This window comes from Streptomyces sp. H27-D2 (assembly GCF_035828615.1).
Lineage (GTDB): Bacteria > Actinomycetota > Actinomycetes > Streptomycetales > Streptomycetaceae > Streptomyces.
In genome coordinates, this window is sequence record NZ_JAYMZR010000040.1 from 1 (window position 1) to 56,085 (window position 56,085).

Consider the following 56,085-nt stretch of genomic DNA (forward strand, 5'->3'; position numbering starts at 1 on the left):
GCTGCTTGCCGCCCTCCCGCGCGTCTCCGCGATCAGGCTGCCCTCAGCTGCACTGGCCTGCTGCGACAGGCCAGCGGCGGGGTCCTTTCACCCCCGCTCGGGGTAGTGGCGCCTCGTGGCGCACCATCGCGTACTTGAAGTCGATGCGGCAGCGGACCGCCTCGGCAGCCTGCCGGTCCGACAGGCCTAGCAGGAACTGCAGCACGCACACGGTGGCCAGTTGGGCAGGTGAGAGGCCCGGTCGCCCGTCACGTGGGTACCAGTCGGCGAAGTCCTCGTCGCGCCACAGCCCGTCCAGCCGGTCTCTCACCCACATGGCCGTGGTGCCACCCGGGTTGCTCGCCCGCGCGATCTGGGCGGTAAGAGAGGGGACTTGCTCACGGGAGCGGGGGCGGAGGGACAACGGGCACCTCGACGACTACATCGGCCACTGGAACAGCCCGAGCATGCCCGTTGATCATGCTGCCGCACCGGAGAACTCCAAGATCCCCGACAGAGTCAAGCTCAGGCGCGGCGGACCCGCCAGAGCCATGCTGCCGTGCCGGCCAGCAGGGCGAGCGTTACCAGGTTGGCCAGGAGGGACGGGGTGCCGGCCGGGGCGCCTGACAGGTTCCAGGTGGCGATGACGGCGCTCGGCAGGATGGCGGTAAGCAGTACGCCGGTGGTCTTCTGGACGGCGCTCCAGTGCACTGAGGTGCAGAGAAGTACCGCGCCGGTGATGCGGAACAGGACGCCGAACAGCGGCCCGGGGAGGTCGGGGAAGACCATGATGAGGAGCAGCGAGAGGGTGAGCATCAGGAGCGGGACCAGGGGGTGCACCTTGCCGCGCCGGGCGGGTGCGCCGACACCGCTCCGGGCCGAGGCCCCGGCGGTCCCGTTCCCCGCCTCGGCCAGCGCCGTTGCCGCGATCGTGCGGGGGTCCCCCAGCTCCGCGAGGATCTCGCCGATCGCGGCGTCGGGGCGTTCGGTGCGCGTCACCTCGATGTGTTCGGTGAGGTCGGCGAGGAGTTCCTGGCGACGGTCGGCGGGGAGCGCGGAGCCCTCGCGCTCGACGGCGGAGAGGTAGTCGCGTACAGGGTCGGCAGAGGTCTTCATGCGAGGTCTCCGGTGGAGGGGTGTGGGGTGGTCAGGAAGGCGTCGACGGCGTTGCGGAAGCCGGGCCAGACGCGGGTGAACTCGTCGAGCGCGGCCCGGCCGCTGTCGGTGAGCGCGTAGTAGCGACGGGGTGGTCCGGAGGCGGATTCCTGCCAGGTGGTGGTGACCAGGTCGTCGCGGCGGAGCCGGGAGAGCAGCGGGTAGACCGTGCCCTGGCTGGTGGCCAGGGCACCGGAGTCCTCCAGGGCGTGGAGGAGTTCCACGCCGTAGCGGGGGCGGTCCCGCATCAGGGCGAGTACGCAGTACTCCAGGACGCCCTTGCGCAGCTGGGCGGCTGCCCGGGCATGCTTGGCCGAATCACCTGGTTCCATGCGATGCAAGATACCTGGTGGGGCAAGCGGATGGGAAAGGGGGGCGGATCCCCTTAACCCATCAGTCTGGTGGTGCTGGTGCTTACGACCTTCCGGGTCGTTACCAGGCCGTAATCAGGCGGGTGGCTCGACAAACCCGCAGATCGGAAACAACTTCTGACCTTGACTTTTAACGTCGCTGGTCGAATGGTCCCTCGAACTTGATCGCTCCAGAGGGAACTGCCGGACGTGGGGGGCAGCCTTGGCGTGATCCTTCGTGCTGACCAGAGCGCGAGTTTCACCACGTCGCAAGACGTCGTCCAAGGCCGCCAGGGGTGAGTCTGCTGCAAAGTGATGTCCAGCGGGAGCCGTTCGGAGTGCTGTGAGGCGCCTCGCGTTTTCCGGACAGTGATCTGACTGTTTATTTCACGCGACTATTCGCAACTCCGAATATTCGGCGTGGACTTCTCGCGGAGGGCGGTATCCGACAGCCGAGTGGAGACGCCTGTGATTGTACCAGAGTTCGATGTATCGGGTGATGTCCTGTCGGGCGGCCTCTCGGGTCAGGTAAGTCATGCGGGAAACCCGCTCGTTCTTCAGGGCACCGAAGAATGATTCGGCCATCGCGTTGTTGTAACAGATTCCGGTGCGCCCGGAAGATCTGCGGAGCCCGTGCTGCTTCAGCGTCTGCCCGAACTCGGCTGACATGTAATTACTGCCGCGATCAGAGTGGAATATCGCACCCTTGGCGAGCTTCCTGTTCCGCGCCGCGTTGCGGATGGCCCGGGATATGAGGGGAGTTTGGTAGTGATCATCCATCGCGTAGCCGATAACTTCCTTGGTGCAGCAGTCGATTACGGTCGCGAGATACAGCCATCCTTCGCCGGTCTTGATGTAAGTGATATCGCCGACGAGCTTTTCGCCGGGAGAATCCGCGGTGAAGTTGCGGCCGACGAGGTCCGGCACGGAGCCCGCCGCGGCCTGGGTGAGGGACCACCGCTTCGGCTTCGGCCAGGCCCAGCACTCGCATCAGCAGGCGGATCAGCTCCAGGCTGGCGGTGTGGCCCCAGCGGGCGAGCTGGGCGTGGATGCGCCGGTATCCGTAGGTGTTGTCGGACATGTCGAACGCCTTCTTGATGAGAAGTTTCAGTTTCTCGCGCTGCTGGGCTGTCGCGGAATCCGGACTCCCCAGCCATTCGTAGTAGCCGGACTTGGACACGTCGAGGTGTTCACACATGAACTCGACGGGAAATGCGTACTCCACGGTGTCGAGTCGCATCGTTTCGATGAACTCGTACTTGCTTGCTACCGGGGATCCTTCGCGAAGTAAGCCGCGCATTTTTTCAGGAAGGCGTTCTCCATCTCGACTTCGCGGATTCGGCGTTCGAGTTCTTTCAATCGGACGCGTTCGCTGACCGTCAGCTCAGCGCCGGCGGGCGGCTCATGCTGTTTCTGATACTTCTTCACCCAGCCCCGGAGTGTCTCCGGGTTCAGTTCAAGTTCTCGGGCCGTCTCGGAGACGGTCTTACTGGACCGGAGTGCAAACTGCACCGATTCCTCGCGGAACTCCGGGGTGTACTTGCTGGGCGGTGCCACTTCGCGCTTCCTCATTTCCTTGACAGGACAACCCTATTGGGTCCATGTCCGGAAACTTCGGGGCCCTCAGTTGCCGTAGCGGGTCGGGACGGCGTCCGCAGCCCGGCCCGCCTCCCAACAGGCCCTCACCGCACACTAGGCAGCAGTGAAAGATCGCGACCGGTACAGGGACGCCGGTCCCTCCAGAGGAGCCGCACCCATCAGGGTCTTGCCCGAGCCCGTCGCAGCGATCACCTGCGTCCGCAGCCCCTGCGGCGGCATGAGCCCGCCGGCGGGCGTCTGCAGCACGCGCAGGACGGCGTCGACCGCCTCCACCTGATGCGGGAACAGCTCTTTCCCTGACATGCGTTTCCCCTTCTCGCCCGTGGGTCACGGGCTGATGATCGTTTCCCCTGGAGTGGAGCGGGCCGCCACGCGCCCCCTGAGCGAACCTCCTCGCTATGCCGGACAGTCGATTGGAGGGACGGGCAGCTGGTGGATGCAGGCAGCCGCACGGAGTGGGGGCAAGGCCGTGGTGTGACAGCTCGGCCGAATGGCCGCCGGGGATGGACCGCGGCCAAGCTCCATGGCACGGGGGCCTTGGCCTCGACCGGGCGCAGAGCGTGCGGGAGCGACCCCGCGCGCAACGCCGGCGCACGGCATCCGTGGTCTTCGCGCAGACCACCACCTGACACCGTCACCGGGCGGCCCTCCGGATATGACCCATTGTGTGACAAGTGATCAACTTTAGTCGTAGCCGTTCCTGTTGCCCGGAAGTGGCAGCATGGCTGGGGTGGTTCCTTCGTATCCATCCATTGACAAGCGTGAGCGAAGCGGCCGGATCCCGCTGTGGGCGGATCCGGGCCGGGGCAGGACGTGAGATGTGTTCGATCCTCTACAGAACACCGCTGCGACACCACAACGGATATCCAGAACACGGCGTGCCGACATGGTGTCGGGGAGACACGGCCCCGCCGGCGGCCCGACTGTGGCCGCGCGTCAGTATTTGGCGGCGGTGGGTGACGACTGGTCGGCGGCGAAACTGGAGTACTACGGAAGCCCGGAGGCCAAGGAGATCATGTGGAGCCTCGTCCATTTCCGCAAATGGTATGTCGATGCGAAGCTCTTGGAGCTGCGGGCCACATTCTCCCCACTGCGTATCAGATCGGTCGGCAGTGTGACCCTGACCTCGGATTACGACATCACTGTGAGCGGACCGGAAGACGTAGCCGCGGTCGAGTGGTTCAACGACACGTTCCGCCGGGATTGGGGGAAGGAATCCGCGACGGTCTTTGACACCAACCTGTATGTCAAGGACTTCATGCCGGAGCGGAGCAACTTCGGCCTTCCCGCGTACACCGGCAGTACGGACGCTCCCGGCGGCCGGAGATGGGGATCGGCCGACCGGCCCCGCACCTGGCGGCGGGAGGCCGGGGCGGGGGAGTGGGACCCCGCGACGAAACCGCGTCTGCGCCCTGAGCCCGAAGACACGGAAATCGGCCGGCCGGCCGGTGTGCAGGGGCGTGCCGCCGTGGAATTCGACCAGGATGTGGCGGCGCTCACCAAACAGCGTAAATACATGACGCAGGACGAGTGGGACGGCTATCTCCGGGACCTCGTCCGCCGGATGACACCGGGCAAGCGGGGGACGGCCACCATCAGGTACCGGATGGCAGACGGTGTGCACACGCGCGCTGTGGCGGATCTGGCGGCCCAGGTGGCGCAGGAGTCCGGGTCCGGTCGACTCCGGTGCTCCGACCAGGAGTTCCTCGACTCCTTCGAGCACTCGGCCCCCGATGTGGTGGTACGGGCCCGGAACAAGGTCTACACGCGCCTGGCCCGGCAGGTGCGTGCAACGCAGGCGGCCTACGCCGGCAGCCCGACGGACGAACTCGCGGTGCTCGCCAGGGAGCAGACAAGCTACGCCCTCTGGCATGCGATGGAGGCCTACCATTCCGAAGGGGCGGTACGTCATGTCGTGGGCGGCCAGGCGGGGTCGGGGATCAGTGTTTCCGCCGCGCAGTATCTGCAGTCTTTCAACGAGCAACTCGGTGACCTCCTCAAAGACATGACTCACTATCAGGAATCGGGAGAGGCCTTCTACCAGAGCTCCAAGTACCTTATGCGGATGGCCGATGCCGCGAAGCGGGCGCTCGACGCCAGCAATACGTGCCTGGGTGACGAAGACCTGGCGCTGCTGGAACAGCTCCATGAACTCGGGCACGACGAACATGTATTGATCCGCATGCGTAAGAACAAGGACCGATTCGACGGCATGCCGGTCGCGGAAAAGTCACGGATCGCGACAGGCGAGTACGGGCATGCCCTCGCGATCAGGGACAAGGATGCATTGCGCCGCCGTGTCCTCGAACTCGGTGCCGAAATCAATGCTCGGGTACGGACCGGTCCGGCGTGAAATCAGAAGGGGCCGCGCTGACTCTACGTACAAGTAACCTCACTGAAGGATAATTGAAGAGAGAAGTATAACCGGATAGAGAATTTGGTCCGGGACCGTGCTGCGCCCCTGGAGTTGCACCTGATGAAATGTTCTGATCCTGCATAGGTATGCTGGCCGGGTATTTCTTGATGAGTGAAAGGGGCCGGGGTGGGCGCGTCTGTGCTGATCGTCGACGATCAGGCGGTGATCAGGTCGGAGTTGAGGCGTCTGGTGGAGCCCCTGCCCGCATTCGACGTCGTAGCGGAGGCGGGTGACGGTGCCGAAGCCGTGGCCGAGGCCAGGACGCACCAGCCTGATGTGGTGCTGATGGATGTCCGCATGCCGCACGTCGACGGCATTGTCGCCACAGCACACCTCATGAGTTTCACCGCCCCGCCGAAGGTACTCATCATGACCGGCTTCGACATCGACGACAGGGTGCTGGACGCCCTGGAAGCGGGCGCCTGTGGCTTCCTCATGAAGGACCTCTCCCCAGGGCAACTGGAAACGGCCATGCGCACCGCGCTGGTCGGCGGCCGTGTGATGGCGCCCGAGGCGCTGGACAGCCTGGTCCGTCGCGCGTCCGCCGCCGGGCATGCGCGTGGCGCGTCCGCCCGAGCCTGGCTCACTCAGCTCAGCGGCAGCGAACGCCGGGTGCTCGCGCTGATCGGGGCAGGTCTGACCAACGCGCAGATTGCCCGGCAGTTGCATCTTTCACAGGCGAGCGTGAAGACGTATGTCTCGCGCGCCCTCACCAAGCTCGGCCTGGAAAACCGTACCCAGGCGGCCATCCTGGCCTACGAAGCCGGCCTGGTCGGCGTACGGGGCGACGACCTCGGCCTCCGGGGCAAGGCATGATCTGATTCGCCGAGACCGCCTACCGCCTCTGACCCCTTCCACGGGCCGGCGGGTTTCCACGAGCACGGGAAACAGTCACCTTTCGGCGACACCGGGGCTACATTTCGCAGACAAATCACAGAGAGCGCGCCTCCATAACGTGGGTGACGAGTCCCATGACGAGTCCCATGACGAGCCCCATGACGAGCCCCATGGAGAAAAGCTGTCCGCCTCGCGAAGAACCCGCAGCCGGTCATCCGCGCGCAGGAGCCGCGGCCCGCTGGGGTTGTCCGGCCCGCAGCACTGGCGCCTGACGGCCCGGATGGCCATCCTGCTCGCCCTCCCGGCCGCCCTCGCTACCGGCCTCGCAGTGCCACGTGTCGCGCAGTCCCTGGACCGTGCCGGACCGTTCGGCCGGGCCGAATCCACGTCCCGCCTCGTACTGACCTCCATGACCCTCGCGCACGGGCTCCAGAACGAGCGCGACATCGCCGCGCTCACACCCGGCCGGACCACTGACGACCTCCGGGCGCATCGCGAGGCGACAGACCGGGCGCTCACAGATTTCCGCGCCCGCGCCCGCGGTGCCGCGGCCGGCCCCCGGCTGACACAGCGAATAGACGACGTGGACACCGCGCTGCATGGGCCCGAGGGCCTGCGAGCTAAAGCGTTCACCGAGACGACCGGCCCGATGGCCACACAAACGGCGTACTTCGACCTCCTCGCTCCGCTGCTGGCGCTGGGTACCGGGGTGGACTACCACGCTGATCCAGAATCCACCGAGGGCTGGGCGCTGCACACGCTGTTCGTGGTCAAGGCGTCATTGTCCAGCCAACGGGCGCTGCTCAACGCGGGCATCGCCCGTGGCCGCCTCGTTGCAGAGGAAGCCTCCGCCGTGCTCGCCTCCCAGCGGGTGCGGGAGATGGCGCTGCGCGAGTTCCGCGCCTCTGCCGCACCCGAGGACGCGGAGCTGTACGAGAAGACGGTGGGGGATACCACCGAGGTGGACGGAATGGTGCGCGAGTCCGCGGCCGGGGCCCACAAGAACCCGAAGGGCGCCAAACCACCGTTTCGGGCGCGGGATTGGCACCGCGCGGCCAGCCGCGCCCTGGAACGGTTGTACATCGTGGAGACCGCCGTGGCCCGACGGATACTGGATACGAACGCGGCGTCCCGGGCGACGGCGAGGCGCGACGCTGTCGTCGACACCACGCTCGTGACCACCGCGTTGGGTCTGGCCGGCCTGGTGGCCCTGGGCAGCGCCCACTCGCCGGCGCGGCGGCTGCGCAGGCTTCGACGGGCGGCGCTGCAAGCCGCCGAGCAGCAGCTCCCCGCGCTGGTGGAGGCCATCTCCGCCCAGGGGCCGGGGGAGGTGGAGCTGAGAGTGACGCCGATCGATCTCGGTACGAGGGATGAAATCGGTGATGTCTCACGGGCGTTCGATGCCGTGTTCCGGGAGGCGGTACGACAAACCGCCGAGCAGGCCGTGCTCCGTACGAGCGTGAACGCGATGCTGGCCTCGATGTCCTGGCGCGGCCAGGGCCTGGTACACCGGCAGCTCGATGTCATCTCGGAACTGGAACGCGCCGAGGAGGACCCGGAGAAGCTGGCCGGGCTGTTCCGGATCGACCACCTGGCCACGCGGATGCGGAGGCACGGAGAGAATCTGCTCATACTGGCCGGAGATTCTCCTGGAAGGGTCCACTCCGTCCCTGCCCCGCTGCTTGACGTGGTACGCGCTGCGGCGGCCGAAGTGGAGCACTACACCCGGATCCGGGTCACGGAGCTGCCGGACGTGTGGGTCGTCGCTCCGGCCGTACAGGACCTGACCCACCTCCTGGCCGAGCTGCTGGAGAACGCCACCCAGTACTCGGGGCCGACGGACCCGGTCGAGGTGACAGCGGGCCAGGCCCCTGCGGGAGGGCTGGTCCTGAAGGTGTCCGACCGCGGGGTGGGCATCCCCGCGACGCAGGCGATGACGCTCAACGACCGCCTGGCGGACCCGCCGTTGGTGAACGTGGCGACCAACCCGGCAGATGGGCCTGTACGTGGTCAGCCGCCTCGCCGACAGGCACGGGATCGGAGCCCTGCTGCTCTCCGACGGGATCGGCTGTACGGCGGCAGTGGAACTGCCCGCGCAGCTCCTGGCAGAGCCTGCCTCGCGGCCCGATCCGGGCACCACACGACGAAAGGCAGCCGGGCCCGTGGTCTGAAGGCCCAGCCAATGAGCCGATGGACAACGCAGCACACGCCGGACACAGAACGAGAGGCACCTACGGATGAAGACGAACGAGGCAACGGCCGGAAGCGACGCGAACGCCACCGCGTCCGAAGTGGATCGGTTGGTCAAGGACTTCGCAAGGGCAGTGACCGGCGTGAGGCATACCGCCGTGGTTTCCTCCGACGGGCTGGTGTTCGCCACCTCCGGCGGGCTGGGCTGGGAGGACACCGAGCGCATGTCCGCGGCGGTCTCCGGCCTGGCCTCCCTCACCCGTTGCCTGGCCGAGATCTGCGAGACCGGCTGGGTCCACCACACCGTGGTGGACATGGAAGGCGGCTATCTCTTCCTGATGGCCGTCCCGGACGGCTTCACGCTCGTGGTGCTGACCGGGCCCGAGTGCGACATCGGATACGTCGTCCATGAAGCGGCCCGTCTGGTGGCACGTGTCGGGAAACTCCTCACGCCCGAGGTCCGGGCGGGGTTGCGCCAGATGCTCATGGCCTGACGCCTCACCACACTTCTCCAGAGAGGAAACGGATGATTCGCCGATTGCGCCCGGGCCGACGGCTGCCGGTCCGGGCAGAGCGTCAAGGGTGGCCGCCTCGTGCTCCCGGGAGAATGCGGGAGCTCCGGCACATACAAGGAATCCTCCACGGCCTGGTCCGTACCTGCGGACCGAGCAGGCTGGCACATCGGCGGTGGCTGGGCGACATCGGCATCGCCCTGCTCGTCACCTTCGCGTCGTACGTGCAGACGCGCGATGTGTGGAGCACAGGTCTCGTGCGCGATGTCGGGGCCTCCGCCGCTATCGCGATGATCGCCGCGGCAACCTTGGTGCTACGGCGGCGACTTCCCGTAATGTGCCTGGCTGCAGGGCTCGCGGCCAGCTTCGCCACCGACGATCGCACGCCACTGATTGCCGCCGCCTACGCGGTCGCCTGCTACGGCGGCGCATTGCGCTTCCCGGCGGTGGCCGTTGCTGTCGGGGCCTATCTGACGACCCGGCAGACCGTGGGCATGTCCGCGGACAGCATCCCGCAGCTCTACTACGGGGTGGGGGTGGACATTGTGCTCCCGACGATACTCGGCGGGCTGGTCCGGCATCAGCGGTCACTGCACGACGTCCTGCGGGAGCGTTTCACGCAGCTGGAGGGCGCGGTGGACAACGCCACACGATTCGCGCTGCTGGAGGAGCGCACCCGGCTCGCGTTCGAGCTGCATGACCACATCGGCCACCAGACCACCCTTCTGGTGTTGCGGGCAGGGACGCTCCAGCGGATGCCGGGCCTGCCACCGGAGGCCCGGCAGGCCGCTGAGGTGGTCATGGATTCCGCCCATCAAGTGATGTGCGACCTACGGCAGATGCTGAATGTCATGCGTGACACGGACGGCCGGCAGGACGCTCTCGGTAATCGCACCACCTGCGCGGAGCTCCTGGAAGGGCTGGTCCGCAACATGGCAGCGGTCGGCATGGACGTGGAGTGCCGCGTAGACGGCACACCCCGCACGTTGTCTCCTCCGTCGGAGGAATTGCTCCACCGCATCTGCAAAGAGGCGTTCACCAATGTCATCAAGCACGCTCCCGGGGCGGTGGCCGTCGTCGACTTGTCCTACGCGCAGGACAAGGTCACCTTCACGATGCGAAACGGCTCGCCGGTCGGCCCGGGGCTACTGGGGGACTCCGGCCGGATGGGTCTGATCGGCCTGGCCACGAGAGTCGCCGAGTCGGGCGGCCGCATGGTGGCCGAGCCACAGCGCGACGGCGGCTTCACTCTTGAGGCGGTGCTTCCCGTGACCGGTGGAGACAACGAAAACGAAGGGGAACTGTGCTCACTCGCGTAGCGATCGTGGACGATCAGCCCATCATCCGTGGGGCACTGAAGATGCTGGTCGACTCCTCGGACGAGTTCGAGGTGGTCGCCGAGGCGAGTGACGGTGCCGAGGCGCTGACCCAGGTCACGACCCACCGTCCGGATGTGGTCCTGATGGACCTGAACATGCCCCGTATCGGGGGTATCGAGGCCACGCGCCGATTGACGCAGCTGCCCGAGTCACCGTATGTCCTCATACTCAGTGTCTACAGCAGCGAAGACCAGGTACTGAGCGCGCTCAGGGCCGGAGCCTGTGGGTTCCTGCTCAAGGACCTGCGCCCCGAGGAGCTCTTCGCCGCCCTGCACACGGTGGCGGCGGGTGGCCGGGTCATCGCCCCGAGCGTGCTGACCGGGCTGGTGCGGCGGGCCGCCGACAACACACCGATCCGGGTCAATGGGACACACGAGAAGCTGTCCGCGCTGAGCCAGGGCGAACACAGGGTGCTCGCCCTCGTGGGAGTCGGGAAGACGAACGCGCAGATCGCCAAGGAACTCCATCTGTCCGGGGCGAGCGTGAAGACCTATGTCTCACGCACCCTCGCCAAGCTCGGCCTGGGCAACCGCACCCAGGCGGCGATCCTCGCCCACGAGTCCGGGATCACCACGACAGGACCCGACGGAGAGCCGCGGCGTAATCGCCTGCCAGCACGCTCGATCTCCTCGACATCGCGTGACCGGTGACAACACTTATGGTCAAAGAACTTTGAAACGCCCCTGACCGGGGCCCTGCCCCACCCGAACCGAGACGGCGAGGTCAGTGGACATACGAGGCAAGATTGGGAATCCGAACATTTTCCGAGGAGCACTCCTGCCCGGCTGCTAGTGCGTCAATATTCTCCCGCAGCTGGCTGAAGCTGTACCTCACGACCTCCTTCAGTAGGGGTTTGCTGTCATTGGCCTTCGTCCAGCCAGGGAATCCACGATTTGCAAGGTTCTTCATGAGAGTGTCTCCGTGCGGCAATTGGGAAGGGCGAAGATTATCAATCCGCTCCAGCCAGCTCTTTTCCCGCTGTTCCAGCAGCTTGAGGGAAATCTTTTGGGCGGCGACCTTCCAGCCCTGGTGAAATGCGTTCAGCAGCTCTTCCTTGGTGAATTTACCCTTAACGCTCTCCGTAAATTTGGCGAACGCTTCCTCCTCCAGTTTGGTGAGAGTCGACCCGATCAGCGGAATTGCATCGTCGACGAGAGTTTTCGAGAAAGTCACTGGGTCCGACAGGGGACTTGAGGACGGCGTACCGCTCAGCATGATGGCAGGCAGCCCGAACGCCAGGCCCAACAGTGCGACGGGCCCTGCCGCCACACCGGCGCACACCAGTGCGAAGCAGACCATGTCGCCGCTGATCGCAACGATGTCCAGCCCGATCGCCAGCCCGTCGTCTTTGGCGATATTGTTGACCAGCGAGCCAACATTTACGATCTCATAGTCGTCATTCTTCGGGAAATTTGCCAGCACAAGATTTGGTAATCCTCTCCCTTCAGCTTCATGTAAGTAATTATCGCACCGAATATGCTTCCCGTCGGATGCACGAACCTGAGTCCAGGAGTATTGGCGAGGTGTGTCCATCCGTTCTCCGGATCCGCGACCACCTCATAGTATCCAGTTGACATATTGAACGGGAGATAGTGTTCTTCATATACCGAATATTCGGCAGGCGAATGGCTCGGAAGGTTCTGGACGATCTCTTCCTGCCCGCTGATCGTCAGCCCGGTCTCCCTGATGGGGACGGCTGGGGCGAGAGGTGGAATCGTAAATCTCGTTCCCCAGTGCGTGTCATCGACGTGGCTCTTTTCCAAGAGGCTGACCGTCACACCTGAAGTTCGTTTCCAATGTCCGTGCAGGTGCCTCTCGGGAAATATCGAAGTGGCGTTATGCCATCCTCCGTCGGCCGGCATGATCGCCTCCAGGTCACGGCGGTCATCCTTGAACGTGATGCGGACGTGGGCATAGTTGAGGAAACGCCCGTCTTCCGTTCGAGGGGTATTGCATTTGATTCTGAGGCGGGTAATGTCTGCCGGCGTCCCCCTCCAGTTAACTTTGCATATCTTGGGATGGAGGGTTCTGAAGTGATGCTGGAATTTTTCGACCGTATCCCATGGGGTACCTTCCAGGGTCTCAGTCTGATCATTAAGTGAGGAGTAGACCGGGCTTACCATTGCTCTTTCATATTTGGCGTGCGCGGGGCGGGCGAGGAAATCCGGGGGATCTTCCGGCGGGCCGAATTTAATATTGGCTGTGTTGGATGGAGGGATTACGCCCGCTTCGGCACCGGAAAAAAGCGGAACAGGGTCCCATCCCCCGGGGAGCGGCTCACGCGCCCATGCGGCCAGTGCGGACAGGTACCCTCCTCCCGGTGCGGGCTCCGAAGTAGTGTTCCCGGCGTGTTGCCGGAAAGGGGCCCCGGCTGTCGGAGCCCCGGTCTGCGGGGTTTGTTCCGGCGCTGGTGGCTCGGTGGGCGATGCTCGGTCCAGCCCAAGGGGGAGCTGGTGTGGGCGTTCAGGCAACGGGCCCACGACAGATCCAAGGTAGAGCGCCCATGTGACAAGTTGGGCCGGTGTCATCTGCTGGTAGTCGGCTCCCGTCGGCGAGACCGCTGGGTGGATATTCTTCCGTCGCTCCTCAACTTCCTTCTTCACCATTTCCATGGATTGCTTTTGCGCCATGCGTTGATCCTGGCGAGGGTCAAAGTATTTACGCGGCACGATTCGCCTTTCCCGTTGTGTGCGGGTGGACGGCCCATCAGGGCAGTTGCAAAGTCCGCCGTGAGGCCCGGAAGCAACCTGACGAGTCGTCATGCTGGCGGGCCCGCACAGGGCCCCGCATCCGCGTGACCAGAACGGGTGCGGAGATTGCGGGACTTTGCAACCGCCTTGGGGCGGTCGCATCGAGAAAGCTAGCGAGGGCCGCCGCCGGACGCAGTCTGCATTGGAGAGCGGTGGGGTGGCCGAACGATGACCCGCCCCGACACTCCGTCAGTTCCTGCCAACGGGACCTATTGATCAGAAACTCAAAGGGTTCTCGTTGAGGGTGTAGCGGACGTGGGGTCCGTGGAAGTAGCCGCGGACGATGTGGGGTTGGCGTTGGCGTCTGCGGAAGAAGCGGTGGGTCTCGGCGGCGAGTTCGGCCTGGTTCCGGGCCTGGTGGCCTTTGGGCAGGCTGTGCTTGAGGTCGGCGTTGACGAGTTCGTCGGGGTTGAGCTCGGGCGAGTACGGGGGCAGGAAGTGCAGCTCGATCTCTTCGGTGTGCACGGCGAGCCAGGTCCGGACGGTCTTCGAGCGGTGTGCGGAGTGCCCGTCGACCACGAGGTGGATCTTGTGGTCGAAATGCCCGACGAGCCGGTCGAGGAAGTGGCACATCACCTCTGCGTCGAAGGTGCCGGTGAAGACCATGAAGTGCATGCGGCCCTTGGTGCTGATCGCGGACATCGCGTTGACCGGGAACCGGTTGCCTGTGCGCCGCACGACGGGAGTGCGTCCCTTCTCGCCCCAGGTGCGGCCGGTGACCTGGTCGGAGCGGACGCCGGCCTGGTCGGCGAAGAGGATCTCGCCGCCCTCGGCCTTGGGCCCTCGTACGGATCGCCGGCCAGGTCTCCTCGTGCCAGCGCCGCACCGCTTCGGGGTCCTGTTCCACGGCCCGCTTGTCGGGCCGCTGGAAAGTCAGGCCCCATCGCTTAGGGTACTTGCCCACGCCGGGCTCGGTCAGCCGCATCCGGTACAGCTTCGCGATCAGGTCGCCGACCAGGCGCCGGGTCCATAACTGGCCGGCCAGGCCCACGTCACACGGCCGGTGGTCGAGCACCGCCTGCCGCACCGCCGCCTGTTCCGCCTCGCCCAACACCTGGTGCACGCCCACCGGACGGCCCTTCGGCCGGGCGAGCAGTGCAGCCCGGCCTCCGGCCTGCCACTTCACCCACCAGATGTCCACCGCCTTCAGCGACACCCCAAAAACCGCCGCGACGTCCTCACGGTCCCGCCCCGCCGCCAGCGCGGCCACCGCCCGAAGGCGCAGGACCTCCTGCGCCGACGGCGACAGATGCCGCGCGTCCCCCACCAGATCACTCACACCCAGCCCAACGACCCAGAATCACAAGCGTTTCGGATCAATTAAGACGCGGCGCGGGAAACCGGAGCAACACCTCGGCATTCCGGTCGACCTGCGGATCCTTCCGGACAAGTATCAACCTTCCCCTGCAGGGCATTGGTTGATTCTTGTCAGTCAAAGGGTGACTAGATCGAAAGTTGTGCCCCGGTCGGCTGTCACCGCTGTTAGCTTCTGGGCAGGCAGGAAGTCCGGAGCGAAGAAGGCAGGGAACTGCGGGTGCCTAATTACTTGTCACCAGGCGTATACGTAGAGGAAATGGAGGGTGGATCGCGTCCTGTTGAGGGCGTGGGCACTTCTGTGGCGGCGTTTGTGGGGTTTGCCGAACAAGGACCGCTGAACGAGCCGGTCCGGGTTACCAACTGGAGCCAGTTCACGAGCACGTTCGGCGACTTCGTCGACGGGTCGTATCTCGGGCACTCCGTTTACGGTTACTTCGCGAACGGCGGTGGCACTTGTTACATCGTGCGGGTCGGGGGTGAACCGTCGGCAGCCGTCGGATCCGCAGCCCCGAACGCTGTCGCCGCGGCGCCGCGACAGGCCCTTGGGGGCTTCTGGGTCACGGCGTTGCCGTCAGCCGCGGGCAAGGACGTCGCTGTCGACGTGCAGCGTATGTGGCCTGAGGGGGAGTCGGGACCGAAGGCCCGTAAGTTCCCTGCCCCCGCCGATGCCGCGAAGGGGAAGACGGGCAAGGACGCCGACGGCGCGGCGGCTGCCGATGCCACCCAGGACGACGAGGCCACCTACAAGCTGTCGGTCAAGGTGGGCGGCTCGTTGGTCGAGACGCTCGACGTCTCCGCCGAGAGGTCCTCGGTGCAGTACGTGGTGACGCAGGTCCGGGCGAAGTCCAAGTTCATCCTCGTCGAGGAGGACACCGCCACGACCGGTGCCGCCCTGGCGCTGCCCGAGAAGAAGTCGCTGGTGCTGCCCCCGGCTGCCGCCGACGCCGGGGTGCAGAGCTCCGGCGCGGAAGTGGAGAGCAGTGTGGTGGGGCGCTACGTGGGTGATGTCGGCAGGCGTTCCGGCCTGTCCGGCCTCGAGGCGATCGACGATGTGACCATGGTCGCCGCTCCCGACCTGATGGCCGCCTACGAGCGGGGGGCCTTGGACCGGGAGCAGGTCAAGGCCGTCCAAATGGCGATGATCAACCACTGCGAGGGCATGGCCAACCGCATGGCCATCATCGACCCGCTGCCGGACATGGGGCCGAGCGAGGTCTACGAGTGGCGGCAGAACGAGGCCGGGTTCGATTCCCGGTTCGCGGCTCTGTACTACCCGTGGGTCAAGGTGGCGGACCCGTCCAGCGGGAAGAGCTTCCTGATGCCGCCCTCGGGCCACGTCGCCGGCCTGTGGGCGCGTAACGACGCAGCCCGCGGTGTGCACAAGGCGCCCGCGAACGAGGTGCTGCGCGGTGCGGTGGACCTGGGCATCCAGGTCACCAAGGGCGAGCAGGAGCAGTTGAACCCTGCGGGGATCAACTGCATTCGCAGCTTCCCGGGCCGCGGCATCCGGGTCTGGGGCGCGCGGACGCTCTCCAGCGACCCGGCATGGCGATACCTGAACGTGCGCAGGCTCTTCAACTACCTTGAGGAGTCGATTTACCAGGGCTCCCAGTGGGTGGTGTTCGAGCCCAACGACGAGCGGCTGTGGGCCACCATCCGCCGTAATATCGCCGCCTTCCTCGTCAACGAGTGGCGGCAGGGAGCGCTCTTCGGTAGCACCCCCGACGAGGCTTTCTACGTGAAGTGTGACGCCGAGACAAATCCGCCGGATGTCATTGAATCCGGTCAGGTTGTCTGCGAGATCGGTGTGGCGCCGGTGAAGCCGGCCGAGTTCGTCGTCTTCCGGATTTCGCAGGAGTCGCTTAGCGGCGCCGGAGCGGACGCGTAGCCACCAGGACCAGAAGATGCGCGGCGCGATTGACGCCGTGCTGAGATTCATAGAGAGGAACAATCGTGGCAGGCGAGACAGCGGCGAACGACAACTTTATTGTTCACAGCTTTGGCATCCAGATCGACGGTGTCCTGCTGGAGCAGCTGAAAAGCGTCAGTGGGATTGGCATGCAGCAGGATGTCATCACAAGTCAGCACGTGACCGACAAGGGGATCCCATACACCCGTAAGCAGCCGGGTGCCAAGACCACCTCAAGTATCACTCTCACGCGAGGTATGGACAAGAGCAAGGCTCTTACCGACTGGATCAAGGAAACCTACGACAACGGTGATCTGAGTAAGGCCCGAAAGGGCGTCACCATTGAGATGAAGGACAATAAGGGTGCTACAGTCCGGCGGATCACGCTGGTGAATGCTTGGGTGAGTGCTTGGCAGAGCGGCGATCTGATCGCGGGCCAGAGCAATGCGGTCGATGAGACCGTCACCATCGAGTGTGAAGACCTGAAGGTCGAGCACTCGTGAGGCGCGGGCGTGTTACGGAGGGACCGTCCTCGGCGGTTTCGAAAGAGCGGGCCACGGCGAACACGCCCGCCATGCCCAGTCCGGCTGCGGGCCCGCCCGGCGGGCCCGCAGCTCTCCCGACGGAGTTTTCCTTCACGTTGCCGCGTGGCTACGTGGATTCGCAGGGGAATGTCCACCGGGAGGGCGTGATGCGCCTTGCCACGGCCCGGGATGAGCTCATTCCGCTGAAAGACCAGCGGGTTCAGGAAAACCCTGCCTATTTGTCCGTTGTTCTGCTGGGGCGGCTCATTCCCAGGCTGGGAACCCTCACGGATGTCCATGCGGGCATCGTGGAGGAGATGTTCGCGGCGGACCTCGCGTTCCTGCAGAGGTTCTACGAGAAGATCAACGCGGATGGTTCGTCGCTGGCGACGACGGTGTGTCCGGACTGCCGGCACGAGTTCCAGGTGGACATGGGGAGCCGCCTGGGGGAATGACGGTGTACGCGATCGATGACCTTTACGCGGAGATCGCGTACATCGCTTATCACTTCCATTGGCCACCGAGCGAAATACTCGCCTTGGAGCACCCCGAGCGCAGGCGTTACATCGGCCAGATCAGAACCATCAATCAACATCTTTCAGGCAGGGATTAGGTACGTGTTGCAGCGGATTCTCACTGCTCTTCCGAGCCGGAATCGGGACTGCGCGCCGGAGGCGGCGCCTGCGTCCGAGCCCGAGCGAGGCCGGGGACCGAAGGTTGTCCCTGTGCCCGCCCTCGTCTGCGCGGGCCGGATGCGAGCGGTCACGGACGTGCTGCGTGCTGCCGAATCTCTGGCGGCGTGGCGCGATCCACGGTTGAGCGTTGAGCAGATGTTGTTGGTGAACCCAGAGCCGCCGCTGGTGTTCCGGGCGTCCATCGGGCTGCGGAGCGCGGCCGGTTACCCCCGGTACTGCCAGGTGGCGGCGCTCGTCTGGGCCGTTGACGCGCAGCAGGCGGAGTCGGCGGCAGAGACACGGCCCGCGGTGAACACGACCCGCCCGGTCCGGACGGAGAGGGAGCAGGCCTTCGTCGCAGGCGATGGGAACAGCGGCACCGGCCTAGGCGACGGGCGCGGCGTCAGCGGCACCGAAGGCGTTCGCGGCGACCTGGGCCGCGGTGGTGTGGCCCGGTCCCGGCGCAGCCGGCGGCGCGTCGGGCCTGCCGATGGCCGAACCGACGCCCGTCCGGAAGGCCGAGGTGAGGACAGATGTGAAGGCCGGGGCGAAGGCGGACGTGAAGACCGTGCGGGCGTGCGGACCCGTGAGGCGGGGAAGCTGGAACTCCCGCAGAATGACGGACCTGCCGCGTCCGGCCCTGTTGACCATGCGCGGTCGCCGCGCACCCCGGCGGGTCGTCCGGGGAGCGTGGCGCGGCACTCCGGGGGCCGGATGAGCCCTCCGGCCGGAGAAGGCCATGCGGCGGTTGAAGGTCATGCAGAGGCTGGGGACAACGCAGTCGAGCAGCGAGCAGCCGGGACAGGTGCGACACCGACGAGGAGTGCGGGTCCGACGAGGAGTGCGGGTCCGGCGGAATGCGACGATTTCTCGCGAGGGGACGGCAGCTCCTCGCGAGGGAAGATATCGATAACTGATACCTCGACCGCCGGTCCGGGCAACCGGTCCGTAACGAGGCGGGCTGATGCGCCGGGCCCGGAAGGCCGTACCGGAAGCCCGGATAGCGAGCCCGGCGGGAGCGAGAGCGCGGTCCGCAGTCCGGCTGTCGTGGCGAAGACCGGTTCCGGTAGCGGTCGCATCAGCCTGGTGGCCCCTGCGCGTCAGCGGCCCGGTGCGGCGACGTCATGGAGCTTCGCTTCCCGGGTACTCCGGAAGGGCGTGCGAAGCGCCGCAGCGCAACTCTTGTTCACCCGGCCGACGGCCGGGCGCAAGGACGGTGCGATTCCCTCGCTTGCCGCCCTGGCGGAGTTCCCCGATGTCCTCATGGTGGGCGGGATACGGCGCCGACGCCTGACAGGACCTGGGGTCGTACTGGGACAGCAGGATGCTGTGGCCCGGTCAACCGGTTCTGCCCCGGGCCGGCTCCGGGATCTGGTTGGCACGCAGTCCTTCCCCGGCATCCCTCGTCCAGCCCTGTCGGCGTCAACGGCGGTGAGCGGTGTACCGCTCCGCCGGCCCTCGGCCGGACCGGCTCGCACGGAGCTGTCCGTATTCCTCCCGTTGGTCTCTCCCGCCGGAACAGGCAGAGCCGGGGCGAGGCTGTCCGGCTCCGTGGCGACGGACGGTCGGCAGCCGCCGATGCCGGCGTGGCAAGGTCAGGTCGCCGGCTTGACGGCTCCAGGCCTCGCACGGTCCGTACCGGCCGCTGTGCGCTCTGCGGTGCGGCGGCCGGTGCCGCCGGTGACCGGTGCGGCGGGTAGCACAGCGGATGCCGTGAACCTGGCGTACGGTCACCGCGCGGTCCGTATCGATGGCCGGCGCACGGCGGCAGGGAGGGCGTTCACGCCGATGACGGCGGCCCCGCCGGCGCCGACTGGTGCGATCGATGCCGGACACGTCGAAACGGGGCGGTGGAACCCGGCTGCCGGTCAGTCGGCTGTCGGACATCCGTCCTTGGTGAAGTCCGCTGTGGTTCATGGCGAGTTCGGACCGGTCGACCTCGCGGACGACGGAAGCACGGTCCGTGAACCGTCCGGGCCGACCAGGGCGGACCGTACGCCGCACAGTGATGCCGAAGCGGCGCGGCGGCGGCCGAACGCGGGTATACATCGCTCTCCACGTCCGGAGAATATCCGTCACATGCCCCGGAACACCTCGGAGTTGGGCATAGCCACGGCTGCGGCTGCCGTTGCCGCAGGGCACATCACTTCTGTGTCGGCACCGCTGGTACCGCATACGGAAACAGCTCATCGCGGTCCGCTCGTGGCGCGTCCGGAGCCACCGCCTGATGCGGCAGCAGGCCCGGTGCCTGCGGTCCGGACACCGCTGGGCGGCCCTGGGAAGCGGTCCGGGCTACCTGCCGGACAGGACCTGGGCCGGGCGGAACGGGGTGCGGAGACGGCACCGGCGCGGCCGGCCGGCTGGCCGTTGAACGACCGCGCCATAGCCGCGACTCCCCTGGAATTCCCCTCGGAGCCGGTCGGGGGAGCCGCGCACGCGGAGGCACGCGGCTTCGGTACGCCCACGTCGGCACCCGCGTCGGGACCCACTTGGGACCGTCCGCCCATGGTCGCGCGAACCGGCGGTGCGTCGGCGGCTGACGGGCCGTCGTCCGTGGAGCCGACGACTTCCGGGCCCGGCACACCGTCGGAGGCGCCAAGCCACCTGTCGCAGATGCCACCGTACGGACCGGCGCCCGGACCGGTAGGTACGCCCGGGCCCGTCCCGGTGGCCCGGGCGCCGTGGCCCGCGCGGAGGTTCACCACCGTCGCCTCGTCCGCGCCCTCGATCGGGCTGGATGCCGCGGACGCCCAGGTGCCGGTGTCCGCGGGGTGGAAGCGCCGCGATCACGATCTGCCGGCCGGCGGGCGGGCGGGGACGGAAAGTTGGGGAATCCCGACGGGAAAACTGTTCTACGGAGAGAAGCGAAGCGATGACGAAGACAGCAACTTCAGCTGACCCGGGGACGACCCAGCGGTTCCGGCTCGTCATCGACGGCACCGACCTAGGGGAGTTCACGAGCTGCATGGGGCTGTCCTGCACGGTCGAGGTGGAGGAGTACGCCGAGGGTGGGCGCAATGACTCGACCTGGTATCTGCCCAAGCGCATCAAGTACCCGCCGCTGGTCCTGTCACGGACGGTGACCGCTGATGCGGAGAAGACGAGTCAGTGGGTGCTCGACACGGTCAACGACACGCGGCAGCGCACGGGGCAGATCGCTGCCCTGTCGTCCGTCGGCACGGTGATTGCGAAGTGGGACCTGATGAACGTGGTGCCCATTTCCTGGAGCGGGCCGAATTTCGATACGGCGATGCCGAGCGCGGCCACAGAGGTGCTGGAGATCGTCCATCACGGGTTCCTCAAGGCGGGGACGACATGAGCAGTGATACGAGCAGCACGGTGAGCACCGCGCTCAGATACGTAACGGAAGGACGGAGGCAGCATGTCCTCTGACAAACGGGCGGCCCTGGACCTGTACGCGCCTCCCAGCAACGGGGGGAGCGACCCCGGACCGTGGCTCGACGAGATCGAGTTCCAGTTCAACCCCGCAGAGCTCGCCCTGGTCAAGGGAGCGTCCTGGGCACGCCACAATGTGCGCTCCGCCCCACGTGCCGCGATGCCCGAATTCACCGGGAGCCAGCCGCGCGTCCTCGCCATGACGCTGCTGCTGGACGGCTCCGACCAGCGGGGCAGGTCGGTCGACGCCCGGGTGAAGAAACTCCTGGATTGCTGTGTCCCGACCGAGTACAGCATTGACGCGGAACGCCCTTCGCCACCGTGGATCAGGTTCCGGTGGGGCGACTTCTCCTCAGTGTCGTTCCTGGCCTGCCTGCGCAAGATCCAGGTCACCTACACCCTGTTCTCCCCGCAGGGCAGTCCGAAGCGGGCGGTCTGCGAGATCACGCTGGAGGAGATCGGCGGGGCGACCAAGGGACAGAACCCGACGTCCGGTTCGCCCACCTCGCGCCGCGCCCACACGGTCGTCGCGGGCGACTCGCTGGCGTCGATCGCGTACCAGGAACTCGGCAGTGCACAGTCCTGGCGGGCGGTCGCGGAGCTGAACGGCCTGCGCGACCCCTGGCGGCTGTCCCCGGGGCGGCAGGTCCTGTTGCCGGGGCGCGAAGGCGAGTGACAGAACACAGAACGTGCGGGGCGGCGAAAGAGCAGGAGGGCATGGGAAATGGTGGAACGTCATACCGCGGAGCTGGAGGTAAGCGTCGGTGGAGCGCCGCTGCCGAGGGCGTGGGGCCTTGCCCTGGCCTGGACGTTCGTGGAGGAGTCGGGGCACGCGTCCGCCTCGGCGGAGGTGGGATTCCGCGACCCCGGCTGTGAGTTGATCGCCAGGACTGGGATCGGTCTCGGGGCACGCGTCAAGCTGGTGGCACTGGACGAACGGGGGAAGCACGACCTCTTCGAGGGCGAGATCACGGGCTGCGAGACGCGCGCGGCGGAGTCGGGCGTCTTCAGCGTCGTACGCGCGGAGGACTACGCGCACCGGCTGAAACGCGGCCGCAGAGTCGTCGGCTACCACCAGATGTCCGCGCACCAGATCGCCGAGAAACTGGCGCGGGACGCGGGCCTGAAGGCCGGTGAGATCGACCGCACTCCGTTGGTCTACGACTTCATCACCCAACCCGTCGTTTCCGACTGGGACTTCCTCACCCACCTGGCGCGGGAGAACGGCTGCGATGTCTTCGTCCGCTCGGGGGCCCTGCACTTCAAGAACCTTGCGAAGGCCTCCGACGCTCCCGCCGGGCGGGCGCGCGCACGACAGAGCCCCTTCGCTCTGGAGTACGGGCAGAACCTGGTGAAGGTGCAGTCCGGGGCCTCACTGCGCGAGCAGGTCACCAGTGTGCAGGTACGGGGCTGGGATCCGGAGCTCAAGAAGGAACTCGTCGCCGACCGCCGCATCGGATCCACTCCGTCCCGCGACGTACGGTGGAAGGCGGCGTCGGACGCTGTGGGCGGCGCGCCGCTGCTGCTGTCGTCGGTGCCCCGCGCGAGCCAGCGCGAGGTGGAGCTGGTGGCCGACGCCATGGCACAGGAGGTCGCAGGCAGCCTCACCGAGCTTCATGCCGTGGTCAGGGGAGAGCCCCGGCTACGGCTGCGTTCGGCGGTCACGCTCAGCGGTCTGGGCGACCAGTTCAGCGGCCGGTACACCGTGACCTCGGTCCGTCACGAATACCACCCCGACACCGGCTACATGACCGAGGCCGCGGTGCGCGAGGGAGCCGACCGGTCGGTGGTGGGCCGGCCCGGCGACGCGGAGGAGGGCGTCCGCCGCATCCCGGGGCTGGTGTCCGCGCAGGTCGTCGATATCAAGGACCCCGAGGAACAGGGGCGGGTCAAGCTCTGCTTCCCGTGGCTGTCCGACGAATACGTGAGCAACTGGGCCCGCACCGTGCAGCTGGGCGGCTCCAAGGGCGGCGGCATTGTGATCCCCGAGGTGGGCGACGAGGTGCTGGTCGGCTTCGAACAGGGCAGCCTGGAACGCCCGTACGTGATCGGAGGTCTCTACAACGGCGTCAACAAGCCGAAACCGCGCAAGCCCGACCTCTACGACAAGACGAAGGGCGTGGCCAACCGCCGCTCGTTCGAATCGAAGATGGGGCACCGGCTGGAGTTGCTGGACGCGGACATGGGCCCGTTGGGCGTTCTGCTCGCCACCGGTGACGACAAGCTGTGGATCGACCTGGACCAGCACGGCACACGCATCGTGATCCACAGCGACGGCGCCGTCCAGATCGAGGCGAAAGGGAACGTGAAGGTGAAGGGCAACGGCATCACCTTGGACGCCGGTTCGGGCGCTCTGGAGCTCAACGGGAGCGAGATCAAACTCACGGGCAAGCAATCGGTCGACGTGTCCGGCGCCCAGGTCAAGGTAAACGGGACAGCCGCGGTGAAGGTCAATGGCGGCGCCCTGACCGAGATCAAGGGCGCGCTCGTCACGCTCAACTGACGCCCGCCCGCCCGCTGTCCGCTTCGACGACGAATACCCCGGAATGGAGAACGGTGACCATGCCTCCCGCAGCACGGATCGGCGACGCCACCTCACACATCCCCAACCCGACCCCGGTCCCAGTGCCCGTGGGAACCGGCACCATCACCGGTCCGCCACCGGCCCCGACCGTGCTGATCAACAAGCAGCCCGCCGCGGTCGCGGCGTCCTTGGCGACGTGCGTGTTCCCCGGCCATATACCACCGCTGCCGCCGATGCCGCTCATCACGATCCCCGTGCCCGGCAAGACCGTACTCATCAACGGCATGCCGGCGGCCAGGATGGGCGACAAGCTGCCGTGCGGCGCCGCTGTCGTCGGCGGGTCGCCCACTGTGCGCATAGGCGGCTGACATGTCGGATTTCTTCATCGGCAGAGGCTGGTCCTGGCCGATGGGAGTGAACCCGTCCGGCGGGGTGGCCATGGCCGGGGGCTGGACCGAGGTCGAGCAGTCCATTCGCCTCATCCTGGGGACGGAGCCCGGTGAGCGCCCGATGCGCCCGGAGTTCGGCTGCGCGATACGGGACCAGATATTCGGCTCCTTCGACGCCTCCGCCCGCGGGGCCATCGCGCACGAGGTGCGGCGGGCGCTCGACCGCTGGGAGCCGCGGATCAACGTGGACGATGTGGACGTCGTCCAGGCGGCGGACGAGCAGGACATCCTGCGCATCCACGTCAGCTACCACCTGGCGAGCACCAACAGCCGCCGGAACCTGGTCCACCCGTTCTATGTCATTCCCGCCCACGAGGGAGAGGGGAAGCGGACCGGGAACACTCCCGGCGACCCTCGGAGAGATACCGATGCCCCTGCCTAGCCCGAACCTCGACGACCGCCGGTTCCAGGACCTGGTCGACGAGGCCAAGCGTTTCATCCAGCGCCGCTGCCCCGAGTGGACGGACCACAACGTCTCCGACCCCGGGGTCGCCCTCATCGAGGCGTTCGCGCAGATGGTCGACCAGCTGACGTTCCGGCTCAACCAGGTGCCGGACAAGGTCCACCTCGACTTCCTGGACCTGCTGGGCATGAAACTGATGCCCCCTCAGTCGGCCCGGACCGAGCTGACGTTCTGGCTCTCTGCGCCTCACGGGGCAACGGTGTCCGTACCGGTCGGTACCCAGGTGGCGACCCCCCGTACCGGCCACGGCCCGGCCTGCGACTTCACCGTGGACCAGTCGCTGGACATCGTCCCCAGTACATTCCGGCACGTCGGCACCATGGAGTCGGGCCATGGCGCGGTGCTGATTACCGAGCGCTTCCTGGCGGGCGAGCCCGCGACCTGCTTCTCGCAGCCTCCCGTTGCCGGGGACAGCCTGCTCATCGGGCTGACGGGGGCCGTCCCGCGGTGCGCGGTGGCGCTGCGCATTGACTGCTCGCTCGGGGGTGTCGGCGTGGACCCGCGGCGCCCGCCGCGGGTCTGGGAGGCCTGGTGCGGGGAGCAGTGGGTGGCCTGCGAGGTGCACAGCGACAGCACCGGAGGGCTCAACCGCCCCGGCGAGGTGCTCCTGCACGTCCCGGAGGGTCATGCCTCCTCGCTGATCGGCCGACGCCGTGCCGGGTGGCTGCGCTGCCGGGTCGTGGAGCCCGTCACAGGGCAGCCGACCTATTCCTCGTCTCCCGTGGTCAAGGGGATCGAGGCGTTCACGATCGGTGGCACCACCATGGCAGCACACGGTGAAGTGATCTCCGATGAGGAGTTGGGAACCTCCGACGGCACGCCGGGGCAGGCCTTTCCCCTGGAGTGCGCCCCCATCGCCGCGGGGTCGCTGCGGACGGTGAGCACCACCGGTGATGGCGGACGCCAGGAGTGGACACCGGTGGCGGACCTGGCTTCCTCCAGCCCCGCCGACCGGCACGTGATGGTGGACGAGGTCTCGGGTGAGGTGCGGTTCGGGCCCTCGGTCCGCGAGCCGGACGGCACCGTCCGCCAGTACGGCGCGGTACCGGAGTTCGGCGCGCGGGTCGGCGTAAGCGCGTACCGCAGGGGCGGTGGCCGCACGGGCAATGTGGCGGCCGGCACCCTGACAGTGCTGCGCACCCCGCTTGCGCTCATCGCCCGGGTGGAGAACCGCGAGAGCGCGGTGGGCGGTGTGGACGCGGAGTCGGTGGAGGGCGTCAAGCAGCGAGCCGGGCAGTGGATGAGAACCCAGGGGCGAGCGGTGACCGCGCGCGACTACGAGGCAGTCGCAGCCGCCGCATGCCGTGAGGCAGGGCGTATCGAGTGTGTCGCGGACCCGGTCAACGACGGGCCGGGGCTGGTACGCGTCCTGATCATCCCCAAAACTCCGGACGTGCAAGGGGAGGAGAGTTGGCGGGCGTTGGTGCCGTCACGGGCGATGCTGGAATCGGCGGTGCAGGCCGTTGAGGCCGCTCGCCCGATCGGTACCCGGGTCGTGGTGAGCGGTCCCGCCTACCAGGGCGTCACGGTGGTCGCCGAGGTCGAGGCGGTATGGGGCGCGGAGCCGGACGCCGTACGCGAGCAGGTACTGCGATCACTGCACGAGTTCCTCAGCCCGCTGCCGTCCGAGGACAGGGAGCGCGAGGGCTGGCCGCTGGGCCGGGCGCTGCGGCTGAGCGACGCTCTGGCCGCGGCGGCGCGGTGCGAGGACGTGGAGTCGGTGACCAAGTTGGAGATGTACCCGGCGGATCCGGCGTCCGGTGAGCGCCGTCCGGCCGAGAGGCGGATCGAAGTGGGCGCCACCACGCTCTTCTTGTCCTACCAGCATCAAGTGGCCGTGAAGAAAGCTCGTTAGAGGAGGGGGACACAGTGCGCGCACAGCAGGGGAACGTCCGGGCGGAGACCGTGGACGACTGGCTGGAGACGGTAGCGGCTCTGCCTCTGCTCGTCCCCGGCAGCCGGTCGCTGCGAGCCCTGGTGCCCGAAAGCTACCGGCAGGGCGACTTCGCCGATCGCTTCATGGCGGGCTTCGACGACACTCTCACCCCGGTGATCGAGGCGCTGGACTGCCTCGATGCCTACTTCAACCCGCGGACCGCACCCGCCGGCTTCCTGGAGTGGATGCTTCAGTGGACCGGCGCAGACCTGCCCGTCGCCGTTAGCTGTACGGGGCGGCGCAACGCCCTGCTGCTCGGGAGCAGGTTGCACGGGCTGCGCGGTACGCGGGCCGGGATCGAACTACTCGTGAGCGAGGTGCTCGGCGGCCGGGTGGAGATCGCGGATCCGGGCGGTACCCGTGGGAGTCCGTGGCCCGAGGCATGGCCCACGGTGGGCGATCGGCCGACGTGGGCCGGGGTCCGTATCGTGCTGCCGCTTGCCACGGACCGTGCCACAGGGGCCGCCGAGGAGATCGAGAGGATGGTGCGTGACTGGATACCGGCGCACATCGACTGCCGGATCAGCGTGGTCGACGGCACGGTCCGGCAGACCGCGGCGCCAGAGGCTGTGATCTGATTGACGGCTGTCCCATCCGGAGACTTCGGCGCGGCAGCCGCCGGGAGCCGGGAGAGCTGTGCCGCCTGCGGGGTTCCCGCTTATAACGGCGAGATGTTCTGTGTGTCGTGCGGCGCCTACCTGGGGTGGAACGACACCGGGAGCCGCGCGGTCATCGGGCAGCCGTCATCGGCGCCGGAGCCCGCACCGGCGTGGTGGCCGCAGGCACCGGCACAGGCAACCGAAGCCTGGCCGGCCGCGGAATCCGCGCCCGCCTTCGACGGGATACGCCTGGTGTCCCACACAGTGGTTCCCGTTTCGTGCGAGCAGGTGGACTACGCGGCGCTGTGCGAGGAGTTCCCGCGCCTCCTCCTGTGCCCGCAGTGCGACTCGGACAACCCGGAAACACGTAGTTACTGCTGGCCGTGCGGTGCCTTGTTGCGGCCCGCGCTCACACCCCGGCCCGCGCCGCTGCCGCCGAACTGGCGGCAGCGACTGTACCAGCGGCGTCACGAGCGGCCCCGGTTGTGGCACCGGGACCGCCGCTGGTACCTGTTGGCATCAGTCGGGCTGCCGGTCTGTTTCGTCGTCGGGGTGTCGGCCGGATGGACGGGCGGCGCGGTGCGTGAAGCGATTCCGAGGGTCCAGGACCGGTTCTCCGACCAGGTGGCCGTGGCGCCCGATGAGGCGAAGACATCCAGCGAAGAGACGGGCTTCGAGGCCGGCAATGCCGCCGACGGCGTCGACAACCGGGCCTGGGCGCCGAAGAGTCGCGGCCAGGACGCGGTCGGCCATTCCTGGACGGCAACCTTCCAGCAGTCGTTCCGGCTGACGACACTCATCGTCCTCAACGGGGCGTCGAAGAACCCCAAGCAGTACTTGGAGTCCGGCCGGCCCACCGAGCTCACCGCGGTCGTCGTGACAGCGGACGGGCGGACCGTGCAGAAGGAGCTGACCCTGGACGACCAGCCGGGGCCGCAGGAATTCACGTGGGGGATCGACGCGGTGAAATCAGTGGATCTGCGTATCAGCGGCGTTCACGCAGGGAAGCGGCCGGCCGCACCGGTCCTCCTGGCGGAAGTCCAGTTCTTCACCAGGCAGGCGCGATGACGGTCCGCGCTGAATTGGTCGTACCGGCGGAAACGGTGGAGCCCGGTGGTTCGCTGGCCGCGGATCTGCATGTGTGGAACGAAGGCCGCATCGTCGACGCCTACGACCTGACATTGCTCGGACCGCCGGGGGAATGGGGGGAGAAGAGACTTGGGCAGCTACCGGTCTACCCGGGGAACCACGAGAAGATCATTATTCCCATCACCGTCCCCCGGAAGATTGAACTCAGGCCCGGCAGGGTGGTGTTCGCGGTCAAAGTTGTCTCGGCGGAGAACCCCACCCAGGTCGCCATCCCCGAAGCCGAGATTGACGTCGGCGAGTTCCGGGATATTGAAGCGGAGCTGACCCGGCCGCAAGCGGGCGGAAGGTTCTCCGGAAGCAACCTCATCACGCTCCGGAACACCGGCAACACCGCGATCAGCCTGCGTTTGCGCACCGCCCCGGAGGACAGCAATGCCCCCCTGCGGTCCCGGATGCGCAGTTCCAGAGTGCCGCTGCGGGTTGGCGAAAAGGCGCGGGTCGGAGTGCTGTTGCGGGTCGCCGCACCGATCCCGGTGGGCAAGGTCGCCAACTGGAATGTCGACGTCAGCATCGAGTGGGGCGGGGCCGAGGCCCGCAGAACCACGTTCGTGTTTCAGCAGCGTCCGCTCCTGACGAAGGCGGCTCTCAAGGCAGCCACGGTCCTGTCGGCCGCGGCCATCGCCGGAGTCGCGTTGTGGATGTCACCCATCGGTGGCGGGAGCCCGCAGGCCAGGACGGAGACTATCGACGGTCCGTCGCAAGCGGAACAGGCGACGTCGGCCAAGGCCAAGGCCGAAGCGCAGCTGGCGAAAAAGGAGAAGGAGGAGCAGGAGAAGGAGAAGAAGGAGGAGAAAAAGAAGGAAGAGGACAAGGCCCTGAAGCGGAAGCCACTGCAGAAGTCGCTGTTCGTCCAGGTCAAGCTCGGCAGCAAACAGGCCGAGTACAAGGCCGAGAAGGGCTACCGGCTGAAGCTGACGACCGTACAGATCACGGCCACCGGCCCGGCGGCCGCAACACTGCTGCTGAGCCGTGGCAGTCTGCCGCTGGCGACCATGAGCCTCAGCCAGGCCAAGGACTTCACACCGAAGTCACCGGTCGAGCTGAAGGGCGGAGAAGTGCTTCGCCTGTCCGTGCAGTGCCCCGCGAGCGGAGGTCCCCAGTCGTCCGCCTCCCCTTCACCCGGAACGTCCCCGGCCCCCAGCCTGTGCACGGCCACGGCACTGGTGACCGGAGAGCTGATCCCCAAAAGCGGCCCCTTCTCGAAGGACACGTAACCCGGTGAGAGGCACCGGACACGGCGCTACCGCACCCGCTTCGCCCCACCCACGTCCCCCCGTCAATCCCGCAGCGCCCCAGGAGACAGTCAGGTGAGTGTTGTTCAGCAAGTCGACGAAACCCTCAAGAAAGAGTTGCTGAGTGGCCCGTTGCGTGCTGCCAACGTCCAGGTGTCGTTCGAGACACCCGACTCCGACTGGGCGGCACGGCGTTCCGGTCCGTGCGTGAACGTCTTCCTGTACGGCATTGAGGAGGACTCCTCCCGAAGCCAGTCGGGCGGGGGCAGCGTCATCGACGAAGAGGGGACCGTGGTCGGTCGCAGCCGGCCGCCGCGGTTCTTCCGGCTGGCCTATCTGGTCAGTGTATGGGCGCAGTCGGTGCAGGACGAGCACCGCATGCTCGGCGTCCTGCTGGAGTGGTGCGTATGTACCGGGGAACTGATCTCCACCGGGACGGCGGACGGCGGCAAGCGGCGCCTGTCGCTGGGGCTGCGGGAGACGGCCGTAGGGGCGGAAAGCGCTTCTTCCCGCCTGTGGCCGGGCCTTGGCACGGCGCCCAGGCCCGTAGTGGACCTCTTGGTGACGGTGCCGATCAGCGAACCCACCGAAGAGGCAGGCCCGGCCCCCGGCAAAGGCATGGCCCTGCGGGCGCGGCAGTTGCTCGTCTCCCAGGCCCACGACCAACCGCTGGAGAGGGCAGGACCTGCCAGACCGCGCCGGAACGTCGAGGAGATCGTATGACCAGCGGCCTGCTGCAGGCACGCCTGGCCGCCGTCGAAGAGCGCCTGCGCCTGCTGTACGTGGAACGGACGGCCGAACCCGCGGCCATGGGGAGCGCAGCCGATGCGTTGTCGGACGCCGGTCTCAGGGCCGACGACGCTGTGCGACCCGATGCAGGGGAGTACAGCGACGCGGACCGGCTGGCCCACCTGGCGCGGGAATTCGGCCTGGGCCCGGTGGAAACGGATCTCCTTGTCGCCGCTGTGCTCTCGGAGCTGAGCACCGTCTGCGGTTCCGCCTACCGGATGTTGAACGGCTCGTCGCACTCGTCGCGGCCCACGGTGACGGTCGCACTGGAAATCCTCGGCATTTCGACCGCCGAGGGCCTGGTGCGGGGTCTGCTGAACGACCGGTCGCCGTTGCTGGCCGCAGGGCTGGTCGAGTACGAGAATCCTGAGGCCCCATATCCCGACCGCCACCTCCGGGTAGCGGACCGGGTCCTGAACTTCCTCGTCAGCGGAGTCGAGGAAACGGACGGGGCGTGCGGACATTATCTGCACGTTCTGCGCGACGGTGCGGGATCCGGCGACCCGGAGACAGTCGCCGAGATCATCGACCGGCTGCGGGACAACATGTCGGGCAGCCTGTACCTACGCGAAGGCGCCACCGGTGAGGCGCTGTCCGTCACTTGCGCCGCCCTGACGAAGCTCGGCCGGACGCCGATCCTGGTGGATCCCGAGGAGCTGGCCGATGCCCCGCAGGACCTCCTGGTCAACGTGGTACGTGAAGCGCGCCTGCGGAAAGCAGGAGTCATCGTCCCGATGTTCACGGACCCGTCCGCAGAGGCCGCCGGACCGCTGCGCATACTGGTACGGGGACTGGGACGCGCCCCGGTGCCGCTGCTGCTCTACGGCAGCGGTGAGTGGGACGCGGATGCCTGGAGGACGACCCCGGACGCCCTGCTGGACGTCAGGGGCAACGCGTCCGCGGGTGAACAGCTCTCCCCGACGTCGGCCCCCGTCGTAGACCGTGCCCGGCGTGAGGCCGCGCAGCGTGCCCGGACCATCTCCGGGACCGAAGCGAGGAGGATCGCCCGCAGCTGTGCCGTACGGGACCTGGAACGGCTGGCCCGGCACATCCAACCACGCGTTGCCCGGGACGACTTGGTGCTTCCACGAATGGTGCGCGAACGCCTCGACATGCTGGTCTTCCGGATCCGGTACCGCGAGCAGGTGCTGGGCGGGTGGGACCTGCGACGCGGTGGCGGGCGTGGCTGGGGCGCCACCGCGTTGTTCGCCGGGGAGTCGGGGACGGGCAAGACGATGGCGGCAGAGGTCGTGTCGGCGGAACTGGGGGTGGACCTGTACATCGTCAGCCTGCCCTCGGTGGTGTCGAAGTACATCGGCGAGACGGAGAAGAACCTCGAACGGATCTTCTCGGCAGCGGAGTCGCTGAGCGGTGTCATCGTCTTCGACGAGGCGGACTCGATGTTCTCCAAGCGCGGTGCGGTACGTGACTCGAACGACCGCTACGCGAATATGCAGAGCAGCTACCTGCTGCAGCGCCTGGAGTCCTTCAACGGTCTCGCCATTTTGACCACGAATCTCCGCTCCAACATGGACAGCGCATTCACTCGCCGGTTCGACGAGGTCATCGAGTTCGAGAGCCCGGGGGCCGACGTACGGGCCCAGCTGTGGCGAAAGTTCCTGGGGAAGGCCCCCGTCGACGACTGTGACATCGACCGGCTGGCGTCCGGGTTCAACCTCGCGGGAGGCAGTATCCGCGCCGGCGTGGAGACCGCGGCCTTTGCCGCGGCGGCACGCGGCCGCGAGGTCACCACGCCGGACCTGCTCGCCGGAATCGAGCTTGAGTACCGCAAGCTGGGCCGCCTCTTCGACCGAGGCTCCGATCTGGGAGGGGGACAGTGAACCAGCATTTCCTGTCGCTTCCCCACGGCACGCGACTTTACCGAATCCCCGGGCGGAGAGTTACACGAAAATTTCCTCCCCTTCCGTCTGGGTTTCTATCTGTGCGCCCTTGCCGTGTCGATCCACCAAATCCCTGGGGATGCCGTATCTGATCGAGACGTCACCAAATATCTTTTGGGAGTTCGGTACGGGTTCCACCAACTTATCGGCGTTTTGGCAGCCGTTCTTGTCAAGAACGAGCTCCTTCTCCTTATTTTCATGGTGGCTCCGCGCCCACTTCGACAACGCCTTTGTCTTCTTGGTGTACCTGATGGTGATCTGTAGTTCTGCCTTCGTGACGAATTCTGCTGTCCCCTCCGGATACTTGAGGTTGTTCGTCTGGCAGTAGCTCTTGGTGCTGGCGAAGTCCTTCGTGGTTTCTTTCTTGTAGGCGAGGTTCATATTTCCGGTCCCTCCCGGCTGGACGGAGGCCAGCTGCCCGCCGACCAGACCTGCGCTGATCGTGGGGCCGGTGGCCTGGGACCGTTTGGTTGCCAGACCGCCCTCTTCCGCGCGGGAACTGTCCATCGAGGCAGCTGTCGTCGCGACGCGCTCCGGTTCTCCGGTCGGGGTGAGCGAGAGGCCGACATCACATTTGTAGCGCCAGTTGCTGCTCGTTCCCTCGAATCGCGACAGGTGGTAGGAGCCGGATCCTATGAAATCTTTCCCTTTTGCCGCCAGCTCCGCCGGGCAGAGTTCGTAACGAAGGGCGGTTAGCGCACCATCGTTCTTCAGGCCATCGGGCAGTGCGGCATATACGAGGTCTGCCAGGTCGGGAGTTACATCTATCTCCAAAACCCTGGCGCCCGCCGGCAAGCCGCCCGTCATGACGTTCACGATACGCCCGGCGGCATTCTCGAGTGCGGCGATCCGCTTTTTGTCCTTCTTGTCTCGAATGCCCTTCCGAATGCCGTTCCCTGCCCAGGCGTTGAGCCCCGCCTGCTGGCTGGCGGTGATGCTGGGTGCGGTCGGCCGACTCGGTGGCGTGGTTGGGGCGCGCGGGCCGACGGGGGCCCTCGACGCAGTGTTGCGGACGAAGCCGTTTCCCTGGATGTGTCGATTTCCGGGCATGGCTCACCTTCTTGATGCCGTAGGCCGATTGGCAGTGCGATACGGGCGGATATATCTAAAAACATAAATTGGTGACACTCAAACGAATAGACTATTTGGTGAAGAGATACCAAATCGTTACTATTCGAATGTATTGATAGGACTTGGTCGGCGGGGCGCGCCCGCGGGGTCGCGGACCGTTCCCGTCGGCGCTCGATGACTTTGAGTGGGCAAGCCGTGACGAGTGCATAAATCTCACATGCTCCTGTTCACTCGCACATATTGATATGAGGAGCGAACTATGGGAGTAGCAAATCGTTTGGATCTCACCTTGCGGTTGGTGCAGGGCGCCGCTGCCCGCCACGGCGGTGACGACGGTCGACCACCCGCTGTTCTTCCATTCGATGATCCACAGCTCCTGGCAGGCCATCGCGGTACTCGCCCTGCGCAACACCCTGCTGGCGACGGCGGCCGCACTCTCCTGCCTGCGGCTGTGGCGGGGCTCCGTCCGAAGTTGAGCCCCGCCGCTCAGCTGCCGGTGACACCGTCCACGCGCTCACGCAGCAGGTCATGGAAGGGCCGGCCGGTCCGCATCCTCGGTCTCAACCCCTGACCCTCTTCTGCCGTTCCGCGCCGAACCGGCACAGGGTCTCTCCGAGGGTGGCGTCACGCCGCAGGCAGCGTCACTTCGACGAGCAGCCCGCCGTCCGGGCCGGGGACGGCGGAGATCGAGCCGCCGTGGGCAAGGGCGATGGAACGCACGATGGACAGGCCCAGGCCGTGCCCGTGGCCGGGCCCGGTGGCCATACGGTCGCGGCCGTTGCCGCGACGGAACGGTTCGTAGAGCGCGTCGATCTCGTCGGCCACCACTACGGGCCCGGTATTGCCGACGCCGAGGACGATGCCGCGCCCGGAGGACGTGACGCGCACGGTGACGGTGCCGCCCGGGTGGTTGTAGAGGATCGCGTTCCGCAGCAGGTTGGCGGTCAGCTGCCCGAGGAGGACCCGGTCGCCGCACACGGGCGACGGGGCGTGGGGCGAGGTGAGGGTGATTCCGGCATCGGCGGCCTGCACGGCCGAGTTGGCGATCTCCTCGGCGATCACTTCGGACAGGTCGAAGGACTCGTGGTGTTCCAGGTCGCGTTCGCTGTGAGCGAGGAGCAGCAGCCCGTCGATGAGGCGCTCGCTGCGCCGGTTGGATTCCAGCAGCGCGTCCCGTACCCGGTTCAGGTCGGCAGGTGTCGGGTCCTCCAGGCCGATCTGGATGGCGGCGCGTTGGGCGGCGAGCGGGGTGCGCAGTTCGTGGGAGGCGTTGGCGATGAAGCGGCGCTGGCTGTCGAAGGCGGTGTCGAGGCGGGCGAGGAGGGCGTCGAAGGTGTCGGCGAGTTCCTTGAGTTCGTCGCTGGGACCGTCGAGGGCGATGCGTTCGTGCAGATTCTGCTGGGAGATCCGCTGCGCGGCGGCCGTCATGGCGTGCACGGGCCGCAGGACGCGGCCGGCCGTCCACCAGCCGACGGCGACTGCCAGCACCGCCATGACCAGCAGCGCCACGGCCGACCAGATCAGTACCTGCTGGGACGCGGCCTGGCTGAGCTTCAGGGTGACTACTCCTACGTGACCGCTGTCGCCGGAGGGGTCCGGCGAGGGGGTTACTCCTCCGACGCCGGGGGACGGGGACAGGGATGGGGCGGTACTGAGGCCGACGAGCGCATTGGCCTTGGCCTCGGTGCCTGCCCGGGACAGTACATAGACGAGGCTGAGCAGCACGCCGCCGAGCAGCACGAACGCCGCTCCGTACGCGGCGGCGATCCGGCCGCGCACGGTGGTGGCCCGCCACCTGGCGCGTAGGGCGCTATTGGTCACAGCACGTATCCGATGCCCTGGACGGTGCGGATCAGCGGCGGATCGCCGAGTTTCGCCCGCAGTCTGCTCATGACCACACGTACGGCGCTGGTGAAGGGGTCCGCGTGCTCGTCCCAGGCGCGCTCCAGCAGCTCCTCCGGGCCGACCGGGGCTCCGGCGGTCGCCAGGAGGATCCGCAGCACCTCGAATTCCTTCGGTGTGAGGTCGAGCGCGCGGCCGTCGCGTACGGCGGTACGGCGGGCGGTGTCCAGCACCACCCCGGCGCGTTCCAGGACGGGCGGCACCGGCGCGGCGCTGCGGCGGCACAGGGCCTGCACTCTGGCGATCAGCTCCGGGTACTCGAAGGGCTTGGTCAGGTAGTCGTCGGCGCCCAGGCCCAGCCCTTCTACCCGGTCCCGGAGCCCGCCGGACGCGGTGAGCATCAGGATGCGGATCCGCGCACCGGAGCCGGCCAGGCCGACGGCGATCACGTCGCCGTGCACGCCGGGCAGGTCCCGGTCCAGGACGATGACGTCGTAGTCGTTGACCTGGAGGTTGAAGGCCGCCGCACTGCCGTCGAGGACGGTGTCCACGGCGAATCCGTGGCGTCGCAGGCCGAGGGTGATCATCTCGGCGAGCATCGGGTCGTCCTCGGCGACGAGTACGCGCACGTCGTGCTCCTTCTGCTCGGTGCTGTGGTTCCAGAGTGGCTGCTGGGACAGCTCAGGTCGCGGCGAGTGCGCTGGTCGGGGGCAGCCGGGCCGCCCGGACGGCCGGATACAGGCCCGCGATCCCGCCGATGGCCAAAGTCGCGGCCAGGCCGCCGCCCATCACCCAGGGTGGCACCACCACCGGCCAGCCCTGTGTGGTGGCATAGGCCGCGGTCGCGGCGGAGCCGATGACCACACCCGCCCCGCTGCCGAGCGCGGACAGCAGCAGCGACTCCGTGAGGAACTGCAGGCATATCTGACTGCGGGTGGCTCCCAGCGAACGGCGTAGGCCGACCTCGCCGCGGCGTTCCAGTACCGAGATGACCATGGTGTTGGCGACTCCGATGCCGCCGACCAGCAGCGCGACCGCGCCCAGACCGAGCAGCAGCCCGGCGAATGCCTTCTCGCCCGCCTGCTGCGCCACCAGCGCGTCGGAGGGCCGGGAGACCTTCACCGCGGTGGGGTCGGCGGGGTTGGCGGTGGGGCCGAGCAGGTCCCGTACGTCGGTGACCGCGTCGGGGGCCGCGCGGGTGTAGATGGTGGTCGGGTGGCCGTCGAAGCCCAGATAGGCGCGGGCGGCGTCCCAGCCGACCAGGGCGGAGGTGTCCAGCTCCGGGGCGAGCGGCACCGGGTCGAGGATGCCGGAGACGGTGAACCACTGGTCGCCGAGCCAGATCCGGGTATCAGGTCCTGGCGCGGTGATGCCCAGCCGCTTGGCGGTCTCAGCACCGAGGACAACAGCGGGGAATTTGCTGGTCGTCTCGTTGAGCCAGCTGCCTTGTGCGACGGTGGCGCCCACCGATTTCAGCAGGTCCTGCCGGGCCGCGGCGGCGGTGATCCCGCCGGACCGGCCGGTAGGGACCTTGTCGGTGCGGTAGGCCTTGGCGTCCGGCACCTGGCCGATCGCCGTGACCGACTCCACCTCCTTGATCCGGCCGATCATGTCGGTCGATCCTTCGGGCAGCGGTACCTCCTTGCCGCCGCCGGACTGGCCGGGGCTGCTGGTCAGCAGGTTGGTGCCCAGGCGGTCCAGAGTCTGGTCGAGTTCGGCCCGGCTGGAGTTCGAGATGCCGACCACCGCGACCATCGCCGCGATGCCGATGGCGATGCCCAGCGCGGACAGCAGCACCCGCATGGGGCGGCTGCGCAGGCCGAAGCCGCCGACCCGTAGGACGTCGCCCCCGCTCAGGCGGCTGGGGATCAGACGCCGGGGGGTCAGCATGCGTCCTCCAGCAGGGCCGCCGAGTCGGACTGGATCCTCCCGTCGAGCATGGTGACCCGACGAGGCAGGGACGCGGCGATCGCCTGGTCATGGGTGATGACCAGGATGGTGGTGCCAGCCGCGTGCAACGCGTGGATCAGCTCCATCACGGCGGCGCCCGAACGGGAGTCGAGCGCACCGGTGGGCTCGTCCGCCAGCAGGACGGCCGGTTCGCCGACCACCGCACGGGCGATCGCCACGCGCTGCTTCTCGCCGCCGGACAGTTCGTGCGGGCGGTGGTCGAGGCGGTGGCCGAGGCCTACGCTCTCCAGCGCCACGGCGGCCCGCTCGCGCCGCTCGCGCTGCCCGACCCCGTTGTAGAGCAGCCCGTACGAAACATTGTCCAGGGCGGAGAGCTGCCGGTCGGACAGTCCGGCGACGTCGTGGCCGTCGATGGTGACGCTGCCGGAGGTGGGCAGGTCCAGCGTGCCGATGACATTCAGCATCGTGGACTTGCCGGAGCCGGACGGGCCGACGATGGCGGTGAGCTCACCACGGCGCACGGTCAGGCTTACACCGTCGAGCGCGGCGACCCCACCGGGGTAGGAACGGGTCACGCTCTCCAGCTCCACGACGGTGGGCAGAGGTTCGGCAGCGGACGGAAGTCCGACCGTGTGCGGGGATTCGACCGTGTGCGGGGTTTCGACGGCGTCTGCGGGGGCGGTCATTCGGGCATCCCTACCGTCATGCCCTCGCGCAGGCGCTTGCCGGTGATCTGGACCCGGTCCTGGGCGAACAGCCCGAGCTCGACGGGTACGATCCGCGTCGTGCCGCCCTCGACGACCTCCACGCCGTAGCCACCCTTGGGCAGCGCGACGAGTGCGGTCACCGGGACGGAGAGCGCGTCCTTGGCGGTGGCGCTGATGAACTTCACGTCCACCGTGGCTGCGTCCAAGCCCTTCAACTTCTCCTGGTCGGAGATCTCCACCTTGACCCTGATCTTGGTCTTGGGCTTTTCGCCGCCGGAATCGCCGGACCCGCTGCCGGCTCCGTCGTCCTTCGGTGGAGGTGTCCCGGTCTCCACGTCGGTGATCCTGCCCTTGACCGACTTCCCACCCGGGAGGACCACTTCCACCGGGTCGCCCTTCTTCGCCACCCCCTGGTCGGAGACCTCAAGGTCCGCGATGACGGCCTTCTCGCGACCGGTCCCGGCGAGGACATGGGCAGCCGCGGGATCGCCCATGGCGGCCTTGTGCGCGGAGACCCGGATCGCGTCGGGGACGAAGACGATACGTCCCTTCTCCACCTCTCCGGTCTCCTTCACCCCCTGCTTCTCCTGCAGGCCCCGCACCGCGCTCGCGGTACGCGCCGTGTAGGTGGAGCTGTCGGGCGCGTCGTAGCCCAGGGCCCGCAGATTGTCATTGAGCTGCTTCACATCGGGGCCCTTGTCGCCCGTCTTGAGAGCGCGGTAGACCGGCGTGTCTCCGTATATCAACGTCACGGGCCGGTTGTCGACCTTGTAGAGCGTTTCGCCCCGGGTGACGACCGACCCCACCTTCGGCAGCCAGGTCACCGTCCCCTGGAGTCCGCTGCCGACGGGCACCGCATCGCCGTAACCGAGTTCACCCGGCAGGGACTTGGCGTCCATCAGGTCACTCTTGGAGATCTTTGTGGTGGCGGGCGGGAGCGTGCTGCGTTCTGCGGCGCTCTTCGGGTCCGGGCCACCCAGGCCCAGCGCGGTGATCGAGGCCCCGCCGCCCGCCAGCACCACCGCGATCGCGACGACGCCCAGCCGTCGGGCGCGGGTCACGGCGTGCCGTTCTGGGGCTTGCCCATGAACTGCTTACAGGCCTCCATGGCCTTCTTGAACGTCGGGGTGTCCTGGGCCGCGCCCGGCGGGAAGTTGAAGACCCCGTCCACCGGGTCCTTGATCCCCTCCGCCCCGTTGTCCCGCAGGCACTTCGCGAGCTTCATCGAGTCGTCCTGCCGCTTTCCCTTCTTCTCGTCGGAGGCCTGCTCGGGCGCGTATGCCTTGCACTTCTCGAACGCGGCCTCCCGCTTCGACTCGTCCCCGCCCTTGGTCATCACCGGCGCGCCGGGCTCCGAGTCCGCGACGTCCAGGCCTTCCCCGCGCAGGCACTCGGTGTACTTGATGCTCTTGTCCTTGCCGCCCCCGGACGCCCCGTCCTTGGGGTCCGCGTCCGACCCGCCCGATCCGCCACAGGCGGCCAGGAGCAACGCCGCCGCGGTCGTCCCGGCCATCACCAGCGACCGGTGTGTCGTGCGTTGTCCGCCGTGCTCCCGGATTCCACGAATCATGCCGCTGCCCTTTCGACTGCCGGGACGGCCCGCTGCCTCCCGGTCGCTTCAAGGAATACGCGAGGCGATGTTGCGGAGACCTTTCACACCACCCGTCCCCGGTCGATGACCACGCTCTTGTCCAGGCAGCGCGAGCCATCGGCTGTGGGCCGGCCCGGCCCGGGCGGGCGGGGGCGGGGGGCCCGCGTCACGGACTGGCGAGCGCTTCGCGGGGGGCGAGGCGGGCGGCGCGCATGGCGGGCCACAGGCCCGCGAACGCGCCGATCGCCATCGTCGCCCCGATACCGAGGGCCAGCGACCACGGCGGGATGACGATCTGCCAGCCCTGCGAGACGGCGTATCCGGCCGAGACGGCGGCTCCCAGAGCCGCGCCGCTCGCCCCGCCCAGCGCGGAGAGCAGCACCGACTCGGTCAGGAACTGTGTACGGATCTGGGCCCGGGTCGCGCCCAGGGCGCGGCGGTCCACGGCCCGGTAGGCGCGCAGAAGGGTGTCCTGCACGAGGTCCTCGGCATCCGCCGGCTGCGCGGTCAGCGTCATCGCCACCCGCAGCAGCACCTCCACCTCCGGCAGCACATAGGCGGCGAACGCCTGGCCCCGTGGGTCGGCCGGGTCTGGCGGCGCTGTCACTTCGTCTTCCACACGGCGGAAACCCCTTCTGCCTGGACCCGCATTCCATCTTCTTCCTTCTTCTTGTGCTCTGCGGGCTCCTCTGGTGCCGCCGTGACCGGCGGCACCAGAGGAGCCGTGCGCAGGCTGGAATGCGGCGTACGGCAGGAGGGGTTTCCGCTGCATGAAGACGCAGCGCGTTCCCGGACCAGGGCGAGTGTGGGCCGAGTGCCGGGAGAAGATACGGCATGTGCGGCTGCGCGGTGACGTGGAGGCGTATGCCGACGGGCAGCTCACCGGCGCGCACCGGATGCGGGTGGCCGCCCACATCGCCTGCTGCTGGGCATGCAGCGGCAGCCTGCAGCTGCTGTGGCTGATCAAAGCGTCCGCTCCGGCACAGTCCGCAGCGGACGCCCCCCTCTCTCGCATCGGCCCGGGTACGGCGCTTCGCTCATCACCTCACCACGCCGCCGGGACAGGGCGCACCCCGCCGTTGAAGGGCGCTGTCCGGCAAGCGAGTCCTGGTGGGCGGGAGCCCTGGCGGCACGGCGGGCTGCCAGGTCAGCAGCAGCCCGACGGGGCATCCGTACCCGGCGTGGCCGGCCTGTCGGCGGGGGCGCAGGGGAACAGGCCGAAGTGCCGGCTCTTGTCGCCGTTGATGGTGAAGTGGGCTGAGTAGCGGGTGGCGCTCAGCATGTCGGCGGTGTTGCCGCAGACGAGCAGCGGCTTGCCGGTGTGGAAGCGGTGGTGGTCGTCCAGGTCGAAAGCGTGCGGGTGCTCGGCGATGGTGCCGCGGTAGACGGCGACCTGGCCGTAGTCCTCGCAGCGGTCCTCCAGCGGGAGCTTGAAAGCGCGGACGGTGCGGGAGGTGAAGGCGGCGAAGCCGATCTTCCGGTCGATGTCCGGGTCGCTGATCGTCACCGGGGATGCGGTGACGGTGCGGGCGTCCGGGCAGCCGGCGCGTTCCAGGATGCGGCGGAAGTCCTCCGTGTACAGGGCGCCGGCGAGGCACTCTCCGACGAGGACGGGGTCGTCGAGGAGGGCGGCGGGCAGGCGGCGGTCGGCGAAGATGTCGGAGAAGTACAGCTCGCCGCCGGGCCTCAGGACGCGGAAGATCTCGGACAGGACGCGCGGCTTGTCCGGCGAGAGGTTCACCACGCAGTTGGAGACCACGACGTCCACGGAAGCGTTCGGGATTCCGGCCGCTTCCAGGTCCTCGATATAGCCGTGGCGGAAGTCGGTATTGGCGTAACCGAACCGGTCGGCGTGCCAGTCCTGGTGGCGGCGGGCGACGGCGAGTTGCTCCTCGGTCATGTCGACACCGATCACCCGGCCGCCGGGGCCGACCAGTTGGGACAGCACATAGACGTCCCGGCCGCTGCCGCAGCCCAGGTCGAGCACGGCGGCGCCCTCCAACGCGGGCGGGATGGGTGAACCGCAGCCGTAGAAACGCTCCATCACCTCGTCGTGCACGCGCCCGAGAGCCGCGGCGATGTGTGGCGCCGGCGCCACGTCCGTACAGCACGCCGAGGTCTTCAAATCCGCCGAGGAGGCAAGCACCTTGCCGTAGTAGTCCTTGACAGAGTCCGCCACGGACGGGACGGGCGTCTGCCGCCCCGGGGATACGTCGATCGTCGCCATGTCTCTCCCTGATGAGTGAGTTCTCGCGCACCGGCCGGTGGTTCGCCGGGGCCGCGACGGAAACCCGCTGGGCGACGGTTGTCATTCCCCGTCCGCTGTTCCGTGATCCGGGCCGCTCTCAGGTCAGTCCGAGCCCACCCGGCGGTGTGCGACGGGCCGCCGGCCCGCAGCCGGTGCACGGCCGGCACCGGAGCGGGCGGCTTCCCCGGCATCAGCGCTGACTTCCTCGTCTACGGGGCTTTCGTGATCGGCTCCGGCGTGGGCGGTCCGGCCTTCCGTTCCTGCTCGTCCTGCTCGCCTGCTGCGTCAACGGCATGATCTTTCTGGCCTTTCCTCCAGCGCCGAGCGCACCGGGCGGTGTCGCGGCGGCGACCGCCTGCCACGCGACCGGTCGCTGAGCTTCCTGGGCGATCCGGCAGAAGGCGGCGAGATCATCGCCGTTCGCGCTGTGGTGCCTGCTGCCCGGATTCACCCACGCCATCGCCTGAGCGTGGACCGCAGTCATCTGCGCCACTGCGGCCCACCGGGCGTCACCGGCTACCGGCAGTTACGCTGACCGCGGCGCTCCGGGTGCGGACCAGCCGTGCCGCCCACCAGCCGCCCACGGTCAGTGCCACCAGAGCGCCCAGCGCGATCCACAGCCCAGGAGCGGCGGGGTCGCCCAAAGACCCGCCGAGCCCGGTGTAGACGATCGTGCCCGGGACGATGCCCAGCGCCGTGGCCGTCACATAGGACGAGAACCGGACACCGGCCACCCCCGCCCCGTAGTTGATCACCGAGAACGGGAGCAGCGGCACCAGCCGCACGACCAGGACGGCTGCGAACCCGCGGTGCGTCAGATAGGAGTCCAACCGGGCCAGTCGTCCCGATCCGGCGTACCGGGCCACCACCGGGCACCCCAGCCAGCGGGCGAGGCCGAACGACAGGGCCGCACCCGCCGTCGCTCCCACGAGCACGGCACCAGCCCCCAGCGGCAGCCCGAACAGCGCCCCCGCGGACGCGGTCAGCACGGAGCCGGGCAGCAGCGCCGTCACCGCCAGGGCGTAGCAGACCGCGAAGACCACCGGTCCCCACAGGCCGAGCGAATCGACCCACTGGCGCACATCGCGCAACAGGTCCGCGCCCCCCAGTGCCACGCAGGCCCCGAGGCCCACCAGCAGGACCACGAGGACGGCCAGCCATATCCATGCCACGCGCGCGGGCTGCGGCGCCGCCCTGTCCGGGGCCGCATCGGACAGCGAGCGCTCGGTCGTGGACGGTCGGACTGCCGGACGATTCATATCGGCTCCTGTGACGGTTGCTCGGTGGGAAGATCGGCCACCACGCGGCGCAGCGGCAGCTCCAGGTGCCGCCCCGGGGCCGCCCACCGCGCTAGGGAGCGCTTGCCGGCCTCGGCGCGGCGGGGAGTCAGGCCCGGCAGGTACAGGGCATCGGCCAGCAGGGCCGCCGCGTCGGCCGAGTCGATGGTGAGGGTGAAGACATGTCGCTCGTCGGAGCGGACGCGGAACCCGGCCGTGCGCAGCAGGGCGGCGAGTCCGTCGCGGGCCTGCGGGTTGGGCCACGGCTGGCGTACGGCGCGCAGGGCTGCCATCACCCGGACCCAGGTGAGCATGCCGGACGGGGAGAGCCCGGACTGGGAGGGCACCAGCGCCGCGAGCACCCCTCCGGGCCGCAGCACACGCCGGATCTCCCCAAGGACCTGCGGCAGGGGGGTGACGACCGGCAGGCACATGGCCGCGCAGACGGCGCCGACGCTTGCGGAAGCGGCGGGGAGCGCGTCCGCGCCGGCCCGGACCAGCGGTCCGCGGCCTCGGCGTGCCGCTTCGGCGAGTTCTGCCGCTGACAGGTCGATCCCGACCCAGTCGGCGTCTGGAAGCTCATCGTGGGTGGGGGCCGAACCGCAGGCCAGGTCGAGGACCGTGCCGCGGGTGCCGCCCAGCGGTTCGGCCAGCCAGGCGTAGGGGGAGGTGCCGGCCAGGGAGAAGAGCTGCTCGGTGATACCGGGATGCGCCTGGTGGTAGGCGGCGATGAAGCGCCGCCAGTCCGGTTCGTCCATCCAGCCCTCGTCTCTACCTCCGACGCATGGGGACTGCTCGCCCCTGCCTTCGCCGTCGGGAACCCTGCCGGGCCGGTCCCCCATTCCGTTTCGGACACGCCGGACGCGAACGGATGACGTGGGTGGGCCTTCCTGGCCGTGATTGTGGTGCCGGGAAAGGGAAGGCCCTGGCTGTGTCACCGGGTTTCCCTCGCGTCCCACGACCGCGCGTCGGCCGTTGCACGACGGCGCACTGACTGGAGAGAGCCCGAACCATGAGTAGGTACGACCTGGTGGTCATCGGCGGCGGCAGCGCCGGGCTGACCGCGGCCCGCACCGCCGGGCGCTTCGGCGCCCGCACGCTGCTCGTCGAGCGGGACCGGCTGGGCGGGGACTGCCTGTGGACGGGGTGCGTACCGAGCAAGGCGCTGCTGCACGTCGCCTCGGATGTCCAGGCGGCCCGCCGCGCTGCTGCCTACGGGCTCTCGCCGGTGTCCGGCCCGGCCGACCTGGCGGCGGTCATGGGGGAGGTGAAGCGGGCGATCGGTGCGATCGAACCGCACGACTCGGCCGAGGCACTCGCCCCGTACGGAGTCGAAGTGGTGCACGGCGCGGCGTCCTTCACCGGCCCGAGAGCCCTGACGGCGGGCGGCCGGGAGGTCTCCTTCCGGTACGCGCTGATCGCGACCGGCTCCTCGCCGGCCCTGGTGCCGGTCCCCGGCCTGGCCGAGGCCGGGCCCCTGACCAGCGACACCGTCTGGGAGCTGTCCGAACTCCCGCGCCGCCTGGTGGTCCTGGGCGGCGGACCCATCGGCTGCGAGCTGGGCCAGGCGTTCGCCCGGCTCGGCTCGCAGGTCACGCTCGTGGAGGCGATGGACCGGCTGGTGCCCCGTGAGGAACCCCGTGCCTCACAGGTGCTGCGGGAGCGACTGGAGGCCGAGGACGTCACCGTACTGACCGGCTACCGTGCGGAGAAGGTCGATGCCAGTGCCGTACACGGGCCGGGTGGGTCTCTCCCGTACGACGCGCTGCTGGCCGTCACGGGCCGCCGCGCCATCACCCGGGACCTCGGTCTGGAGGCGGCCGGTGTGGAGCTGACCGACACCGGTCACGTCCGCACCGATGGACGGCTGCGCACCACCAACCACCGGATCTACGCCGCCGGTGACGTGACCGGCCGTTCGGCCTTCACCCATTTGGGCGGCACGCAGGGCGGAGCGGTCGCCGCCGATGCTCTGCTGGGGGTACGGCGCCCCATCGACTACCGGGCGGTGCCCTGGGTGACGTACACCGACCCCGAGATCGCCCGGGTCGGCCTCACCGCCGACGAGGCGCGCGAAAAGTACGGCGACAGCGCACGCGTCCACACACTGGAGAACGACCGGGTCGACCGGGCCGTCGCCGACGGCCGCACCGAGGGCTTCACCACCCTGGTGCTGAGCCCGCGCGGGAAGATCGTCGGCGCCACGGTGGTGTCTCCGAGGGCCGGGGAGACCATCGCCCATCTGGCGGCGGCAGTGCGCCTGGGCTGGACGCCCTCCGACTACGCCCGCACCGTGCACCCCTACCCCACCTACGCCGACGGGCCCTGGCATACGGCACTGGCCGACGTCTACGCCCGTCTGGCCCGTGGCAGCGGTCCCATCGGCGCGCTGCTGAAACTCCGCAGAGGGGTGATCCGGTGATCCTCCGCATCGTCCTGGGCGCCGTCCTCGCGGCGATGGCGCTGGGCCAGCTCGCCTCGTTCGACGCGATGCCCGCCATCCTGACCACCTACGGTCTGACCTCCGGAGCCGCCTCGACCGCCCTGGCCGTGGCCCTGATCGGTGCCGAGGCCGTGACGGCCGTATGGTTCCTCGCCCGGCCCCGTTCCCGAGCCGTCACGTCGGTCTGGCTGTACACGGGTGTCGCGGTGGTGTGGGCGGTCCTGGCCGACCAGGCGTTCGCCCGCGGGCTCGTCCTGGACAACTGCGGCTGCTTCGGCACCTACTTCGCCCAGCCGCTGCGCTGGTACGTACTCGTCGAGGACGCGCTGATGCTGCTGTACGCCTGGCTGCTGTGGCGCGGACTGCGCCGGGCCCGGCCTGCGCCCCTCACCGACCGGACCTCCACGGAAGTCCCGACACCGCGGGAGAACCACTGATGCGGATCATCACGGCACTGCGTGCCCTCGAACGCGCCACCCGCCCCCACGACACCGAGTTCGCCGAGGCCATGGCGCGCCGCTGGGCGGAGCTCCCCGACGCGGCCAGGACGCCCGGCCAGATCCTCGGCCGGCACGGCGTCGGCTGCGAGGGCACCCACGGCGTCTTCCCCAAGTGCAACCTCAAGTGCACCCCCTGCTACCACTCCCGGGATGCCAACCAGGTACGCATCGACGGCCCGCACACCCACCAACAGCTCGCGGCCCAGATGCGATTGCTGCGTGAGCTGCGAGGCCCCCGCGCTCACACCCAGCTCATCGGCGGCGAGGTCAGCCTGCTCACCCCCGACGACCACGCCGCCGCGCTGGCGATCATGCGGGACCACGGCCGGGAACCGATGAGCTTCACCCACGGCGACTTCGACGACGACTATCTCGCCCGGCTCGCGCTCGGCCCGGACGGCACACGGCGCTTCGGGAGGTTGTCCTTCGCCGCGCACTTCGACAAGTTCATGTACGGCAGGCGCGGCATCGAACGCCCGCCGGACGAGCAGGCGTTGAACCCGTACCGGGCGCGGTTCGCCGCCATGTTCGCCCGTCTGCGGAGCGAGCACGGGGTGCGGTTCTTCCTGGCCCACAACATGACCGTCACTCCTGGGAACCTCGACGAGGTCGCGAGCGTGATCCGCGACTGCCACGCCATGGGCTACGGCATGTTCTCGTTCCAGCCCGCCGCCTTCCTCGGCGACGAGCGCCGCTGGAAGGAGAAGTTCCGGGAGGCGACCCCGGACGCGGTGTGGGCGGAGATCGAACGCGGCGCCGGAACCAGGCTGGATTACCGGGTCTTCGAGAACGGCGATGTTCGCTGCAACCGCACCGCCTACGGCTTCTACGTCGGCCGCCGCTGGTACCCGTTCCTCGACGGCGACGACCCGCGCGACCTCGCCGTACGCGACGCGTTCTTCCGCTACTTCGGGAGGGTCACCTTCACCGGCACCCCGCCCGCACTCCTCGCGGCCAGGCTCCTGCGGGGGGTCGCCCGCCACCCGTCCACCGCGGTGACGGCGCTTCGCTGGCTGGCCCGCACCACCCGCCGCGTCGGACCGCTGCGGCTGGCCCGCCACCGGATGCGGGTGCGCCCCGTCACGTTCGTCATGCACCAGTTCATGGACGCCGACGTCGTCGCCCCGGCCTGGGAGATGATGCAACGCGGCGAGCAGGCCGCGGAGCCCCGGCTGCGCGAGACCCAGGAGCGGCTGGCCGCCTGCCACTACGCCATGGCCCACCCCGAGGACGGCACCCTCGTCCCCGCCTGCGTGCAGCACGCCGTACTCGACCCGGCCGAGAACGCGGCACTGCGCACTCTGCTGCCGATCGTCGAGGTCCGCACCCCCGCCGGCCGCCCGTCCGGCACGCTACCGAAGGAGAAGTAGTTTCATGCGCGTAGGTGTGATCACCGGCTCCGGCAGCTACGACTGGCCCCACCTGGAGGAGGCGGCCGAGCGGACCGTCGTCACGGAGCACGGGGAGGTCAACGTCACCGAGGGGCGCCTCGGGAACGCGGAGATCGTGCAGCTGTCCCGGCACGACGCCGGGCACCACCGGCTCTCCAGCCAGGTGGACCACAAGGCCAACCTGGCTGCTCTACTGGCCTGCAAGGCGCAGGCCGTGGTGTCGTTCACCGTCTGCGGTTCCCTCGACCGGGACCTGCGGCCGGGCTCCCTGGTGGTCTTCGACGACCTGTACTTCCCCGCGAACCGCCTGCCCGACGGCACACCCTGCACCTGGTACGACACACCCGGCGAGGCGGGCCGCGGCCACTGGATCTTCGACCGGCCCTTCAGCGAACCGCTGCGCCAAGCGCTGATCACCGCCGCCGAGCAGACCGGGGTGCCCGTAGCGACGCAGGGTGTGTACGGACACGTCGACGGCCCCCGTTTCAACTCGCGCCCGGAAGTGGCCGCCCTGGCCGCAGCCGGGGTCAGTGCCGTCAGCCAGACCGCGGGACCGGAGGTCGTGCTGGCCGGTGAGGCCGAACTGCCCCTGGCGCTGGTCGGTTTCGTCACCGACTACGCCAACGGCGTCGCCGCCGAACCGGAACCGGTGCAGGCGCTGCTGGAGCGCATGGCGGCGAGCAAGGAAGTCTTCGCCATGCTGGCCGGGCACGCGCTGCCTTCCCTGGACAGCGTGAGCGGAGCCGGCTTCGTGTACCGGTTCGACGCGTGAGCGCCGCCGGCCACGGGGGCACCCCCGCGATCCTGGTCATGGCGAAACCGCCCCGGCCCGGCACGGTCAAGACCCGGCTGCACCCGCTGCTGGGTCCGCAGCGCTGCGCGGAACTCCAGGCCGAACTCATCCGCCACACCATGGAACTGACCGTTGCCCACACCCCGCGTACCTACCTCGCCTACGCCCCGGGTGACGGCGAGGACGCCATCAGCACGGCAGTGCCGGCCGGCGTCCGGTGGCTGCTTCAGCGTGGTGAAGACCTCGGACAGCGCCTGGCCGCGGCCGTCACCGACGCCTTCACCGACGGCGCGGGCTCGCTGCTGGTCATCGGCACCGACGCACCCACCCTCACCGACGACCATCTGAGCGCCGCGTTCACCACCCTGGACACACACGACGTGGCGCTGGGCCCCGCGCTCGACGGCGGCTACTACCTGATCGGCCTTCGAGTACCCCACACCTCGATCTTCGCCCTCGACCCGGATGTCTGGAGCACCGACCGGGTCCTCGCGGCCACCCGCGCCCTCGCCCACGGCGAAGGGCTCAGCGTGCGACTGCTGCCTCCACTGCGGGACCTGGACACCCCCGAGGACGCCACCGCGCTCCTGACGGATCCGGCGCTGCCCCCGCCGATCGCCGCCCTGCTCAAGCCCGCGGAGAGACCATGACGCAGGTGTCGATCATCGTCCCGGTCCTGAACGAAGAGGCCACGATCCACGGTGCGGTGAGCCGCCTGTGCCGGGACTTCCCCGGCTGCGAGCTGATCTTCGTGGACGGCGGCTCCACCGACGCCACCGTCGAACTCGCCGCCCTCCACGCCACCGTGATCACCAGTGAGCGCGGCCGGGCCAAGCAGATGAACGAGGGGGTCCGGCACGCGTCCGGCGACATCCTGTGGTTCATCCACGCCGACACCGCCATCGATCCCGAAGCCGTGGGCCAGATCCGCACCGCGCTCGCCGACCCGGCCGTGGTCGGAGGCGGCCTCACCCTCCGCTTCGACCGCCAGACACCCGGCCTGAACTACCTCGCGTGGACATCCAACGCCCGCGCGCGGCGCCTCCACCACATCTTCGGCGACCAGGCCATGTTCATCCGCCGCACCGCCTTCGCCGCCCTCGGCGGCTTCCCCGACCTGGCCATCATGGAGGACCTGGAGATGTCGCGGCGCCTGCACCGCCGCGGCCGACTCCGCCTGCTGCCCGCCACCTCGACGGCCTCGTCACGCCGCCTGGTCGCTCACGGGACCTGGCGCATGATCGCCTTCATGCAGTACCTGAAGCTGCTGTACTTCGCCGGCGTCGATCCCGAGGCCATCCGCGCCCGCTACACCGCCGGTCCCCGCCTCGTGCGGACCCGATGCCCGTCAGCGGCACGAACCAGCCGGACCTGAACGCCTTCCCCTCCTCTCTTCTGCCTTCGACACTTTGGAGACCGACCCCATGCGCATCGCCGTCTGCGGAGGGCCTTACGGGAACCCGTACGCCCTCCAGGCGTTCGTCGACGACGCCCGTGCCCGCGGTTGCGAACGCCTCTTCTGCCTGGGTGACCTGGGCGGATTCGGCGCCGACGTGAACGCGTTGTGGCCGATCCTGACCGACAACGGCATCGAGTGCGTCGCCGGAAACTACGACGTGGCCATCGCAGGCGGTGACACCGACTGCGGCTGCGGTTACCGCGACGCCAAGGACAACGAGTACGCCCAGCTGATCTACGATCACACCCTCGCCACCACCGGCCGCGAATTCGCCGCATGGATGGGCACCCTGCCCACCGAGCGCCGGGAGACGATCGACGGCGTCGACGTCCACATGGTCCACGGCTCGACCCTGGCGCTGAACGACTTCTGGTGGGAGTCGCTCCCCGAGGAGCAGCACCGCCTGCGGGCCGAGGCGTCCGGGGCCGACGTCGTGCTGTGCACCCACAGTGGCCTGCCCTGGCAGCGGCGCATCGGCGACACACTCGCCGTCAACGTCGGCGTGCTCGGTAAACCCGCCAACGACGGCCGCCGCGACGTCTGGTACGCGATGCTCGACCTTGCTGACGGGCACGTCACCGCCGAGCTGATCCCACTCGCGTACGACTGGCAGGCGCAGGCCCGCTCGATGCGCGCCGCGGGACTCCCCGAGATCTTCGCCGAGACCATCGAGACCGGCTGGTGGACCACCTGCCTGGAGATCCTGCCACCGCGCGAGCGCTCCCGGGGCCGCTACCACCTCTACCGCTCCACCCTGCCCTCGGGCTTCCGCCCGGCGGACGACGGCTGGGGAGAGACCGCACCCCAGGCCCTGGAGGGCGACCGGCCCGTGGTCCCGCTGTTCGGCACCCCCTACTTCCCGTCGCGGCTGTGGCTCTACACCAACTTCCACTGCAACCTGGCCTGCGACTACTGCGCGGTCGCCTCCTCCCCGAAGGCGGCTCCCCGCACCCTGCCAGCCGCCGCCTTCCGCGCCCTGGTCGACGAGGCCGTACAGGCCGGGTTCACCGAGCTGTATCTCACCGGCGGTGAGCCCTTCCTGCACCCTGACATCGTCGGCCTCCTCGACTACGCCTCCGCCGAGTTGCCCACTGTCGTGATGACCAACGCGATGCTGCTGCGAGGCCGCCGCGCCGCCGGCCTCGCGGATCTAGCCAGCCGCAAACTCACCGTGCAGACCTCCCTGGACGGCGCCACCGCCCAGACCCACGACCTCCACCGCGGTTCCGGCTCCTGGCAGCGCACCCTCGACGGCATCCGCCACCTGATCGGCCTGGGATTGCCTCCGCGCGTCGCCCTCACCGAAACCGAGGACAACACCCACGAGGTCCCCGGGGTCGCCGAGCTGCTGGCCGGACTCGGCCTGGCCGCCGACCACTTCGCCGTACGTCCGCTGCTGCGCCGAGGCTTCGCCGAGACCGGAGTGGAGATCGGCGAGGACTCCAGCGTCCCCGAACTGACCGTCACCGCCGACGGGCTGCACTGGCACCCCGCCGGCGCCGACCTCGCCACCAGCCCCGATCTCCATCTCGCGCCCGCCGGAACCCCGCTCACCACGGGCAAACAACTGGTCACCGAGCGGTTCTTCGCCGCCCGCCTCACCGACGGCACCCTGCCCCGCCCCGTCCACTGCGCCATCTGACCCGTACGCGTACGGAAAGGAAGTCCACCATGCAGCCACATGTCGCGATCCTCGGCGCCGGACCCGTCGGCCTCGACGCCGCTCTCGCCTGCGCCGACGCCGGATGGCCGTTCACCGTCTACGAAGCCGGGGACACCGTCGCCGCCCACGTACGGGCCTGGGGCCACGTCCGCCTCTTCACACCCTGGGACCTCAACGTCTCCCGCCGGATGCGCACCCATCTACCCCACGCCCCCCATGGCGGTGACTGGCCGACCGCAGCCGAGCTCGCGACCCGCCTGCTCGACCCGGTCGCCGCACTGCCCGCCCTCCAAGGCCGCATCCGGCTGTCCACCCGCATCGCCGGCATCGCCCGCACCGGCCTGCTCAAACACGAGGAGATCGGCACCGACACCCGTGCCGCCGCCCCCTTCACCCTCCTCCTGGACACCCCCGACGGCGAGGACACCGCCGAGGCGGATCTCGTCCTGGACTGCACCGGCACCTACTCCCACCCCAACACCCTGGGCCCCGGCGGCATCCCCGCCCCCGGCGAACGCGTCCTCGCCGAGCGCATCACCCGCACCCTCCCGGACGCCGGCGACACCGGCCGCTGGGCGGGCACCGTCCTGCTCGTTGGCGCCGGAAAATCCGCCCAGACCGCGGCCCGCGACCTCGCCGCCCTGCCCGGTACCCGGGTCGAGTGGGTGGTACGCAGTCCGGCTCCCGGCTGGGGCGCCGTACCGGACGACACGCTGCCTGGCCGTCAGCACCTCGTGGACACCTCCCGGGCCCTCGCGGACGGCGCCAACGACCGGCTCACCGTCCACACCGGTGCCCACGTCCAGGCCCTGAGCACCGTCGGCGACCGGGTCCGCGCCTTCCTCACTACCGCGGGCGGCCCGCGCGAGATCGTCTGCGACCACGTCGTGGCGCTGACCGGGTACACCGGCGACGCCTCCCTCTACCGGCAGTTGCAGGTCCACGAGTGCTACGCCACCGGCGCCCCCATGAACCTCTCCGCCGCCCTCCTCGGATCCGCGGGCGGGGACTGCCTCGCCCAGCCATCCGTCGGGATCGAGGCCCTGCGCAATCCCGAGCCGCACTTCTTCATCCTCGGCGCCAAGTCCTACGGCCGCCTCAACACCTTCCTGCTGCGCACCGGCTACGAGCAGATCGACCAGCTCAGCGCCGCCTACACCGAAGAATCGCTGCTGCTACCTGCCGGTACGTAAGCGCGGTCACATACCTTCCCGATGCACTGGTCATAGCGTCGACCAGGAAGGAAGGCACACGCAGACAGAGAGGTCGTACACCATGGCAACCACCGCGCAGGTATCGCCGAGAGCCGCCGTCATGCCGCTGCACGCTGCTTGGGGCGCCGCTGCCGGCGTCGTCGGAGGCATCGGCATGGGCATCTGGATGTCCGTCTCCAGGCCGATGATGGACACCGCGATGATCACGATGGTCGCCGGTCTGCTGGGCTCGACGAACGCCGTCGCGGGCTGGCTCATCCACCTGGCCATCGCCGTCTCCTTCGGCCTGGCCTTCGGCGCGCTCCTGGGGAGTTACGCCCAGAAGATGGTGCCCGCCGCTGTGCTCGGGCTGGGGTTCGGAGTCGTGGCCTGGCTGATCGGAGCGATGTGGATCATGCCCGCGAACATGGGCATGCCGGTCTTCGAGTGGAACGACGTCACCAGCTCCAGCTTCGGCGCTCATCTCGTCTTCGGGCTGCTGCTGGGACTGGCCTTCGCCTGCATCGCCTCGATGATGGGCAAGAAGCGCACAGGGTCGGCCTGAGCATGGGACGCACACCGCCCAAGTCAGCCCGGCGCCCCGGGCGCGCCCCCGCCCCGGGGTGCTCCACCGGAGGGGTCTCTTTCACTCGAAGAGGTGCAGGTGAGCGGAGGCGTCCCTGGCGAGGTACAGGTGCCCTATTGTCTGGCTGAGGAGGCCGACGTCCTGGCGGGCCCGCCCTGGGGTGCGGCACCACCGCCCTGGGCCCCGGGCCGACGCGAGGACATAGGCCGCATGCGCGAGACCCATCAGGGAGACGCCGACCGTACCTGGTGCCTGTCCGAAGTCGACATCTTCTGCGACCTGAGCGAGCCGGAGATGGCGGCCATCGCGGCAGCCGCACCGATGAAGACCTACACCGCCGGCGAGATCCTCTACTCCCCGCCCCAGCCGTGCGAGGTGCTGTTCATCCTCAAACGCGGACGCATCCGCGTCTTCCGCGTCTCCGCCGAGGGCCGCGCCCTGACCACGGCGATCGTCAACCCCGGCACGATCTTCGGCGAGATGGTGCTGCTCGGACAGCGTATGTACGGCAACTACGCCGAGGCCCTCGACGACGTCACCGTCTGCGTCATGAGCCGCGACGACGTACACCGGCTGCTGCTCTCTGACCCGAGGATCGCCGCACGGATCACCGCGATCCTCGGCCGCCGCCTCGCCGACCTCGAACAGCGCCTGTCCGACACGGTCTTCAAATCCGTCGCCCAGCGCGTCGCCTGCACCCTGATCACCCTCATCCCCGCGAACCCGCCGACCCGGCCGCTGCGCCCCGTGGCCGGACACCCGCAGGTCACGCTCACTCATGAGCCAGGATCGAGGCCAGGTGCGCGACGACCATCACCCATGTGACTCAGAGCTCTGGATTCGCCTTCGAGGCCGACCACTACCGCACTATCCCGGGCTGCGTGGCGGTAGCCGCTGTGTGATCCGGTTGAACAAGTCCGTCAGCGGCTCGCTGACGTCCTGACCGAACTCGGTCAGCCCGTAGGTGACCTGGGGCGGCGTCGTCGGCTCTACCTCCCGCCAGACCAGGCCGTCCTGGACCAACGCGCGCAGGGTCTGAGCGAGCATCTTTTCGCTGATGCCCTGGATGCTGTCCCGCAGCTCGTAGAACCGAAGGTCGTTGCTCCGCAAGGAGATCAGCACCCAGATACCCCATTTGCTGGTCACGTGGTCGACCACGTCACGCGCGGGGCAGTCGGTGTGAAACACCTCATACCGATGGCCCGCCTCAGCCTGCGTCAGCTGCGCACCTTCCCTCATGTCCGGAGCTTACCCCGGGGTATGTTCTTACGAAAAGTAAGCCCAGCTCGTAGCGTCAATTGCCTCAGTGCACAACGGACTAGGAGCTGAACATGATCGTAGTGACCGGGGCTACCGGCAATGTGGGCCGACCTTTGACGCAGGCCCTGGCCGAGGCGGGCGAGCAGGTGACGGCGGTGTCGCGGCACGCGGCGGCGATGCCGGACGGAGTCCGGCATGTGGCGGCCGACCTGGCCGAGCCGACAAGCCTCACACCCGCGCTGGACGGGGCGAAGGCGCTGTTCCTCTTGTTGTCCGGCAACCTGCACGCCTCCGACGCCAGGCCGACCGACATCATCGCCCTGGCCGCGGCCAGAGGGGTCCGCCGGGTCGTCCTGCTGTCCTCGCAGGGCGTGGCGACCAGGCCGCTCGGCCCGTCGCGGGTCGCGATGCGCAAGGTGGAGGAAGCGTTGCGGGGCTCCGGCCTGGACTGGACCGTCCTGCGACCGGGCGGTTTCGCCTCCAACGCCTTGGCCTGGGCGGAGTCCGTCCGCACGCAGGAGACGGTCGCCGCGCCCTTCGGCGATGTGGGGGTGCCGGTCGTCGATCCGGCGGACATCGCCGAGGTCGCGGCGGCCTGCCTGCTGGACGACCGGCACACCGGCGGGGTGTACGAGCTGACCGGGCCAGAGGTGATCACACCACGTCAGCAGGCGGCGGCCATCGCCGCCGCACTCGGATCGCCTGTACGGTTCCACGAACTCACCCGCGACGAGGCCAAGGCCACGATGACCCAGTTCGTGCCGATGGAACTCGCCGACGACACCCTGGACATCATCTCCGCCCCGAACCCCACCGAACTGCGGATCAGCCCGGACGTGGAGCGAGTCCTCGGCCGCGCCCCGCGCCCCTTCAACGACTGGGTCGCCCGCAACATCGCCGCTTTCCGCTGAGGCACAACTCAACCGAAGCACCCGGGCAGCCTCGTGCGGCTGCAGCCGCACGAGGCGCTGAACATTCTGCCGTTCCCAGAACAAGGGGAGAGGCCGGCAGAAGTTGCCAGGTAGAGCGGGCGCCAATACCCCAACGGCTCACTGACTGTCGTCCCCGCCCCACCCGCTGCCCTGCGAAGGCGCTCGCTCGGTTCCATGTCTTCCAGGAAAGCGGTCACGGATGTCACGAGCCCGGGATGTTCGGAACTGATTCGAACATGAATGGCAATTTACCGGGTTCTGATCCACTCTGTGTGGAGCAGTTGCGGAGCGTCACGACGTTCAGTCGGCGCGGAGGATCTGGAGACGGAGTAGGTCGAAGCCGGCGCGGCCGTATCCGTCCCTTTTGATCCGTTTAGAAGTTACGTGGAATCACGCCGAGGGGTGGATCTTCCGTCCTCGGCGTTACTACGCACAGCGGGGCTGCGTTGTCCTCATCGATGGTCGGGAACGAGAAGTGGCCGGTGCTGGGGCGGCATGAGCGGGCGGCGGAATGGCTGCAGATGTGGAGCGATCTCGGTCGTGCGCCGCGGACGATCGATGCCTACGCCCGCGGCTTGGTCGAGTATCTGGAGATGTGTGACCGGGAGAACGTCGATCCGCTGACTGCCAGCCGGTCCCATATTGCCATCTATGTATGGTAGTTGACCGACCGGCCCAGCCGTCGCGGGGCGAATGTGATCTCGATCGACTCTGGATCGGGACTGGCGAACGCCACCATCCAGCAGCGGCTGGTGCCGGTGCGGCTGTTCTACGACTTCCTGGTGGAGGAGGGACTGCGCGAGTCCAACCCGGTGGGCCGGGGTCGCTACACGCCGGGCCGGCAGCGGGGTGGGCACCAGCGCGGTCTGGTGCCCCGGCTGACGAAGCTGCCGTGGATTCCCAGCGAACAGCAGTGGCTGGAGATCTTGGAGGTCGCCCGTGCCGAGCCGGTGCGCAACCGGTTGATGCTGGCCCTGGCCTACGACGCCGCGCTGCGGCGTGAGGAGTTGTGCTCGCTGCGGACCGATGATCTGGATCCGGCCCACCGCACGCTGCGGGTGCGGGCGGAGACGACGAAGAACCGGCTGGAGCGGGTGGTTCCGTACTCCGCGTCGACCGGTGTGCTGATGTCGGCCTACCTCGCTCACCGGGCCACGATCAGCCGGGCGCGAGGGGCGCTGTTCTTGTC

At 68.5% G+C, this 56,085-nt stretch carries 55 protein-coding genes and 7 pseudogenes (1 of these 62 only partly in view); 36 read left to right on the plus strand and 26 right to left on the minus strand.

The features are described from left to right. Window positions 1-43: 43 nt before the first annotated feature. From QMK28_RS17035 to QMK28_RS17055, 7 genes and pseudogenes are all read right to left on the minus strand, one after another. Entirely contained in the window at window positions 44-316 is a 273-nt protein-coding gene (locus tag QMK28_RS17035) for a transposase (RefSeq protein WP_326438758.1), read from the minus strand. A gap of 188 nt (window positions 317-504) precedes the next feature. Beyond that, window positions 505-1,095 carry an HAAS signaling domain-containing protein gene (locus tag QMK28_RS17040; RefSeq protein WP_326438760.1) on the minus strand — a complete coding sequence of 197 codons (591 nt, stop codon included), beginning with the start codon at window positions 1,093-1,095 and terminating at the stop codon, window positions 505-507. Next, window positions 1,092-1,466 (minus strand): PadR family transcriptional regulator, encoded by a 375-nt coding sequence (locus tag QMK28_RS17045; protein ID WP_326438762.1) that lies wholly within the window; start codon window positions 1,464-1,466, stop codon window positions 1,092-1,094. Before QMK28_RS17045 ends, QMK28_RS17040 begins: the two co-directional genes overlap by 4 nt. 405 nt (window positions 1,467-1,871) lie before the next feature. After that, window positions 1,872-2,420: pseudogene (locus QMK28_RS34275) on the minus strand (IS3 family transposase); the annotation flags it as partial. Window positions 2,421-2,514: 94 nt separating this feature from the next. Beyond that, a pseudogene (locus tag QMK28_RS34280) lies at window positions 2,515-2,784 on the minus strand (IS3 family transposase); the annotation flags it as partial. Beyond that, window positions 2,751-3,056 (minus strand): transposase, encoded by a 306-nt coding sequence (locus QMK28_RS34285; RefSeq protein WP_443050748.1) that lies wholly within the window; start codon window positions 3,054-3,056, stop codon window positions 2,751-2,753. The pseudogene QMK28_RS34280 and the gene QMK28_RS34285, both read right to left, overlap by 34 nt. A gap of 120 nt (window positions 3,057-3,176) precedes the next feature. Beyond that, on the minus strand, window positions 3,177-3,386 hold the full coding sequence (locus QMK28_RS17055; protein ID WP_326438764.1) for a DEAD/DEAH box helicase family protein: 210 nt from the start codon (window positions 3,384-3,386) through the stop codon (window positions 3,177-3,179). Between the two features lie 517 nt (window positions 3,387-3,903). On the opposite strand from QMK28_RS17055, the gene QMK28_RS17060 reads away from it, so the two are divergent. The 3 genes and pseudogenes from QMK28_RS17060 to QMK28_RS34290 all read left to right on the plus strand — a co-directional run. Beyond that, window positions 3,904-5,436, plus strand: a complete 1,533-nt coding sequence (locus tag QMK28_RS17060; RefSeq protein WP_326438766.1) for a hypothetical protein — start codon at window positions 3,904-3,906, stop codon at window positions 5,434-5,436. 201 nt (window positions 5,437-5,637) lie between these two features. After that, on the plus strand, window positions 5,638-6,315 hold the full coding sequence (locus tag QMK28_RS17065) for a response regulator transcription factor (RefSeq protein ID WP_326438769.1): 678 nt from the start codon (window positions 5,638-5,640) through the stop codon (window positions 6,313-6,315). Window positions 6,316-6,745: 430 nt separating this feature from the next. After that, window positions 6,746-7,435 (plus strand): annotated as a pseudogene (locus tag QMK28_RS34290) (nitrate- and nitrite sensing domain-containing protein); the annotation flags it as partial. 288 nt (window positions 7,436-7,723) lie between these two features. Here the strand turns inward: QMK28_RS34290 and QMK28_RS17070 are convergent. Continuing rightward, window positions 7,724-7,927, minus strand: coding sequence for a hypothetical protein (locus QMK28_RS17070; protein ID WP_326438771.1), 204 nt, complete (start codon window positions 7,925-7,927; stop codon window positions 7,724-7,726). 12 nt (window positions 7,928-7,939) lie between these two features. Between QMK28_RS17070 and QMK28_RS34295 the strand changes: the two are divergent. From QMK28_RS34295 to QMK28_RS17085, 4 genes and pseudogenes are all read left to right on the plus strand, one after another. Further along, window positions 7,940-8,260, plus strand: a pseudogene (locus tag QMK28_RS34295) (ATP-binding protein); the annotation flags it as partial. Between the two features lie 313 nt (window positions 8,261-8,573). Next, a complete protein-coding gene (locus QMK28_RS17075) occupies window positions 8,574-9,020 on the plus strand; it encodes a roadblock/LC7 domain-containing protein (RefSeq protein WP_326438773.1) in 447 nt (148 codons plus the stop codon). 113 nt (window positions 9,021-9,133) lie between these two features. Then, on the plus strand, window positions 9,134-10,357 hold the full coding sequence (locus tag QMK28_RS17080) for a sensor histidine kinase (RefSeq protein ID WP_326438775.1): 1,224 nt from the start codon (window positions 9,134-9,136) through the stop codon (window positions 10,355-10,357). 5 nt (window positions 10,358-10,362) lie between these two features. Further along, entirely contained in the window at window positions 10,363-11,067 is a 705-nt protein-coding gene (locus tag QMK28_RS17085; protein ID WP_326438777.1) for a response regulator transcription factor, read from the plus strand. Between the two features lie 73 nt (window positions 11,068-11,140). Here QMK28_RS17085 and QMK28_RS17090 read toward each other — a convergent pair whose 3' ends face one another. From QMK28_RS17090 to QMK28_RS34305, 4 genes and pseudogenes are all read right to left on the minus strand, one after another. After that, entirely contained in the window at window positions 11,141-11,839 is a 699-nt protein-coding gene (locus QMK28_RS17090; protein WP_326438779.1) for a hypothetical protein, read from the minus strand. After that, entirely contained in the window at window positions 11,797-13,047 is a 1,251-nt protein-coding gene (locus tag QMK28_RS17095) for a hypothetical protein (RefSeq protein ID WP_326438781.1), read from the minus strand. Before QMK28_RS17095 ends, QMK28_RS17090 begins: the two co-directional genes overlap by 43 nt. Window positions 13,048-13,383: 336 nt before the next feature. After that, complete coding sequence (locus QMK28_RS34300; protein ID WP_443050751.1) at window positions 13,384-13,926, minus strand: IS630 family transposase; 543 nt, start codon at window positions 13,924-13,926, stop codon at window positions 13,384-13,386. A 103-nt stretch (window positions 13,927-14,029) separates the two neighbouring features. Continuing rightward, window positions 14,030-14,446 (minus strand): annotated as a pseudogene (locus QMK28_RS34305) (helix-turn-helix domain-containing protein); the annotation flags it as partial. A gap of 255 nt (window positions 14,447-14,701) precedes the next feature. On the opposite strand from QMK28_RS34305, the gene QMK28_RS17105 reads away from it, so the two are divergent. From QMK28_RS17105 to QMK28_RS17120, 4 genes are all read left to right on the plus strand, one after another. Continuing rightward, window positions 14,702-16,372, plus strand: coding sequence for a phage tail sheath family protein (locus tag QMK28_RS17105; protein WP_326438783.1), 1,671 nt, complete (start codon window positions 14,702-14,704; stop codon window positions 16,370-16,372). Window positions 16,373-16,437: 65 nt separating this feature from the next. After that, window positions 16,438-16,896, plus strand: coding sequence for a phage tail protein (locus QMK28_RS17110; RefSeq protein ID WP_326438785.1), 459 nt, complete (start codon window positions 16,438-16,440; stop codon window positions 16,894-16,896). Next, window positions 16,893-17,372, plus strand: a complete 480-nt coding sequence (locus QMK28_RS17115; protein WP_443050749.1) for a hypothetical protein — start codon at window positions 16,893-16,895, stop codon at window positions 17,370-17,372. The genes QMK28_RS17110 and QMK28_RS17115 overlap by 4 nt, the downstream gene beginning before the upstream one ends. After that, the gene (locus QMK28_RS17120) at window positions 17,369-17,530 is read left to right on the plus strand and encodes a DUF6760 family protein (protein WP_326438787.1); all 162 of its coding nucleotides are present in this window, start codon (window positions 17,369-17,371) and stop codon (window positions 17,528-17,530) included. Before QMK28_RS17115 ends, QMK28_RS17120 begins: the two co-directional genes overlap by 4 nt. Window positions 17,531-17,975: 445 nt before the next feature. On the opposite strand, the gene QMK28_RS17125 is transcribed toward QMK28_RS17120, so the two are convergent. Beyond that, window positions 17,976-18,242, minus strand: a complete 267-nt coding sequence (locus tag QMK28_RS17125; RefSeq protein ID WP_326438789.1) for a hypothetical protein — start codon at window positions 18,240-18,242, stop codon at window positions 17,976-17,978. A gap of 2,221 nt (window positions 18,243-20,463) precedes the next feature. On the opposite strand from QMK28_RS17125, the gene QMK28_RS17130 reads away from it, so the two are divergent. The 11 genes from QMK28_RS17130 (at window position 20,464) to QMK28_RS17180 (ending at window position 31,969) form a co-directional block, all read left to right on the plus strand. Further along, window positions 20,464-20,910: a phage tail protein gene (locus tag QMK28_RS17130; RefSeq protein ID WP_326438791.1), complete on the plus strand. Its 447-nt coding sequence runs from the start codon at window positions 20,464-20,466 to the stop codon at window positions 20,908-20,910. A 63-nt stretch (window positions 20,911-20,973) separates the two neighbouring features. Then, entirely contained in the window at window positions 20,974-21,663 is a 690-nt protein-coding gene (locus tag QMK28_RS17135) for a CIS tube protein (protein WP_326438793.1), read from the plus strand. A 48-nt stretch (window positions 21,664-21,711) separates the two neighbouring features. Next, window positions 21,712-23,490 (plus strand): VgrG-related protein, encoded by a 1,779-nt coding sequence (locus tag QMK28_RS17140; protein WP_326438795.1) that lies wholly within the window; start codon window positions 21,712-21,714, stop codon window positions 23,488-23,490. A 59-nt stretch (window positions 23,491-23,549) separates the two neighbouring features. Further along, entirely contained in the window at window positions 23,550-23,879 is a 330-nt protein-coding gene (locus QMK28_RS17145; RefSeq protein ID WP_326438797.1) for a PAAR domain-containing protein, read from the plus strand. 1 nt (window position 23,880) lies between these two features. After that, entirely contained in the window at window positions 23,881-24,342 is a 462-nt protein-coding gene (locus QMK28_RS17150) for a GPW/gp25 family protein (protein WP_326438799.1), read from the plus strand. Then, a complete protein-coding gene (locus QMK28_RS17155; RefSeq protein ID WP_326438801.1) occupies window positions 24,329-26,278 on the plus strand; it encodes a putative baseplate assembly protein in 1,950 nt (649 codons plus the stop codon). Before QMK28_RS17150 ends, QMK28_RS17155 begins: the two co-directional genes overlap by 14 nt. 14 nt (window positions 26,279-26,292) lie before the next feature. Continuing rightward, window positions 26,293-26,937: a phage tail protein gene (locus QMK28_RS17160; RefSeq protein WP_326438803.1), complete on the plus strand. Its 645-nt coding sequence runs from the start codon at window positions 26,293-26,295 to the stop codon at window positions 26,935-26,937. A 102-nt stretch (window positions 26,938-27,039) separates the two neighbouring features. Further along, window positions 27,040-28,026: a zinc ribbon domain-containing protein gene (locus QMK28_RS17165; protein ID WP_326438805.1), complete on the plus strand. Its 987-nt coding sequence runs from the start codon at window positions 27,040-27,042 to the stop codon at window positions 28,024-28,026. After that, complete coding sequence (locus tag QMK28_RS17170) at window positions 28,023-29,321, plus strand: COG1470 family protein (protein ID WP_326438807.1); 1,299 nt, start codon at window positions 28,023-28,025, stop codon at window positions 29,319-29,321. The genes QMK28_RS17165 and QMK28_RS17170 overlap by 4 nt, the downstream gene beginning before the upstream one ends. A 93-nt stretch (window positions 29,322-29,414) precedes the next feature. Further along, window positions 29,415-30,062 (plus strand): DUF4255 domain-containing protein, encoded by a 648-nt coding sequence (locus tag QMK28_RS17175; RefSeq protein ID WP_326438809.1) that lies wholly within the window; start codon window positions 29,415-29,417, stop codon window positions 30,060-30,062. Continuing rightward, window positions 30,059-31,969, plus strand: a complete 1,911-nt coding sequence (locus QMK28_RS17180; RefSeq protein WP_326438811.1) for an ATP-binding protein — start codon at window positions 30,059-30,061, stop codon at window positions 31,967-31,969. The genes QMK28_RS17175 and QMK28_RS17180 overlap by 4 nt, the downstream gene beginning before the upstream one ends. Window positions 31,970-32,029: 60 nt before the next feature. On the opposite strand, the gene QMK28_RS17185 is transcribed toward QMK28_RS17180, so the two are convergent. Further along, window positions 32,030-33,079 (minus strand): hypothetical protein, encoded by a 1,050-nt coding sequence (locus tag QMK28_RS17185; protein WP_326438813.1) that lies wholly within the window; start codon window positions 33,077-33,079, stop codon window positions 32,030-32,032. 347 nt (window positions 33,080-33,426) lie between these two features. Between QMK28_RS17185 and QMK28_RS17190 the strand changes: the two genes are divergently transcribed. Then, window positions 33,427-33,576 (plus strand): hypothetical protein, encoded by a 150-nt coding sequence (locus QMK28_RS17190; RefSeq protein WP_326438815.1) that lies wholly within the window; start codon window positions 33,427-33,429, stop codon window positions 33,574-33,576. 148 nt (window positions 33,577-33,724) lie between these two features. Here the strand turns inward: QMK28_RS17190 and QMK28_RS17195 are convergent, their stop codons facing one another. The 11 genes and pseudogenes from QMK28_RS17195 to QMK28_RS17245 all read right to left on the minus strand — a co-directional run bounded on the left by QMK28_RS17195 (window position 33,725) and on the right by QMK28_RS17245 (window position 43,434). Beyond that, entirely contained in the window at window positions 33,725-34,921 is a 1,197-nt protein-coding gene (locus QMK28_RS17195) for a sensor histidine kinase (protein ID WP_326438817.1), read from the minus strand. After that, window positions 34,918-35,571 carry a response regulator transcription factor gene (locus QMK28_RS17200; protein WP_326438819.1) on the minus strand — a complete coding sequence of 218 codons (654 nt, stop codon included), beginning with the start codon at window positions 35,569-35,571 and terminating at the stop codon, window positions 34,918-34,920. The genes QMK28_RS17195 and QMK28_RS17200 overlap by 4 nt, the downstream gene beginning before the upstream one ends. Window positions 35,572-35,623: 52 nt before the next feature. Then, window positions 35,624-36,832 carry an ABC transporter permease gene (locus QMK28_RS17205; RefSeq protein WP_326438821.1) on the minus strand — a complete coding sequence of 403 codons (1,209 nt, stop codon included), beginning with the start codon at window positions 36,830-36,832 and terminating at the stop codon, window positions 35,624-35,626. After that, the gene (locus QMK28_RS17210; RefSeq protein ID WP_326438823.1) at window positions 36,826-37,539 is read right to left on the minus strand and encodes an ABC transporter ATP-binding protein; all 714 of its coding nucleotides are present in this window, start codon (window positions 37,537-37,539) and stop codon (window positions 36,826-36,828) included. The genes QMK28_RS17205 and QMK28_RS17210 overlap by 7 nt, the downstream gene beginning before the upstream one ends. Continuing rightward, complete coding sequence (locus QMK28_RS17215) at window positions 37,536-38,621, minus strand: efflux RND transporter periplasmic adaptor subunit (protein WP_326438825.1); 1,086 nt, start codon at window positions 38,619-38,621, stop codon at window positions 37,536-37,538. The genes QMK28_RS17210 and QMK28_RS17215 overlap by 4 nt, the downstream gene beginning before the upstream one ends. Beyond that, a complete protein-coding gene (locus tag QMK28_RS17220) occupies window positions 38,618-39,130 on the minus strand; it encodes a hypothetical protein (RefSeq protein ID WP_326438827.1) in 513 nt (170 codons plus the stop codon). The genes QMK28_RS17215 and QMK28_RS17220 overlap by 4 nt, the downstream gene beginning before the upstream one ends. Before the next feature lie 187 nt (window positions 39,131-39,317). Then, window positions 39,318-39,590: pseudogene (locus QMK28_RS17225) on the minus strand (ABC transporter permease); the annotation flags it as partial. A 42-nt stretch (window positions 39,591-39,632) separates the two neighbouring features. Continuing rightward, window positions 39,633-40,166: pseudogene (locus QMK28_RS17230) on the minus strand (hypothetical protein); the annotation flags it as partial. A 132-nt stretch (window positions 40,167-40,298) separates the two neighbouring features. Further along, a complete protein-coding gene (locus tag QMK28_RS17235; RefSeq protein WP_326438829.1) occupies window positions 40,299-41,378 on the minus strand; it encodes a methyltransferase domain-containing protein in 1,080 nt (359 codons plus the stop codon). 530 nt (window positions 41,379-41,908) lie between these two features. After that, window positions 41,909-42,571, minus strand: a complete 663-nt coding sequence (locus tag QMK28_RS17240) for a TVP38/TMEM64 family protein (RefSeq protein WP_326438831.1) — start codon at window positions 42,569-42,571, stop codon at window positions 41,909-41,911. 83 nt (window positions 42,572-42,654) lie between these two features. Continuing rightward, entirely contained in the window at window positions 42,655-43,434 is a 780-nt protein-coding gene (locus QMK28_RS17245) for a class I SAM-dependent methyltransferase (RefSeq protein ID WP_326438833.1), read from the minus strand. Window positions 43,435-43,688: 254 nt separating this feature from the next. Between QMK28_RS17245 and QMK28_RS17250 the strand changes: the two genes are divergently transcribed. The 10 genes from QMK28_RS17250 (at window position 43,689) to QMK28_RS17295 (ending at window position 53,529) form a co-directional block, all read left to right on the plus strand. Next, the gene (locus tag QMK28_RS17250; RefSeq protein WP_326438835.1) at window positions 43,689-45,098 is read left to right on the plus strand and encodes a dihydrolipoyl dehydrogenase family protein; all 1,410 of its coding nucleotides are present in this window, start codon (window positions 43,689-43,691) and stop codon (window positions 45,096-45,098) included. Beyond that, window positions 45,095-45,556, plus strand: coding sequence for a MauE/DoxX family redox-associated membrane protein (locus tag QMK28_RS17255; RefSeq protein ID WP_326438837.1), 462 nt, complete (start codon window positions 45,095-45,097; stop codon window positions 45,554-45,556). The genes QMK28_RS17250 and QMK28_RS17255 overlap by 4 nt, the downstream gene beginning before the upstream one ends. After that, window positions 45,556-46,989 (plus strand): radical SAM domain-containing protein, encoded by a 1,434-nt coding sequence (locus QMK28_RS17260; RefSeq protein WP_326438839.1) that lies wholly within the window; start codon window positions 45,556-45,558, stop codon window positions 46,987-46,989. The genes QMK28_RS17255 and QMK28_RS17260 overlap by 1 nt, the downstream gene beginning before the upstream one ends. A gap of 4 nt (window positions 46,990-46,993) precedes the next feature. Continuing rightward, window positions 46,994-47,782 (plus strand): MTAP family purine nucleoside phosphorylase, encoded by a 789-nt coding sequence (locus tag QMK28_RS17265; RefSeq protein ID WP_326438841.1) that lies wholly within the window; start codon window positions 46,994-46,996, stop codon window positions 47,780-47,782. Then, a complete protein-coding gene (locus tag QMK28_RS17270; RefSeq protein ID WP_326438843.1) occupies window positions 47,779-48,453 on the plus strand; it encodes a TIGR04282 family arsenosugar biosynthesis glycosyltransferase in 675 nt (224 codons plus the stop codon). The genes QMK28_RS17265 and QMK28_RS17270 overlap by 4 nt, the downstream gene beginning before the upstream one ends. Then, entirely contained in the window at window positions 48,450-49,178 is a 729-nt protein-coding gene (locus QMK28_RS17275) for a TIGR04283 family arsenosugar biosynthesis glycosyltransferase (protein ID WP_326438845.1), read from the plus strand. The genes QMK28_RS17270 and QMK28_RS17275 overlap by 4 nt, the downstream gene beginning before the upstream one ends. Before the next feature lie 49 nt (window positions 49,179-49,227). Beyond that, window positions 49,228-50,904 carry a radical SAM protein gene (locus QMK28_RS17280; RefSeq protein WP_326438847.1) on the plus strand — a complete coding sequence of 559 codons (1,677 nt, stop codon included), beginning with the start codon at window positions 49,228-49,230 and terminating at the stop codon, window positions 50,902-50,904. Between the two features lie 29 nt (window positions 50,905-50,933). Continuing rightward, entirely contained in the window at window positions 50,934-52,118 is a 1,185-nt protein-coding gene (locus QMK28_RS17285; protein WP_326438849.1) for an FAD-dependent oxidoreductase, read from the plus strand. An 82-nt stretch (window positions 52,119-52,200) separates the two neighbouring features. Then, the gene (locus QMK28_RS17290; RefSeq protein WP_326438851.1) at window positions 52,201-52,683 is read left to right on the plus strand and encodes a hypothetical protein; all 483 of its coding nucleotides are present in this window, start codon (window positions 52,201-52,203) and stop codon (window positions 52,681-52,683) included. A gap of 231 nt (window positions 52,684-52,914) precedes the next feature. After that, window positions 52,915-53,529 (plus strand): Crp/Fnr family transcriptional regulator, encoded by a 615-nt coding sequence (locus QMK28_RS17295; protein WP_326438853.1) that lies wholly within the window; start codon window positions 52,915-52,917, stop codon window positions 53,527-53,529. A gap of 42 nt (window positions 53,530-53,571) precedes the next feature. On the opposite strand, the gene QMK28_RS17300 is transcribed toward QMK28_RS17295, so the two are convergent. Then, on the minus strand, window positions 53,572-53,943 hold the full coding sequence (locus QMK28_RS17300; RefSeq protein ID WP_283471928.1) for a winged helix-turn-helix transcriptional regulator: 372 nt from the start codon (window positions 53,941-53,943) through the stop codon (window positions 53,572-53,574). A 92-nt stretch (window positions 53,944-54,035) separates the two neighbouring features. Here QMK28_RS17300 and QMK28_RS17305 point away from each other — a divergent pair, with 92 nt between their 5' ends. The 3 genes from QMK28_RS17305 to QMK28_RS17315 all read left to right on the plus strand — a co-directional run. Further along, the gene (locus QMK28_RS17305) at window positions 54,036-54,875 is read left to right on the plus strand and encodes an SDR family oxidoreductase (protein WP_326438859.1); all 840 of its coding nucleotides are present in this window, start codon (window positions 54,036-54,038) and stop codon (window positions 54,873-54,875) included. Between the two features lie 479 nt (window positions 54,876-55,354). Beyond that, window positions 55,355-55,558, plus strand: a complete 204-nt coding sequence (locus tag QMK28_RS17310) for a hypothetical protein (protein ID WP_326438861.1) — start codon at window positions 55,355-55,357, stop codon at window positions 55,556-55,558. Further along, a protein-coding gene (locus QMK28_RS17315; RefSeq protein WP_326438863.1) for a tyrosine-type recombinase/integrase crosses the window boundary here: on the plus strand, window positions 55,559-56,085 show its 5' portion. 241 nt of this gene lie beyond the right edge of the window; only the first 527 of its 768 coding nucleotides appear in the window; the start codon lies at window positions 55,559-55,561; its stop codon lies beyond the right edge, outside the window.

Excerpts from the sequence above, each read along its gene's own strand:
- QMK28_RS17035 (WP_326438758.1), bottom strand. The coding sequence starts at position 316 with ATGTGGGTGAGAGACCGGCTGGACGGGCTGTGGCGCGACGAGGACTTC.
- QMK28_RS17040 (WP_326438760.1), bottom strand. The coding sequence starts at position 1,095 with ATGAAGACCTCTGCCGACCCTGTACGCGACTACCTCTCCGCCGTCGAG.
- QMK28_RS17045 (WP_326438762.1), bottom strand. The coding sequence starts at position 1,466 with ATGGAACCAGGTGATTCGGCCAAGCATGCCCGGGCAGCCGCCCAGCTG.
- QMK28_RS34285 (WP_443050748.1), bottom strand. The coding sequence starts at position 3,056 with ATGAGGAAGCGCGAAGTGGCACCGCCCAGCAAGTACACCCCGGAGTTC.
- QMK28_RS17055 (WP_326438764.1), bottom strand. The coding sequence starts at position 3,386 with ATGTCAGGGAAAGAGCTGTTCCCGCATCAGGTGGAGGCGGTCGACGCC.
- QMK28_RS17075 (WP_326438773.1), top strand. The coding sequence starts at position 8,574 with ATGAAGACGAACGAGGCAACGGCCGGAAGCGACGCGAACGCCACCGCG.
- QMK28_RS17080 (WP_326438775.1), top strand. The coding sequence starts at position 9,134 with ATGCGGGAGCTCCGGCACATACAAGGAATCCTCCACGGCCTGGTCCGT.
- QMK28_RS17095 (WP_326438781.1), bottom strand. The coding sequence starts at position 13,047 with ATGGCGCAAAAGCAATCCATGGAAATGGTGAAGAAGGAAGTTGAGGAG.
- QMK28_RS17120 (WP_326438787.1), top strand. The coding sequence starts at position 17,369 with ATGACGGTGTACGCGATCGATGACCTTTACGCGGAGATCGCGTACATC.
- QMK28_RS17125 (WP_326438789.1), bottom strand. The coding sequence starts at position 18,242 with ATGGTCAACAGGGCCGGACGCGGCAGGTCCGTCATTCTGCGGGAGTTC.
- QMK28_RS17130 (WP_326438791.1), top strand. The coding sequence starts at position 20,464 with ATGACGAAGACAGCAACTTCAGCTGACCCGGGGACGACCCAGCGGTTC.
- QMK28_RS17135 (WP_326438793.1), top strand. The coding sequence starts at position 20,974 with ATGTCCTCTGACAAACGGGCGGCCCTGGACCTGTACGCGCCTCCCAGC.
- QMK28_RS17140 (WP_326438795.1), top strand. The coding sequence starts at position 21,712 with ATGGTGGAACGTCATACCGCGGAGCTGGAGGTAAGCGTCGGTGGAGCG.
- QMK28_RS17145 (WP_326438797.1), top strand. The coding sequence starts at position 23,550 with ATGCCTCCCGCAGCACGGATCGGCGACGCCACCTCACACATCCCCAAC.
- QMK28_RS17150 (WP_326438799.1), top strand. The coding sequence starts at position 23,881 with ATGTCGGATTTCTTCATCGGCAGAGGCTGGTCCTGGCCGATGGGAGTG.
- QMK28_RS17155 (WP_326438801.1), top strand. The coding sequence starts at position 24,329 with ATGCCCCTGCCTAGCCCGAACCTCGACGACCGCCGGTTCCAGGACCTG.
- QMK28_RS17170 (WP_326438807.1), top strand. The coding sequence starts at position 28,023 with ATGACGGTCCGCGCTGAATTGGTCGTACCGGCGGAAACGGTGGAGCCC.
- QMK28_RS17180 (WP_326438811.1), top strand. The coding sequence starts at position 30,059 with ATGACCAGCGGCCTGCTGCAGGCACGCCTGGCCGCCGTCGAAGAGCGC.
- QMK28_RS17185 (WP_326438813.1), bottom strand. The coding sequence starts at position 33,079 with ATGCCCGGAAATCGACACATCCAGGGAAACGGCTTCGTCCGCAACACT.
- QMK28_RS17205 (WP_326438821.1), bottom strand. The coding sequence starts at position 36,832 with ATGCTGACCCCCCGGCGTCTGATCCCCAGCCGCCTGAGCGGGGGCGAC.
- QMK28_RS17210 (WP_326438823.1), bottom strand. The coding sequence starts at position 37,539 with ATGACCGCCCCCGCAGACGCCGTCGAAACCCCGCACACGGTCGAATCC.
- QMK28_RS17220 (WP_326438827.1), bottom strand. The coding sequence starts at position 39,130 with ATGATTCGTGGAATCCGGGAGCACGGCGGACAACGCACGACACACCGG.
- QMK28_RS17235 (WP_326438829.1), bottom strand. The coding sequence starts at position 41,378 with ATGGCGACGATCGACGTATCCCCGGGGCGGCAGACGCCCGTCCCGTCC.
- QMK28_RS17245 (WP_326438833.1), bottom strand. The coding sequence starts at position 43,434 with ATGGACGAACCGGACTGGCGGCGCTTCATCGCCGCCTACCACCAGGCG.
- QMK28_RS17250 (WP_326438835.1), top strand. The coding sequence starts at position 43,689 with ATGAGTAGGTACGACCTGGTGGTCATCGGCGGCGGCAGCGCCGGGCTG.
- QMK28_RS17260 (WP_326438839.1), top strand. The coding sequence starts at position 45,556 with ATGCGGATCATCACGGCACTGCGTGCCCTCGAACGCGCCACCCGCCCC.
- QMK28_RS17265 (WP_326438841.1), top strand. The coding sequence starts at position 46,994 with ATGCGCGTAGGTGTGATCACCGGCTCCGGCAGCTACGACTGGCCCCAC.
- QMK28_RS17275 (WP_326438845.1), top strand. The coding sequence starts at position 48,450 with ATGACGCAGGTGTCGATCATCGTCCCGGTCCTGAACGAAGAGGCCACG.
- QMK28_RS17280 (WP_326438847.1), top strand. The coding sequence starts at position 49,228 with ATGCGCATCGCCGTCTGCGGAGGGCCTTACGGGAACCCGTACGCCCTC.
- QMK28_RS17285 (WP_326438849.1), top strand. The coding sequence starts at position 50,934 with ATGCAGCCACATGTCGCGATCCTCGGCGCCGGACCCGTCGGCCTCGAC.
- QMK28_RS17290 (WP_326438851.1), top strand. The coding sequence starts at position 52,201 with ATGGCAACCACCGCGCAGGTATCGCCGAGAGCCGCCGTCATGCCGCTG.
- QMK28_RS17295 (WP_326438853.1), top strand. The coding sequence starts at position 52,915 with ATGCGCGAGACCCATCAGGGAGACGCCGACCGTACCTGGTGCCTGTCC.
- QMK28_RS17300 (WP_283471928.1), bottom strand. The coding sequence starts at position 53,943 with ATGAGGGAAGGTGCGCAGCTGACGCAGGCTGAGGCGGGCCATCGGTAT.
- QMK28_RS17305 (WP_326438859.1), top strand. The coding sequence starts at position 54,036 with ATGATCGTAGTGACCGGGGCTACCGGCAATGTGGGCCGACCTTTGACG.
- QMK28_RS17310 (WP_326438861.1), top strand. The coding sequence starts at position 55,355 with ATGGTCGGGAACGAGAAGTGGCCGGTGCTGGGGCGGCATGAGCGGGCG.